General features: G+C 64.1%; 58 protein-coding genes and 1 pseudogene (2 of these 59 running past the window's edge). 7 read left to right on the forward strand and 52 right to left on the reverse strand.

Translation table 11 applies throughout. From position 1 onward, the window contains the following. The 3 genes from DA075_RS33625 to DA075_RS33635 form a co-directional block, all read left to right on the forward strand. A protein-coding gene (locus DA075_RS33625; protein WP_206289432.1) for a nuclear transport factor 2 family protein crosses the window boundary here: on the forward strand, positions 1–242 show its 3' portion. It extends 184 nt beyond the left edge of the window; the window shows 242 of its 426 coding nt (coding positions 185–426); its start codon lies off the left edge, out of view; the stop codon is at positions 240–242. Between the two features lie 45 nt (positions 243–287). After that, the gene (locus tag DA075_RS33630) at positions 288–1,310 is read left to right on the forward strand and encodes an NADP-dependent oxidoreductase (RefSeq protein ID WP_099957406.1); all 1,023 of its coding nucleotides are present in this window, start codon (positions 288–290) and stop codon (positions 1,308–1,310) included. A 69-nt stretch (positions 1,311–1,379) separates the two neighbouring features. Beyond that, positions 1,380–2,120: an SDR family NAD(P)-dependent oxidoreductase gene (locus DA075_RS33635; RefSeq protein ID WP_099957407.1), complete on the forward strand. Its 741-nt coding sequence runs from the start codon at positions 1,380–1,382 to the stop codon at positions 2,118–2,120. Between the two features lie 307 nt (positions 2,121–2,427). Here the strand turns inward: DA075_RS33635 and DA075_RS38720 are convergent, their stop codons facing one another. After that, entirely contained in the window at positions 2,428–3,336 is a 909-nt protein-coding gene (locus tag DA075_RS38720) for a helix-turn-helix domain-containing protein (protein WP_099957408.1), read from the reverse strand. A gap of 241 nt (positions 3,337–3,577) precedes the next feature. Here DA075_RS38720 and DA075_RS33645 point away from each other — a divergent pair, with 241 nt between their 5' ends. Continuing rightward, positions 3,578–4,252, forward strand: coding sequence for a glutathione S-transferase family protein (locus DA075_RS33645; protein WP_164712594.1), 675 nt, complete (start codon positions 3,578–3,580; stop codon positions 4,250–4,252). Positions 4,253–4,330: 78 nt separating this feature from the next. On the opposite strand, the gene rnk is transcribed toward DA075_RS33645, so the two are convergent. The 13 genes from rnk to kdpF form a co-directional block, all read right to left on the reverse strand. Then, the gene (gene rnk / locus DA075_RS33650) at positions 4,331–4,759 is read right to left on the reverse strand and encodes a nucleoside diphosphate kinase regulator (RefSeq protein ID WP_099957410.1); all 429 of its coding nucleotides are present in this window, start codon (positions 4,757–4,759) and stop codon (positions 4,331–4,333) included. Positions 4,760–5,778: 1,019 nt separating this feature from the next. Beyond that, positions 5,779–5,991, reverse strand: a complete 213-nt coding sequence (locus DA075_RS36210) for a hypothetical protein (RefSeq protein ID WP_123834559.1) — start codon at positions 5,989–5,991, stop codon at positions 5,779–5,781. A gap of 90 nt (positions 5,992–6,081) precedes the next feature. Next, the gene (locus DA075_RS38725) at positions 6,082–6,981 is read right to left on the reverse strand and encodes a LysR family substrate-binding domain-containing protein (RefSeq protein ID WP_099957412.1); all 900 of its coding nucleotides are present in this window, start codon (positions 6,979–6,981) and stop codon (positions 6,082–6,084) included. Positions 6,982–7,089: 108 nt separating this feature from the next. Further along, positions 7,090–7,218 (reverse strand): hypothetical protein, encoded by a 129-nt coding sequence (locus tag DA075_RS38320; protein WP_275298328.1) that lies wholly within the window; start codon positions 7,216–7,218, stop codon positions 7,090–7,092. A 30-nt stretch (positions 7,219–7,248) separates the two neighbouring features. Next, positions 7,249–7,578, reverse strand: coding sequence for a hypothetical protein (locus DA075_RS36215; protein ID WP_123834561.1), 330 nt, complete (start codon positions 7,576–7,578; stop codon positions 7,249–7,251). A gap of 209 nt (positions 7,579–7,787) precedes the next feature. Beyond that, entirely contained in the window at positions 7,788–8,756 is a 969-nt protein-coding gene (locus tag DA075_RS33665) for a magnesium and cobalt transport protein CorA (RefSeq protein ID WP_099957413.1), read from the reverse strand. 467 nt (positions 8,757–9,223) lie between these two features. Beyond that, the gene (locus tag DA075_RS33670; RefSeq protein ID WP_099957414.1) at positions 9,224–9,976 is read right to left on the reverse strand and encodes a SpoIIAA family protein; all 753 of its coding nucleotides are present in this window, start codon (positions 9,974–9,976) and stop codon (positions 9,224–9,226) included. A gap of 44 nt (positions 9,977–10,020) precedes the next feature. Beyond that, on the reverse strand, positions 10,021–10,740 hold the full coding sequence (locus DA075_RS33675; protein ID WP_099957415.1) for a response regulator: 720 nt from the start codon (positions 10,738–10,740) through the stop codon (positions 10,021–10,023). Then, a complete protein-coding gene (locus DA075_RS33680; protein ID WP_099957416.1) occupies positions 10,712–13,402 on the reverse strand; it encodes a sensor histidine kinase in 2,691 nt (896 codons plus the stop codon). Before DA075_RS33680 ends, DA075_RS33675 begins: the two co-directional genes overlap by 29 nt. A gap of 37 nt (positions 13,403–13,439) precedes the next feature. Continuing rightward, positions 13,440–15,524: a potassium-transporting ATPase subunit KdpB gene (gene kdpB, locus DA075_RS33685; protein WP_099957417.1), complete on the reverse strand. Its 2,085-nt coding sequence runs from the start codon at positions 15,522–15,524 to the stop codon at positions 13,440–13,442. Between the two features lie 15 nt (positions 15,525–15,539). Next, a complete protein-coding gene (gene kdpC, locus DA075_RS33690; protein WP_099957418.1) occupies positions 15,540–16,220 on the reverse strand; it encodes a potassium-transporting ATPase subunit KdpC in 681 nt (226 codons plus the stop codon). 10 nt (positions 16,221–16,230) lie between these two features. Continuing rightward, positions 16,231–17,934 carry a potassium-transporting ATPase subunit KdpA gene (kdpA, locus tag DA075_RS33695; protein WP_099957419.1) on the reverse strand — a complete coding sequence of 568 codons (1,704 nt, stop codon included), beginning with the start codon at positions 17,932–17,934 and terminating at the stop codon, positions 16,231–16,233. A gap of 130 nt (positions 17,935–18,064) precedes the next feature. Next, the gene (gene kdpF, locus DA075_RS33700) at positions 18,065–18,160 is read right to left on the reverse strand and encodes a K(+)-transporting ATPase subunit F (RefSeq protein WP_206289431.1); all 96 of its coding nucleotides are present in this window, start codon (positions 18,158–18,160) and stop codon (positions 18,065–18,067) included. Positions 18,161–18,662: 502 nt separating this feature from the next. On the opposite strand from kdpF, the gene DA075_RS33705 reads away from it, so the two are divergent. Together DA075_RS33705 and DA075_RS33710 are read left to right on the forward strand one after the other, a co-directional pair. Beyond that, positions 18,663–19,559 (forward strand): LysR family transcriptional regulator, encoded by an 897-nt coding sequence (locus tag DA075_RS33705; protein ID WP_099957420.1) that lies wholly within the window; start codon positions 18,663–18,665, stop codon positions 19,557–19,559. Between the two features lie 179 nt (positions 19,560–19,738). Continuing rightward, positions 19,739–20,977: an outer membrane beta-barrel protein gene (locus DA075_RS33710; protein WP_099957421.1), complete on the forward strand. Its 1,239-nt coding sequence runs from the start codon at positions 19,739–19,741 to the stop codon at positions 20,975–20,977. A 370-nt stretch (positions 20,978–21,347) separates the two neighbouring features. Here the strand turns inward: DA075_RS33710 and DA075_RS33720 are convergent, their stop codons facing one another. The 38 genes and pseudogenes from DA075_RS33720 to DA075_RS33895 form a co-directional block, all read right to left on the reverse strand. Beyond that, a complete protein-coding gene (locus tag DA075_RS33720; RefSeq protein ID WP_099957423.1) occupies positions 21,348–21,572 on the reverse strand; it encodes a DUF2274 domain-containing protein in 225 nt (74 codons plus the stop codon). Positions 21,573–21,574: 2 nt separating this feature from the next. Further along, positions 21,575–22,795, reverse strand: a complete 1,221-nt coding sequence (locus DA075_RS33725) for a TraB/TrbI/VirB10 family type IV secretion system protein (RefSeq protein ID WP_099957424.1) — start codon at positions 22,793–22,795, stop codon at positions 21,575–21,577. Then, entirely contained in the window at positions 22,792–23,841 is a 1,050-nt protein-coding gene (trbG, locus tag DA075_RS33730) for a P-type conjugative transfer protein TrbG (protein ID WP_099957425.1), read from the reverse strand. The genes DA075_RS33725 and trbG overlap by 4 nt, the downstream gene beginning before the upstream one ends. Beyond that, on the reverse strand, positions 23,838–24,521 hold the full coding sequence (gene trbF / locus DA075_RS33735) for a conjugal transfer protein TrbF (RefSeq protein ID WP_099957426.1): 684 nt from the start codon (positions 24,519–24,521) through the stop codon (positions 23,838–23,840). Before trbF ends, trbG begins: the two co-directional genes overlap by 4 nt. Continuing rightward, positions 24,521–25,876 (reverse strand): P-type conjugative transfer protein TrbL, encoded by a 1,356-nt coding sequence (gene trbL, locus DA075_RS33740; protein ID WP_099957427.1) that lies wholly within the window; start codon positions 25,874–25,876, stop codon positions 24,521–24,523. The genes trbF and trbL overlap by 1 nt, the downstream gene beginning before the upstream one ends. Before the next feature lie 4 nt (positions 25,877–25,880). After that, positions 25,881–26,270, reverse strand: a complete 390-nt coding sequence (trbK-alt, locus tag DA075_RS33745; RefSeq protein WP_099957428.1) for a putative entry exclusion protein TrbK-alt — start codon at positions 26,268–26,270, stop codon at positions 25,881–25,883. Between the two features lie 10 nt (positions 26,271–26,280). Further along, positions 26,281–27,057 (reverse strand): P-type conjugative transfer protein TrbJ, encoded by a 777-nt coding sequence (gene trbJ, locus DA075_RS33750; protein WP_099957429.1) that lies wholly within the window; start codon positions 27,055–27,057, stop codon positions 26,281–26,283. Beyond that, on the reverse strand, positions 27,054–29,510 hold the full coding sequence (gene trbE / locus DA075_RS33755) for a conjugal transfer protein TrbE (protein WP_099957430.1): 2,457 nt from the start codon (positions 29,508–29,510) through the stop codon (positions 27,054–27,056). The genes trbJ and trbE overlap by 4 nt, the downstream gene beginning before the upstream one ends. A 12-nt stretch (positions 29,511–29,522) precedes the next feature. Continuing rightward, positions 29,523–29,804: a VirB3 family type IV secretion system protein gene (locus DA075_RS33760; RefSeq protein WP_099957431.1), complete on the reverse strand. Its 282-nt coding sequence runs from the start codon at positions 29,802–29,804 to the stop codon at positions 29,523–29,525. Next, complete coding sequence (locus tag DA075_RS33765; RefSeq protein ID WP_099957432.1) at positions 29,804–30,136, reverse strand: TrbC/VirB2 family type IV secretion system protein; 333 nt, start codon at positions 30,134–30,136, stop codon at positions 29,804–29,806. The genes DA075_RS33760 and DA075_RS33765 overlap by 1 nt, the downstream gene beginning before the upstream one ends. Further along, positions 30,133–31,116 (reverse strand): P-type conjugative transfer ATPase TrbB, encoded by a 984-nt coding sequence (gene trbB / locus DA075_RS33770; protein WP_099957433.1) that lies wholly within the window; start codon positions 31,114–31,116, stop codon positions 30,133–30,135. The genes DA075_RS33765 and trbB overlap by 4 nt, the downstream gene beginning before the upstream one ends. Before the next feature lie 169 nt (positions 31,117–31,285). Continuing rightward, positions 31,286–31,720, reverse strand: a complete 435-nt coding sequence (locus tag DA075_RS33775) for a CopG family transcriptional regulator (protein ID WP_099957434.1) — start codon at positions 31,718–31,720, stop codon at positions 31,286–31,288. Positions 31,721–31,729: 9 nt separating this feature from the next. Beyond that, entirely contained in the window at positions 31,730–33,718 is a 1,989-nt protein-coding gene (locus tag DA075_RS33780; RefSeq protein ID WP_099957435.1) for a conjugal transfer protein TraG, read from the reverse strand. A 26-nt stretch (positions 33,719–33,744) separates the two neighbouring features. After that, positions 33,745–35,484 carry a relaxase/mobilization nuclease domain-containing protein gene (locus DA075_RS33785; protein WP_099957436.1) on the reverse strand — a complete coding sequence of 580 codons (1,740 nt, stop codon included), beginning with the start codon at positions 35,482–35,484 and terminating at the stop codon, positions 33,745–33,747. Positions 35,485–35,728: 244 nt separating this feature from the next. After that, positions 35,729–36,490 carry a lytic transglycosylase domain-containing protein gene (locus DA075_RS33790; RefSeq protein WP_099957437.1) on the reverse strand — a complete coding sequence of 254 codons (762 nt, stop codon included), beginning with the start codon at positions 36,488–36,490 and terminating at the stop codon, positions 35,729–35,731. A gap of 3 nt (positions 36,491–36,493) precedes the next feature. Beyond that, positions 36,494–36,841 (reverse strand): DUF736 domain-containing protein, encoded by a 348-nt coding sequence (locus tag DA075_RS33795; protein WP_099957438.1) that lies wholly within the window; start codon positions 36,839–36,841, stop codon positions 36,494–36,496. A gap of 46 nt (positions 36,842–36,887) precedes the next feature. After that, on the reverse strand, positions 36,888–37,433 hold the full coding sequence (locus DA075_RS33800) for a S26 family signal peptidase (RefSeq protein ID WP_099957439.1): 546 nt from the start codon (positions 37,431–37,433) through the stop codon (positions 36,888–36,890). Then, positions 37,430–37,951, reverse strand: a complete 522-nt coding sequence (locus DA075_RS33805; RefSeq protein WP_099957440.1) for a DUF2840 domain-containing protein — start codon at positions 37,949–37,951, stop codon at positions 37,430–37,432. Before DA075_RS33805 ends, DA075_RS33800 begins: the two co-directional genes overlap by 4 nt. Then, entirely contained in the window at positions 37,948–38,202 is a 255-nt protein-coding gene (locus DA075_RS33810) for a ribbon-helix-helix protein (RefSeq protein WP_099957441.1), read from the reverse strand. The genes DA075_RS33805 and DA075_RS33810 overlap by 4 nt, the downstream gene beginning before the upstream one ends. Further along, on the reverse strand, positions 38,199–38,837 hold the full coding sequence (gene parA, locus DA075_RS33815) for a ParA family partition ATPase (RefSeq protein ID WP_099957442.1): 639 nt from the start codon (positions 38,835–38,837) through the stop codon (positions 38,199–38,201). The genes DA075_RS33810 and parA overlap by 4 nt, the downstream gene beginning before the upstream one ends. Before the next feature lie 208 nt (positions 38,838–39,045). Continuing rightward, positions 39,046–39,936, reverse strand: coding sequence for a replication initiator protein A (locus DA075_RS33820; protein WP_099957443.1), 891 nt, complete (start codon positions 39,934–39,936; stop codon positions 39,046–39,048). Positions 39,937–39,945: 9 nt separating this feature from the next. Continuing rightward, positions 39,946–40,224: a helix-turn-helix transcriptional regulator gene (locus DA075_RS33825; protein WP_099957444.1), complete on the reverse strand. Its 279-nt coding sequence runs from the start codon at positions 40,222–40,224 to the stop codon at positions 39,946–39,948. A gap of 178 nt (positions 40,225–40,402) precedes the next feature. Then, entirely contained in the window at positions 40,403–40,945 is a 543-nt protein-coding gene (locus DA075_RS33830) for a DUF2285 domain-containing protein (protein WP_207802738.1), read from the reverse strand. Then, a complete protein-coding gene (locus DA075_RS37960; protein ID WP_338068027.1) occupies positions 40,833–41,285 on the reverse strand; it encodes a transcriptional regulator domain-containing protein in 453 nt (150 codons plus the stop codon). Before DA075_RS37960 ends, DA075_RS33830 begins: the two co-directional genes overlap by 113 nt. Before the next feature lie 8 nt (positions 41,286–41,293). Beyond that, positions 41,294–41,560, reverse strand: coding sequence for a DNA -binding domain-containing protein (locus tag DA075_RS33840; protein ID WP_099957446.1), 267 nt, complete (start codon positions 41,558–41,560; stop codon positions 41,294–41,296). A gap of 120 nt (positions 41,561–41,680) precedes the next feature. Next, positions 41,681–41,923 (reverse strand): helix-turn-helix domain-containing protein, encoded by a 243-nt coding sequence (locus DA075_RS33845; protein ID WP_099957447.1) that lies wholly within the window; start codon positions 41,921–41,923, stop codon positions 41,681–41,683. A gap of 185 nt (positions 41,924–42,108) precedes the next feature. Next, on the reverse strand, positions 42,109–42,435 hold the full coding sequence (locus tag DA075_RS33850; RefSeq protein WP_099957448.1) for a DUF736 domain-containing protein: 327 nt from the start codon (positions 42,433–42,435) through the stop codon (positions 42,109–42,111). 563 nt (positions 42,436–42,998) lie between these two features. Next, positions 42,999–43,442, reverse strand: coding sequence for a hypothetical protein (locus tag DA075_RS33855; RefSeq protein WP_099957449.1), 444 nt, complete (start codon positions 43,440–43,442; stop codon positions 42,999–43,001). 138 nt (positions 43,443–43,580) lie between these two features. Continuing rightward, positions 43,581–43,745, reverse strand: a complete 165-nt coding sequence (locus DA075_RS36915; RefSeq protein ID WP_164712595.1) for a hypothetical protein — start codon at positions 43,743–43,745, stop codon at positions 43,581–43,583. Positions 43,746–44,028: 283 nt separating this feature from the next. Next, positions 44,029–44,277, reverse strand: coding sequence for a hypothetical protein (locus DA075_RS37265; protein WP_206289428.1), 249 nt, complete (start codon positions 44,275–44,277; stop codon positions 44,029–44,031). Positions 44,278–44,297: 20 nt separating this feature from the next. Then, positions 44,298–44,573, reverse strand: a complete 276-nt coding sequence (locus DA075_RS37270; protein ID WP_206289426.1) for a hypothetical protein — start codon at positions 44,571–44,573, stop codon at positions 44,298–44,300. A gap of 43 nt (positions 44,574–44,616) precedes the next feature. Beyond that, a complete protein-coding gene (locus DA075_RS33865) occupies positions 44,617–45,540 on the reverse strand; it encodes a DUF2493 domain-containing protein (RefSeq protein WP_099957450.1) in 924 nt (307 codons plus the stop codon). 307 nt (positions 45,541–45,847) lie between these two features. Continuing rightward, positions 45,848–46,882, reverse strand: coding sequence for a DUF7146 domain-containing protein (locus DA075_RS33870; protein ID WP_099957451.1), 1,035 nt, complete (start codon positions 46,880–46,882; stop codon positions 45,848–45,850). After that, positions 46,882–48,666, reverse strand: a pseudogene (locus DA075_RS33875) (strawberry notch C-terminal domain-containing protein); the annotation flags it as partial. The gene DA075_RS33870 and the pseudogene DA075_RS33875, both read right to left, overlap by 1 nt. A gap of 108 nt (positions 48,667–48,774) precedes the next feature. Beyond that, a complete protein-coding gene (locus DA075_RS33880) occupies positions 48,775–49,779 on the reverse strand; it encodes a tyrosine-type recombinase/integrase (protein WP_010408890.1) in 1,005 nt (334 codons plus the stop codon). Beyond that, entirely contained in the window at positions 49,776–50,690 is a 915-nt protein-coding gene (locus DA075_RS33885; protein WP_010408889.1) for a tyrosine-type recombinase/integrase, read from the reverse strand. Before DA075_RS33885 ends, DA075_RS33880 begins: the two co-directional genes overlap by 4 nt. Further along, positions 50,684–52,231, reverse strand: a complete 1,548-nt coding sequence (locus DA075_RS33890; RefSeq protein ID WP_010408884.1) for a tyrosine-type recombinase/integrase — start codon at positions 52,229–52,231, stop codon at positions 50,684–50,686. The genes DA075_RS33885 and DA075_RS33890 overlap by 7 nt, the downstream gene beginning before the upstream one ends. 145 nt (positions 52,232–52,376) lie before the next feature. Next, positions 52,377–54,932: a strawberry notch-like NTP hydrolase domain-containing protein gene (locus DA075_RS33895; protein ID WP_420813169.1), complete on the reverse strand. Its 2,556-nt coding sequence runs from the start codon at positions 54,930–54,932 to the stop codon at positions 52,377–52,379. A 231-nt stretch (positions 54,933–55,163) separates the two neighbouring features. Between DA075_RS33895 and DA075_RS33900 the strand changes: the two genes are divergently transcribed. Continuing rightward, on the forward strand, positions 55,164–55,417 hold the 5' portion of the coding sequence (locus DA075_RS33900) for a hypothetical protein (RefSeq protein ID WP_099957453.1). The gene runs 106 nt beyond the window's last position; only the first 254 of its 360 coding nucleotides appear in the window; the start codon lies at positions 55,164–55,166; its stop codon lies off the right edge, out of view.

Consider the following 55,417-nt stretch of genomic DNA (forward strand, 5'->3'; position numbering starts at 1 on the left):
TGCGCAGGCTCGAGCACGACATCGACGGCCTGTCCTTCATCGAAGCCGGCGACACGATCGCGGTCGAGGGGCGCGAGTGGGGCGAGACGTCAGACGGCACGCCGTTCCCGGACGGCGAGATCTCCCAGGGCTTGTTTTGCAACGTCTTCGAGTTCGACGGCGACCTGATCCGTGCCGTGCGCATCTATGTCGACCCGGATTTCACCAACAAAGACACGGCGCTGATCGCCGCGCTGAGCTGAGCGCCGTAACGCCATTCAACGATCAAGCTTCACGAGGAATTTCGCATGACGAGGAAGACCAACCGCCAGTTCACGCTCGCCGCCCGCCCCCAGGGCCAGGCCAGGCTCAGCGACTTCGAGCTCGTGGAAAGCGCGATCCCGTCGCCGAAGGACGGCGAGGTGCTCTTTCGCAACACGCTGTTCTCGATCGATCCCTATCAGCGCAACCTGATGGGCAACGGCTCGTCCGAATGGCCGGTCATCGAGATCGGCGATCCGATGGGCGGGCCGACGGTGGCGGTGGTCGAGGAGAGCCGCAACCCGGACTTCGCGGTGGGCGATCACGTCCAGACCTGGACGGGCTGGCAGGACTATGCGGTGTCGGACGGCTCCGACCTTCGCAAGCTCGATCCGAATATCGCGCCCCTCTCGACCGCGCTCGGGCCTCTCGGCCTTACCGGTTTCACCGCCTGGTACGGCATGACCAAGGTCCACGACTTCAAGCCCGGCGGCACGCTGGTCGTCACCGGTGCGGCGGGATCGGTGGGCTCGACCGCGGCGCAGCTCGGCAAGCTGCGGGGCTTTCGCGTCGTCGGTGTAGCCGGCGGACCGGAGAAGGTGGCTTTCCTCAAGCGCGAGCTCGGCCTGGATGAAGCGATCGACTACAAGGCCGACGACCTTGAGCAGCAGGTTGCCCGCGCACTGCCCAACGGCATCGACGCGTTTTTCGAGAATGTCGGCGGCCCGCTTTTCCCGGTGCTGATGGAGCATTTCAACACTGACGCGAAGATGACGCTCTGCGGGACCATCGCCGATTACAGCGACACCGAGCTGCCTAAGGGCACCAACTATCTGCCTCGGATGATCACGCTGATCCACTACCGCTTCGTCAGCATCAAGGCGTTCGCGACGCCTTACGTGCTGGACACGTTTCCAGAATTCCTCGCGGAAATGACGCCGTTGGTGACGAGCGGCAGGATCATCTACGGCGAGGAATTCATCAAAGGCTTCGAGAGCCTGCCCGAAACCTTCCTGAAGCTTTTCGACGGCAGCCACAGCGGCAAGAAGCTGATTGTCCGGGCCGACTGATCCGCCGTCGAGCGCTTGCTTCATCTAACACACTCGCGGCTCGCACGCCGCCAATACCGGAGATCATCCATGACTGACCTCAACGGCAAGCGCGCCCTGGTGACGGGCGGTTCGCGCGGCATCGGCGCGGCGATCGCGGTCGAGCTGGCTAACCAGGGCGCAGATGTCGCCTTCAGCTATCAGAACGACGCCGACAGCGCGGCGGACATCGTCCGACAGATCGAAGCGAAAAGGCGGCGGGGCTTTGCGGTCCAGGCCGACAATGCTGATCCAGCAGCGGTGAAGCGTCTCGTCGCAGAAGCGGTCGCGAAGCTCGGCGGTCTGGACATCCTGGTGAACAACGCCGGAACCGCGCGTACCGGCACGATTGCCGAGCTAAGCCTCGACGACATCGATACCCTCCTGCATATCAATGTCCGCGGCGCCGTGCTGGTGGCGCAGACCGTGATCCCGCACCTGCCCGAGGGCGGTCGCATCATCTTCATCGGCTCGAACATCGCCGAGCGCGTTCCGTTTCCGCAGCTGACGATGTACGCGGTGACCAAGTCGGCGCAGCTTGCCCTCACGCGCGGGCTCTCCCGCGAGCTTGGGACCCGCAACATCACCGTCAACCTCGTCCAGCCCGGGCCGATCAGGACCGACCTTAACCCCGCCGATGGAGCGCTCAACGACGTCAATATCGACTTCACTGCGCTCAAGCGTGTCGGCCAGCCACATGAGATCGCATCGGTCGTGAGCTTCCTTGCGAGCCCCGCGGCCGGCTTTATGACTGGGTCCGCCATCACGGCGGATGGCGGTTTCAATGCCTGATGCAAGGCGGGCCCTCCGGTTCGTGTCCGTGCGCTGGAGTTGCCGATCGACGGAGTCGACATTGGCTTGGGGAGCCACTCGGCACCGTATGGCCTATAAAGACCGTCGCGAAGGGACTTAGGCCGTGGCAACGACCACTTTTGATGTTTCCCGAACACTCGTCCAATGGTCGGAGAAGGTCGAGGATGTCCTTCGTGCAACCCTGCCGGATGCTAGGCCGCAGGAGCTTAAGCGCGCATGCCGCGTGTTCGAAGCGGAAAGCCGGCGCCTGCAGGCGGAGGGCGCGTTCCGCTCGTTCGTCGCTATTCTAAGTCACGTCTGATTGTAGCGCCTCGACGCGAAAATCAGACGGCGTAGTGCCAACTATGCTTCGGAAGGCAACGCTGAACGCTGAGGCACGCGCGTATCCAACTCTCCGAGCGACCTCGGCTACCTGCAGATCAGTCTCAAGCAGGAGGGCACGAGCGGTCTTCATTCGTTCCTCCATGATAAACGCGTGGGGAGACAGCCCAGTCCGCTTCCTAAACAGTCGAGAAAAGTGGAACTTGCTCACACAAGCTACCGACGCAAGCTCGTCTAGGGTGAGATTCTCGGCATACCGCATTCGAATTAGGTCCACGGCGCGCAATAGGCGCTTGTCGGTGATGCCTTCCTGCCCTGCGAAATGGGTCAGAGGATCAATCCTGCCGTGCATCAACATTAGATGCATCGCTAGCCAGCATACGCACGACTCTGCATAAATTTCCGGAGCACCGCGTCGCATGCCGGAAATTAGGCTGCTTACCACGCCCGTCACCGCCGCATCCGCAAAAATAGGCTTCGCGCTTGCGATGTTCGCGCCATGAGCGCCCGATATTCGCAGCTGGTCAGATGCCGCTGCAAGAATTGCTTGAGATATATAGAGGCTGGTGGCTTCCAGTGCTGTTTGGGCGCTCCACCGGAGCCGATCCGTGTCACCGGGCGCCGTAACGCCGATTGTGCCACGGCGGACTTTTGAACCGCGCCACTTCCCGGCTGAGAACACTTCGGCGTAATGCGTCGGGCCTAACGCTACTGCGAGACGGAGATCTGGCGACGGCGTCCCACTTAGCTCGATCTCACCCGCAGTCCATCGCCGGCGTTCGACCAGCAGAGAGCGCCATCCTACGGCCCGGCTCGTTTCCAAGACGACACCACCGAGTGCATTCTGACACGCCAGGCTAGCTGGATCATACATCTTCGAAGCTTCCAATCGACAACAATGGACTGATCTTCGCAACGCTAGCGAGCATGAGGTCGATATACGACATCTTGCTCAAGTTTTCCGAGGACTTGCCCTTTTTCCCGCGCATCGGGTGATTTTGTCGCTGGCCTGCATTCTAACGGATGTGTCGCCTTCCGGAAAACTGGGGTGCGGGAAGGCAAGGACGAGGGGGTGGAGCATACCGCCGTGTCGCGTCTTGATGAGGAGATGGATCTTGATTTTTTATGACGCCAAGCAACCTGGACCGAACCCGACCACTGTCCGCCTTTTTGTACTTGAGCGTGGAGGGCTTTCTTTCGATGTGGAGACTATTGACCTTGCCGCACTAGAGAACCGCCGTCGTCCGTATCTCGAGAACGTAAACGCTCGCGGAGAATTACCAGCCCTCCGGTTGGATGATGGTCGTGTGATTACCGAGATAACGGCGATCTGCGGCTACTTCGATGAAATCGCTCAAGGTGGCCGGCACCTGTGCGGCAACTCGCCCGTTGAGCGCGCTGAGGTGCACATGTGGACTCGGCGAATGTACTTGGAGATAATTTCCCATTTCGTTGCATGGTTCCGAGGGTCGGACATCGCGGTCGAAGCCTATCGGGGCAACCGAATCCTTCAGCTTGAAGCCATGCACTCAAACCGGCTGATCGCCGAACGCGGGCTCAACATGCTCGACGATGAGATGGCGGAAAAGGCCTTCATTGCGGGCGAGAATTTGAGCATGGCGGATATCATTCTATACGGCTTTATGGCTGCGGCCGGGCCAGAGACGCCATGGCTAAACGTGCCGCAACGGCCCTCGGTGGGCGGTTGGTACGACCGTATGTCTGCGCGGCCTGCCGCCAAACAAATGCTGAAACCCTTTGGATCTCGCGTAGAGCTAGCGGCGCAATAACGCCAATCGCAGCTCTTCGGTCGTCAGCCGGCCTTAGGCTCATCAAGTAGGCGGTCGAATCGGCCGCCGGGGTCGCGATCACCGACCTTTTGCTTTCGCGCCTCGCACCGGTTGTATCACCTTGACCACGCTCAGCGTGCGCTCGTGTCCATCGCGATCTGGCCAGAGTATTGAGTCACCTTCGCGCAAGCCGATGAGCCCGGCGCCGACAGGAGTGAGTACGGAGATCCGGTTCGCAGCAATATCGGCCTCGGCAGGGTAGACAAGTTCGACGGTACGACGGGTGCCGGTTGCCTGATCGACAAACTCGACCGTCGAACGCATGGTAACGACGTCAGGAGGAATGTCCTCGGCGGTGTGAATCCTGGCGCGTTCGATCTCGGCCATCAACAGGCGGCTAACATCTGACTGGCGGGCGTGGGCACGCATTCCGAGATCGGACAGCGCATCGGCTTCGGTGTCGATCATATGAATGGGAGGGCGCGCGGCAGCTTTAACAAGGGTCATGACGAAGGCTCGTAGTGTGAGGGTTGCGAACGCTGGCGAGGCGTGGCGGATCGGGCTATGCCCTTACCCCGAACCCAGCACGCGAACGTCCGGACCCGGGGCTAACAGCCCGACATGAGCTGGCACCCGCGATTGCAGAATCGGACGTGAGCCTTCGACGCTTGCATAACCAAGCGACCATGGGCTGCGGCCCTAGCCCCGTCAATCGCCCCGCGAGCCTCAGAGCGATGTGTTACGTAACCCGGTGAACCCGATTTGGCTGAGAACGGCGAGCGCACGGCCTTAGCTGACCAGCATTCTGAGTCCCGCGGAGCTGATCAGCATCAGGAGCAACATGGCGAAGACGTGATCCCACATGCAGAGGCTCGTACGCGAAACTGGCTGTCGCGTGACCAGCGCCACCCCAACGAGAACGAGCGCGGATGCAGCAAACATTAAATGCACGAAGAACAGGAAAAGAAAGGGCGGCCGATGATCGAGCGCAAAGGTTGGTGCGCAGAGTAGGAGGATCAATCCGACTTGCCCGCAAAACGCGCGGAGGTGTATCCGCGAGCGGCTATCCTGCTCACGCAACAACCTCATCCACCGGAATCGCGTGACCGCTTCCCACATGGTCGGCGAGTGCCCTATCATTGCTCCAAGGCTCGCCGGTCACGGCCGCGCGAGGCCAATGCAACGAACGGTAGCTCGACCGACATCAGGATGGCGTATGATCGGGCCAAACCGCGCAAATATTGCGTTAGGGCAGATTAGCTTCGTCTAAGATCTTCGCTTTCAGTCTTTCTCGTCCTGAGATCCATTAAGCCGACCTCGATCTCCAGCTAGAGGTTCTTGTGGAGCCTCGGTTACAGACCGATCTTTGGCTTTGTTGATGAGCCGAGACTTCGCGAGCGTGTCGAGCTTCGCCATTATGCCTCGTGTGACTTGGCGTCGCCGTACGAACAACGCCACTAGCGACACGAGCAAAGCGAAGCGCGCGAGCATGAGGATCCAGTCGCCGACATCAGCGTGAAAGCTGTTCACCGCCATGGACGGCGACCAAGGAAGGAGCGCCCGCTTCGTTTCCCCGGGATCAGAACGTAGATGATCCCGAGCGCAAGAAACCAAAGCAAGGCGACCGCGCGCAACGGCGTCGCGGCCGCTGGTATATGATGAGCCGCCACGAGCAGGCCGATCAGGCCTGAGACGCCGATGATCTTAACGGCCGCGGAAAGAATGCTGAGGGGCGGCATCCTATAGCACCCTGGGCGAGGTCGGTGCAAAAGCCCTTATGAGCCGAAGGAAGCTCAGGCGGCGGCGCGCAGCATGGGTTGACGGGGCGATCACTCCACCGCTCCTTGACGGCCTTCGGCCTGGGCATAGGCGAGCAGAACTGACGCCTCTGGCGAGAGGGTCTCCGGCCGCCATATTGCGTAGACCGCAGCGTGAGGCTCCGGAGCGCTGATCGGTCGGTAGATGACGCCGGGGTAATAAACGCCTAGTGCGCAAGAGCGTGTCAGCGCGATCCCGAACCCCAATCCTACGAGATGCATGAGAGTGTCGCGATGGACCTGGGTTGGAATGATCAACCGTGGCCGGCCTTCGAGTATTGTCGCTATTTCGTTCGCCGTGCGGATGACGCGCGTTTCATCGATCGCCATCAGAAACGTTTCGCATCTGAGTGCTTCGCGACGAAGGGCGTGGTGACCGGCGAGCCGATGACCCTCCGGCAAGGCTACTACGATCGTCTCGTTCCAGCAGTGCTCGGACACGATGGACGCTTTATCCACCCGCTCTTGTATGAAAGCGACGTCAATTGTTCCGCGCGCAACTTGATCGGCGATATCGTCGCCGTCACCCTCGACAAAACGTACATCTATTGCTGCTTCTGTTTTTTGGAGCCGAGCGAGCACGTTTCGAAGTGGGCCATAGCTCAGGGAGGCGTCCAGTCCGATCCGAAGCGATGCCGATGTGCTGCCGCCGGTGAAATGACTGCAAGCGTCGCGCAGGCTATGTGAGAGCCTCTTTTGAGGCCCACCGGAAGGGGCGGACAACTTGAGAAAGCGGCGATTTTTGCTTGGCTCAAACGTTGTAGGGCGTGTTCCAACTGGTCTATCGCTACGTGGAATGCCTTCGGCTTTTTCGCTCGCGGGGACCGGCGGTCGGCGCTCCGGGCGAAGCAACAGGCGTGCTGCAATCAAGAGCACTGCCAAGAAGATGATGAAGACGGACGCGCCAGACATTGGTCATTCCGTGAAACCGAGCGGACGGTCAATCGAAGCCGCGACGTTGATCGAAGTTCGCTTGCTCTCAGGTTGATCGCGGCTGCTCCAATCATGTTTGCGATTTTTTCAGGCGGAGCGTTCCTCCGATCCGCGGTCTTTTGTTGCTTTGCGCCTGTCCCGGCGGCTCGCCAGAAACAGCTTTACGCGGAGGTAGATGTTCAACCACAGCAACCCGCCGATGATGAGCAGGAGCATCAGGAGGCCTTCTGGATTCATCATTGTGCCTCATCGTGCTCCCCGCAGCAGAACATGGTTGCTGGCGCGCGGCGGGCGCGGAGACACCGATGATGGATTGGCGGGCGCCACGGTCCATCTCATTGCGTGCGAGGCCTTCTCGGAGGGAATGTGGAGAGGGTTCGCCGGAGAGCGCCTCGGTAGCTCGATCTGATCAAAGATGTGGCGACCGAGCACGAGCAAGGCGCTGCCCGCGCTCATGCCGACGAAGCCCAACGCCGCCAGAAGCATCTCAAAGGGCGTGGCTTCATGCAGCGGAAGCACATGGACAAGTGCGTACAGGCGGCTCAACGCAAGTGCGGCAATGATCACGCCCAGCAAGCCCGCTAGTCGTAACCCTGCATTCCTTGCATCAGTTGCTGCGATTGGCATGCCGCCCTCCATGGTGGCGGCAATCCAACTAAAGGCACGATCATAAAGATTCGAGATCAGATTTTCGGGCTAGACGTAAAGATGGTGTATATATGCGCCTTACTTCCTAAGTCGGCAGCCGTGAGGTATGCCGCGTCTTTGGCCTTAAGTAGTGTGGGCTATAGCCATCCAGTTTTTCGGAAGCGCCGGTAGAGTGTAAGGCATATCACGGCGATGATCGACATAACCGCAGGGTAGCCATAGACGGAATGCAACTCGGGCATATGCTCGAAGTTCATCCCGTAAATGCCAGCCAAGGCAGTCGGCACGGCCAGGATCGCCGCCCATGCCGCCAGTTGGCGGGTGATGGCGCCAGTGCGTTGTTGCTCCATCAGATTGCTGAACTCGAAAACGGAAGTCAGCACCTCGCGGAGACCAGTGTTCATCGTCTCCACCCGCCGCACGTGATCCAGCACATCGCCGAAATAGTGGCGAGCCTCGGCATCGATGCAAGGATGGTTGGTCTGAGCTAACTTACGGGCCACCTCCTCCATGGGTATCAGGATGTGTCCAAAGCGAGTGAGCTGACGCCGAAGCGTGAATATTCGGGCGATCTCGGTTCGACCCAAGAAGGCGTCGAGCGTGCGCTGCTCCATAGCCGAGACTTCTTCCTCGAGCGACTCGACCAGTGGAATGTACCCGTCGACGATGAAATCCAGCACTGCGTGCAACACATAGTCCGTGCCTTGGCCGAGGAGATCTGGCGACTCTTCCAGGTGCTTGCGCAGCGGAAGGTGTGATCGGGTTGAGCCTTGCCGCACCGTGATGATGTGACTGTGACCGAGGAACACGGCGGTCTGTCCGTAGGCAATGACGCCGTCGTCCAGTTGCGCGGTGCGCGCGATCAGGAACAACTGATCGCCGTAGATATCGACCTTCGGCAACTGGCCGTCTTTGAGCGAGTCTTCTACCGCGAGTGGGTGAAGATTGTAGAGGGCCTGTAATGCCATGACGTCCTCCGCGCATGGGTCCGACAAGCCTATCCAAACGAACTCGGAGCGATCCGTCGGGCAATCAACCCGTTCGCCGATGTCGACCTCGCGAATCCGACGACCGTCGCGGTAGAGATACGCTGCGATGACTGGCATCAGTCCTCTTTCTGTATGAGGAGGTGCGGCCCGAGCTTAGTCGCCCGACCTGCAGTCGTCATCGCGATGACCGACGATTGTGTGCGGCTACAGCGCTTGTGACGTCGGGCTGATTGGCTCGCCGTGGTTCTAAGCGGCGCGGACATTGCGGTCGATGCCGGCTTGGGGAGCACCTCTGGTCGGGGCTTGACCTCGCTCTCGGCGGCCGGCGGTAAAATCATGTTCGACCGATTGGATGACTCGCCTCGACGTCTCGCGCAGCCAACTCGCGGCGCGTTGCATATCGCGCGGCGAGATCGAGATGAAGTCTCTTGACCGCTACATCTGAAGCGTTGGCCGCTAACTCCAGTTCCTGTGCCGCCCGGCGGGCGAAATATGCTTCGTCCGATACCGGATCGACGCTCTTCGCGTTGGTGCTCCGGACCGAGGAAGCAGTCTCCGATGGGCTGGCGGGGACGGGCTCTTCTTCAGCCGCCATGGCGGCGCAACCAGGCCCGTGCAGCCTCTTCGTCGCCAGCCGCGAAATGACGGGCTTCCATCTTGAGCAGCGGATCGAAGAGGTTGGTGAGGCGACTTATCCAGTCGGGCCCGCCGACGAGCGCATATCGCTCGATATGGCGTAACAGTCCGATCTTCAGTTCGAGCAGCCTCGTATCAACGAGCAGCGACGGCTCGAAGCCGTCGTAGTGACGGACGATGCCGAGGAGACGGCGACCGCCCCCGCCGCTGAACGCGGCCGAAAGCCTCTCGGCGAGATTGCGCGCATCCGCGCTGGTGATGCGCCCGTCGATCTCGAAGGTGAAAATATCGGAATCACCGTTCTCTAAGACCCGCAGGCTTTCAGGATGCGCGCAATCGACGTCACCGCGAACCCAGGCGAGGGCGTGCTCCCGACGATCGGGCGTATAGGACTGATAGCTGACATAGGGCAGCAAGGCGTTTTCGATCCGGGCGGCGTTACGGATCCAAGCCTGGTCGCTGACGATGGCGATCCGTCCGAATTGTCTGAGCCGTGCCAAGTAGCGGAACGCATTGCCAAGATCGCTACGCCACGCCTCCGAGGACATGCCCTTGAAGTTGCGGACTTCCGCGAAGACATGGACGGTGTCGCCGCGCTCAAGCGCCGTATCAAGCTGCCGCATGGCGGTTTCGACGTCAGCTTTCTCGATACGGCCGTCGGTGGCCAATTCGATGACAGTTTCATTCTGATTTTCGGCCATGATCTGGTCCTTGCGGATTGTCGGATTGATCCGGTTGTTCAGCCTCAGCTATGACGTGCCTCGGCGGCCTCCAGGCCGGACAAGCGGTATCCGACCTGCAATTCCGTCAGGAGGTGCTGGGGCTGCGACGGCTCCTCTTCGAGCTTTTGCCTGAGCTGCGCCATGTAGATGCGGAGGTAATGGGCGCGTTCTGAGTATCCGGGACCCCACACCTCCATAAGCAGTTGGCGGTGGGTTAGCACCTTGCCGTGGCCACGGACCAACGCCGTCAGAAGTCGAAACTCGTTGGGCGTGAGATGGACGGGTATGCCCGCGCGCGCAACTTCGTGCGTGGCAAGATTGATGGTGACCGACCCGAACTTGGCTACGGGCGACGCTGCGCCGCCGTTCGATACGGTGCCGGCGCGCCGCAGTTGTGCCCGCACTCGCGCCAGGAGTTCGGGCACGCCAAACGGCTTGACCAGATAGTCGTCGGCGCCGGCGTCAAGCGCCTCCACCTTTTCGGTTTCCTGCTCGCGCGCGGATAGTACGAGAACGGGCGCTGACATCCAGCCGCGCACTTCCCGGATCAGCGTCTTGCCGTCGCCGTCGGGTAGTCCGAGATCGACGATCATCAGGTCGGGCTTGCGACTGCCCGCATTCAGCCGCGCCTCTTCGGCCGTCGCCGTCTCGAAGACATTCATGCCCTCTTTTTCCAGCGCCATGCGGATAAAGCGCCGAATATCGGCTTCGTCTTCAACGATCAGAATGCGCGGCTTGATCATGGATCGGTTCACTTTCGATCGCAGGCGGCGTCCCAAGCGGCAGTCGTATCTCGAACGCAGCTCCGTTTGGTTTGCGCTGTTCGGCTCGGATGCTTCCGCCGTGAGCCGTGATGATACTGCGGCAGAGCGCGAGCCCCAATCCAACGCCGGCGACCGACGACTCCTTCTGCCCGCGCGCGAACGGCTCGAAGAGCATTTCCGGATCCCGCACGGGGAGCCCGGGGCCATTATCTTCAACGATAAGATACATGGTGTCCGCCGTAGCACCGGCCCGAACGTTTATCGTGCTATCGCGCGGCGTATACTTGGCGGCGTTGTCGAACAGATTGATAAGAACGCGCTCGATGAGCGTGGCATCGGCCTCTATGAGCGGAAGATCCGCCGGCAGATTGGTGCGAACCTTGCGAGGTTCGAGGATCGCGCGCGATTGTAACACGGCGCTGCCGACGATCTCGCTCAAGGAATTCCATTCCTTGTTGAGCCGCACGCCTTCGCTTTGCATGCGTGCCAGGTCGAGCAGGTTGGCAACGAGGCGCTTGAGCTCGTCGGCCTGAACCCGGATCGAGCGCGCCAGGTCACTGCGATCTTCGACTGGAAGCTCTTTGCGATGCTCGAGCGTCTCGGCCAGGCCGCGGATCGCGGTCAGCGGCGTCTTGAGGTCGTGCGATACGGCCGACAGCAGCGCGTTGCGGAGCTTCTCACCCTCCATCCGGACCAGGGTTTCCTGTGCGACTTCCATGAAGTGGATGCGCTCGAGCGTGAGGCCAATGGTCGAGCAGCAGGCATCAAGCAGACGGCGATCGTCCGGATCGTCGGGCAGCGGCGCGCCGACCGGCACGACCGCCAGCACTCCGCGCATGGCCATCGACGCTTTCAGGGGAAGGTACAGGGCGTGGGCGGCGCTCAAGGTCTGAGTGCCAAGGCCCGCTTGTTGTCCATGATCGAAAGCCCATTGTGCGGTCGATGTATCGACAAGGCCGGGGTCCTCGGTAGGCATCAAGCGCTCGTTCTTGTCGGGAACCAGGAGGATGATCCGCGCTTCGAACAGTGGTGTCAGCGCTTCCCGGCAAATCGCGACAACTTGGTCAATCTTGATCGCGCTTGAGAGGTCGCGGGCGATCCTGGCCAAGGCCGACGCCCGTCGTTCTCCGGCACGGGCTACACGAGCTTCCGATCGGAGGCGCGCCGCGAGTTGGCTGATCACGACTGCGACTACCATCATAAGCGCGAAAGTGAATATGTATTGCGTGTCGGTGACCGCGAACGAGAGCTTCGGCTCGACGAAGAAGAAGTCAAAGCAGCCTACCGAAAGCAGGGACGCCCACGCCCCGGCGAGGCGGCCGAGTCGCAAGGCGATGAACACGGTCGTCACCAGGAAAAGCATGACGACGTTGGAAAGATCGAAAAAGCCTACGAGCTGGGAGGCGAGGAAGGTCGCCGCGCCGCATGCGAGCGTGGCGATGCCAAGCGCCGCGATCTGCGTCTGCGGCTCCTCCGGTATCCAACGAACTCGGCGGGTCGCCCGGACTTCGTCAACGCTCAGCAGCAGGAGCCCAATTTCCGGATTGGCGCGGGCAAGCCGTTCCTGCAATCGACGTTTGAACGTAAATATGCGTCGGCGAGCTGTGTTTCCGATGATGAGCTTGGTGGCGTTGCGCTTTCGAGCATAGTCGAGGATCGCCTCGGTAATGTCTTGGCCAGGGACATTTGCAAACTCCGCGCCGGCTGATTGGGCCGTCTTCGCGATGACGAGCAGCGCCTCGCGGGATCGCGCGTCATTATTTTGATAGGGCTGATCGACGTGGACGACGATCCATTTGGCCTGAAGCCGCTGGGCGAGGCGCCCGGCTTCACGGACGAGCTTTTCCTGGGACCGATCCGCGCTGACGCAGACCATGAGCAATTCCTGCGTCGGCCAGACCGTCTTGATCGCGTGCGAGACGCGGTAGGTCCGGACATCGGCGTTGACCCGGTCGGCGACGCGGCGGAGCGCAAGCTCGCGTAGCGCGATCAGATTGCCGCGGCGGAAGAAGTTCTGACGCGCGCGCTCGATTGACACGGGCAAGTAGACCTTGCCGGCGTTCATGCGGGCGAGCAGATCGTCCGGCGGCAGATCGACCAGCACGACATCGGTCGCGGAATCGAAAATGCGATCGGGTACGGTTTCACGGACGCGAATGCCGATAATGCCGCCGACGATGTCGTTGAGGCTGTCGAGGTGCTGTACGTTGAGCGCGGTGTAGACATCGACGCCGGCGTCGAGCAGCTCTTCGACATCTTGCCACCGCTTGGCATGGCGGCTGCCGGCGACGTTCGTGTGGGCAAGCTCGTCGACCACCAGCAGCTTGTAGTCGGACGCCAGGGCGCCATCGAGATCGAACTCGGTGACAGGCCTGCCATTACCCGGCAACGTCTTGCGCGGGAGAATGGCAAAGCCGTCGATCAGCGCCTCGGTTTCCTTGCGGCCGTGCGTCTCGACGATGCCGATTCCGACGCGCACGCCCTCAGCCTGAGCCTGCCGCGCCGCTTGAAGCATCGCAAAGGTCTTCCCCACCCCAGCGCAGGCCCCGAAGAAAATCTTGAGCTGTCCGCGTTTGGAGTGCTCTGCGTTACCTCTTACGGCCTCCAGAAGAGCGTCCGGATCAGGTCGCTGATCGTTCATCGTCTACTGCCTCACGCCAGTGCCGCACGCCGTTCGTCTAAAAGAACGGCGTGAGCACGAGGTCGATGAGCTTTATACCTATAAATGGCACGATAATCCCGCCTAATCCGTAGATGAGCAGGTTCCGACCGAGAAGCCGCGCCGCCGGTTCGGCGCGATACTTCACCCCGCGTAGGGCGAGCGGGATTAGCACGACGATGATCAGCGCGTTGAAGATGACCGCAGAGAGAATCGCCGAGGCCGGGCTGTGCAGTCCCATCACGTTGAGCGCGGCGAGCGGCGGATAGGTCGCGACGAAGGCGGCGGGAATGATCGCGAAATACTTGGCCAGGTCGTTTGCGACGCTAAAGGTCGTGAGCGCGCCGCGCGTCATGATCATCTGCTTGCCGACTTCGACGACGCGCAGCAGCTTGGTTGGGTTGCTGTCGAGATCGACCATATTGCCGGCTTCCTTGGCCGCCTGCGTACCGCTGTTCATCGCGACGGCGACATCGGCTTGGGCGAGCGCGGGCGCGTCGTTGGTGCCGTCGCCGGTCATCGCGACGAGCCGTCCCTCAGCCTGGTACTGGCGAATAAGCCGGAGCTTGTCCTCCGGCGTCGCCTCAGCCAAGTAATCGTCGACGCCGGCTTCGGCCGCGATGGTCGCTGCCGTCAACTGGTTGTCGCCGGTGATCATCACGGTCTTGATGCCCATCGCGCGAAGCTCGGCGAAGCGCTCCTTGATCCCGCCTTTGATGATGTCCTTGAGCTCGATCACGCCCAGGACATTGGTTCCGTCGCTAACGACGAGCGGTGTGCTGCCGCGGCGAGAAACTTCTTCGACGGTCGTGGTCACTTCCTTGGGGAAGACACCGCCCATCGCCTCGACATGGGCGCGGATCGCACTGGCCGCACCTTTCCGGATCTGGCGGCCGTCGATGTTGATGCCGCTCATTCGGGTTTGCGCGGTGAAACCGATTGTCTCCGCGCCCTGAAGCTCGCGGCCGCGGATGCCGAAAGCGTTTTTGGCCAGGATCACGATAGAGCGCCCTTCGGGCGTCTCGTCGGCAAGGGATGCGAGCTGCGCCGCGTCGGCCAGCGCGGGCTCTTTGATGCCGGGCGCGGGATGAAACTTCGTCGCCTCGCGATTGCCGAGCGTGATCGTGCCGGTCTTGTCGAGGAGGAGGACGTCGACATCACCCGCCGCCTCGATCGCGCGGCCAGAGGTGGCCAGCACATTGGCCTTCATCATCCGGCTCATACCGGCGATGCCCACGGCTGAGAGCAGTGCTCCGATCGTCGTCGGGATGAGGCAAACGAGAAGCGCAATGAGCACCGTGATCGTCACCACCGTGCCCGAGCCGTTGATGATCGTGCTGAAGCTAGAGAACGGCAGGAGGGTGACGCAGACGAGCAGGAAGATGATCGTGAGTGCGACCAATAGGATCGTGAGTGCGATCTCGTTGGGTGTCTTGCCACGCTTAGCGCCTTCGACCATCGCGATCATGCGATCGAGGAAGGCCTCGCCCGGCTTGGCAGTGACCTCGACAACAATCCAGTCCGAAAGCACGCGTGTGCCGCCCGTCACGGATGCGAAGTCGCCGCCTGCCTCGCGGATGACGGGGGCGGACTCGCCGGTGATTGCGGACTCATCCACCGAAGCTGCGCCTTGCAGCACTTCGCCGTCGGCCGGGATGATCTCGCCAGCCTCGACAAGCACGTATGCTCCCACACCCAGTTCGTCGCTCGCCTGAGGCCAGGATTCGGCGTCACGTCGCGGCTCCTTGAGCATCCGAGCGAGAACGCGCTGGCGGGTGGCGCGCAGCGCATCGGCCTGCGCCTTGCCGCGCCCTTCCGCCATGGCCTCGGCAGCGTTGGCGAAAAGGACCGTGAACCAAAGCCATGCGGCGATCGCGAAGATGAAGGGAGCGGACGCCTCGCCCTTGCCGGTCACGGCCTGAATGAAAAGCAAAGTTGTGACGATGCTGCCGAGAAACACGACGAACATCACCGGGTTCTTGATCTGAACGCGCGGTGACAGCTTCTTGAAGGCTTCCGCGGCCACTGATGCCCACGGCACTTGCTTGACGTTTCCGCCGAGGACGGCGGCGCTCTGCGCCGTAGGAGTCTCTAGATCGGACATGATGCCACCTCGGTTTTATTGGGCAGCCGGACGGGCCGGCGCGGCAGCCGCGTCGAGCGCGAGATTGAGTGCAAGGACATTGACGCGTGGGTCGCCGAACAGACCGAACTGCGGTCGATCGACATTCTCATTGATCAGCGCCAGGACGCGGTCCACCGCCACCCCTCGGGCGCGAGCGACCCGCTGCGCCTGGATGTTGGCGTTGGCGATCGAGATATGCGGGTCGAGACCTGAGCCGGACGCGGTCACCGCGTCGACCGGAACGGCGGCGTTGGCCGCCAGTCCGTTCTCCTGACGGTAGGCGATGGCGCGCTCTTCGACCGCGGTGAGGAGCTTCTTGCTGAGAACACCCTGGTTGCTCGCGGCGCTGGCTCCAGCGTTATACGGCTGGTCGACCGTCTTGGAGGGGTCCTGCGGGTCGGGACCCGACGTGGCGCTTGGCCGACTATGGAAATATTCCGGGCGTGCGAAATATTGTCCGATCTGGCGAGACCCGATGGCCTGCCCGTTTCTCTCGATCAGGCTTCCCTGAGCCTGGCTCGGGAAGAGCAGATTGGCGACGCCGGTTGTCGCCAGCGGATAGGCCAGACCTGTCACCACCATGAATAGCAGGGCTGAAACAAGCACCGGCCGGGCGATGCCCTTGAAGGCGGAGGTGGCAGAGAGGTCGGCGGATGTCGATTGATCGTTGTGCATGGCGATGTCCTCAGAATGTCGTGCCAGACAGCATCAGCAGATGCTCGACGATGGGGCCGAGCGCGAGCGCGGGGAGGAAGGTCAGACCCCCGACCACCAACACCACGAACACGAGAAGCCCTGTGAACAGCGGCGTTGCGGTCGAGAGCGTCCCTGGGCCAGCCGGCACCGTCGTCTTCGCCGCCATCACGCCCGCGACCGCCAGCATCGGCAGCAAGGTCAGATAGCGCCCGACCAGCATCGCGAGCCCAATGGTTGTGTTGAAGAAGGGCGTGTTGGCGTTGAAGCCGGCGAAGGCCGAACCGTTGTTGGCGGTGCCCGAGGTATAGGCGTAGAGCACTTCGCTGAAACCGTGGGGCCCCATGTTGGCCAGACTGTCGACGGTGGAGGGCATGACGCATGCGAGCGCCGTGAAACCGAGGATGCTGAAGGCATGGGCCAGAACAGCCAGCATCACGAACTTCATCTCGCGCGCCTCGACCTTCTTGCCGAGGAATTCGGGCGTTCGCCCGATCATCATGCCGACCAGGAAGACGGTCAGAATTGCATAGGTGACGAGATTGATGAGGCCGACGCCATCGCCGCCGAACACGTTGTTGAGCATCATCTGGGCGATCGGGACGAGGCCGCCAAGCGGCGTCAGCGAGGCGTGCATCGAGTCGACCGATCCCGTCGTCGCCGCCGTCGTGGTGGTCACGAACAGGCTGGTCTGCGCGATGCCGAAGCGAAGTTCCTTACCCTCCATGTTGCCGCCGCCGAGCGTTGCGGTCTGCGCCTGATCAATTCCCAGCGGCGAGAGCATCGGATTGCCCGCATGCTCGGCGCCGTAGACCAGCGCTAGGAAACCGAGGAACATGACGAAGAAGGCGGCGAAGAACGACCAACCCTGCTTGCGGTTGGCGATCATCGATCCGAAGACGTAGGTCAGGGCCGACGGGATCAACAACATGCTCAGGATGTGCAGCGTGTTGGTGAGCGGTGTCGGGTTTTCAAAAGGATGCGCGGCGTTCATGCCGAAGAAGCCACCGCCGTTGGTGCCGATGTGCTTGATGGTCTCGAGACTGGCCACCGGCCCGATGATGAGTTGCTGGCGAGCGCCTTCGAGCGTCGTGACCACCGTGTCGGCCGTCAGCGTCTGCGGCATGCCCTGCCACACATAGATGAGCGCAAGGACGAAGCAGACCGGGAGCAGCAGGCGGTAGGTGACGCGCGTGAAGTCGACCCAATAATTGCCGATGTCGCCGGCGCTCTTGCGGCTAAGGCCCCGGATGAAGCCGCCCGCGGCGGCAACGCCGGTCGCGGCGCTGACGGTCATCAGGAACGTGATGACCGCCATCTGCGACAGGTTCGAGAGGCTCGTTTCGCCAGAATAGGCCTGCCAGTTGGTATTGGTGATGAACGAGGCGACGGTGTTGAACGCGAGGTCGGGTGTCTGCGAAGAGCGACCGAGCGAATCGCCGGGCAGAAGTTGCTGGATGCGCAAAATCAGGTAGCCGAGCAGCATCATGGCGGCGTTGCTGAGGAGCAGCACCGCGCCATAGCGTTTCCAAGACATCGGCTCGGCGGGATCGACGCCCAGCAACCGGTAGGTGCCGCGCTCGATAATATTGTGTCCAGGCGCGGTGAAGATGCGCGTGAGCCACGGGCCAGTCACAAAGACGAGGCCCGTCATGATCGCCAGAACGACGATGAATTGATTCAGATCGTATCCCATCAGAGCCCCCTCAAATTCGATCGAGGGCCACGATGAACCCTGCTGTGATTGCGAAGAATCCGAGCGTTACCGCTACGAAGATGAGGTCGCCCATATTTGCCACCTGCCGGTTAGAATGGATCGTTGATGCTCAGAAGCGCTCAGGCTTCATGAGGGCGTAGAAAAGGTAGATGAAGAGGCCGACCGCGCAGGCGCCGGCCAGACCAATCATGAGGGTTTCGGTCACGAGGATTCTCCAAACAGCGCGACGACGCCGAAAGATCGTCTCTGCGTGCGCGAGCGCGGACGCACGCGGCTCAGTAGACGCGCAGATCTCGGCTTCTCGGCCAGAAAGTTGCTGAGCATTTTGGCTGCAGCTCCAGTTTAGTGTCAGTCTGCGGGACGCCTTTAAGACGTTGCACGTAAAGGCGGCGCTGAGTTTTTACGCCCGTGTATAAGGATGGCGTAAGGGAGCATGTCACAGCTACCGCCTGCGACGTTTCTTGGCCGGTCATGAATAGATGAATGCGAGTGAAGTAGAGTAGGCTTTCGAACTGGCGAATGAGGGCTGCGTCTTACGCGGTCTTTGCGGTCGCCCCCGAAACTCTACGCGATCCTTATGTCACGCGGGGTAAGCAGCTTCCTATAGCATCGCGTTCGACTCGACGCGTTCCAATCACAGGTAACGCCGAGATGCGCTGTAGCTTCCATCGCCGCCGACATCGCTGCACAGCTCGGCCCCTCCGGCGGTGAAGGCATTTGAGCTAGAACTTAGGCACATACGATACGTTGTGACGGCCGCCCGGTTTGGAAGCTTTCGCAAGGCATCCTCACGCCTTGGGGTGCGGGAGTCGACGATCAGTCGACAGGTCAGAAACTTGGAGGACGGGCTGGGCTCCAGCCTATTTCTTCGCAAGAGGTCGGGCGTTTCGCTAACGCAAGCTGGCTCGATTTTTGTCGAGCATGCCCAAGCCGCGCTGAACGAGATTGATCGCGCGGTAGGCGATGTCGGCACGATAGGTCGCGGCCGGTCCGGTACGGTTCGCGTCGGCCTGTCATCTCCGCTCGCAACCGGGTTTCTCGGGGAGCTCCTTATTCGCTTTTGTCGGCAGCATGAAGCGGTGCAGCTTGAGTTTGTGGAAGGCACACATACACAGCTCTTCGAGGACCTGGAGCGCGGCAATCTCGATATCGCGTTCATGGCCGCGCCGCTTGACACTGGAAGCCTTGCCACCAAACGGCTGTGGAGCGAGGATGTGTTCGTCGTCTTGCCGGAGAGTGATGCACTCACGAAGAAGAGCGAAATCGCGTGGAGTGACATCCGGCTGAAGCAGTTTCTGGTGACCGAAGCTACGCCGGGACGCGATATCGAAGCGTTCGTTTTCCGGCACCTCTCCTCTATTGGATATTCGCCACGGATACAGCGTGACCGGGTGTCGTCACAGACCCTGATGCAGTTGGTTGCGATTGGCAGGGGCATCTCGATAGCAAGCCAATCGGTCGCGGAGACGTCGTTCCCCGGCATCACCTATCGGAGGCTCGAAGGGTGTGCGGTGCCCTTCTCGGCGGTTTGGTCGACCGAGAATGACAACCCGCCCTTTCGTCGGCTGCTGAGCTTGACGTCCGGGCAAGCAGCTACTGCATAATGGTCGAAGCCGCCGTTTCTGAGTTCCATTACCGCCAGGCGGTCTAAGCGGCGTCAAACAGTGCCGATCCCTCCCAAATATATATGCGATCCTTACGTCCCAGCGTCAGATAAAGCGCCGACTTTATACGCGTAAAATTAGTGCTTCGCTGCATCTGCCCAATCAAATGGGGATGCAATATGCCCGGACCTGCCGATTTCTCTGCTATTCGCAAGTCGACGCCGCGACACAAACGGTGGTTGACATCGCCCTCGACCCTGGCGCTTGGAGTGGCGTGCGCTACGCTCTTCGGCGCGAGCGCGGCATATGCAGATCCGGTTCCGGCACCCAGTTTTGCTGGCCCCCTCGTCCCTAATCCTGACGCCATCGCGCTTGAGGCAGGACCGTTCGGTCAGGTTCTGGTGTCGGGCCAAGTGACGGGCATTGGCGTCGCGCAGACCAATGCAACGCACGCCGGCGGGATCGGCAACCGCGATGGCTTCGTCGATATCAGCAACGCGCAAGTCCAGTTTCAAACGACCCGGGGCCCGCTACAGTTCTATGTTCAGACGGGCATTTACTCCATCCCTTCGCTGGGTACGTCTTACCTGAAGGCGACCGAAGCGACAGAACAGCTTTTTGGTCCGGTTCCGGTGGCGTACGCGAAAGCGGTGATATCGCCCGAACTATCCGTGTCTGCCGGATTACTGCCGACGATGGTCGGCGCGGAGTCGACGTTCACCTTCCAAAACGTCAATATCGAGCGCGGCTTGCTGTGGAATCAGGAGCCGGCCATCAGCCGCGGCGTTCAAGTGAACTACGCCAAGGGAGCGGTCAGTGCGGCGGTCTCGCTTAACGACGGCTACTTTTCGGGAAAGCTGAACTGGCTCTCGGGCACGCTTTCCTACGCGTTTGATTCCTCGAATTCGCTGAGCTTCGTCGGCGCTGGTGCGCTATCGCGTAATGACAAATCCTCCTTCGCGACGCCTTTGGCGCAGAACAATAGCAGCATTTTCAATCTCATTTACACCCATACGAGCGGTCCGCTCACGCTGACGCCGTATCTCCAATACAGCCACGTTGGCCGCGATGATCAGCTCGGCATCAATCGTTCCGCCGATACCTACGGCGGGGCGCTGCTCGTTAAATACGCGATCGACAAGGAGTGGTCGCTCGGCGCGCGGGCTGAGTATCTGAAGACTAGCGGGGGAAGATGCGGATCGGACGCGTCGTGTGCGCCAACGAACTTGCTTTATGGTCCCGGAAGCAGTGCCTGGTCGCTGACCTTAACGCCGACTTATCAGAAAGGCATATTCTTCGCGCGAGGAGAGGTGTCGTACACCCGGATCGGGAACCTCGAGGCGGGCTTTGGCTTCGGTCGTGACTTCGATCGACGCGATCAGGTGCGCGCGCTGATCGAGACAGGCATACTTTTTTGAAGGCCGCACCGCGCTATCGCGCACGTGCGAGCTGATCGATGGGACCCGCGAACGCATAGTCGGCGCGATGATGGCAGCGAGCATTCATGATGCCGCATCTAGACGCCGAGTCGCGCCTGACGCTTCGACGCTTCGCTACAAAACTCTGCGTCTCCTCTATTATTGGGCTATACGGCCGGGCGCATTATTTCCCAATGGTGTCGTTCGTACTCTCGCTTTACTCGATCTGTAGCGCCGTCTTTGCGATCACGCTCCGTGAGAAATTCCTGAGGCGTGATGGGTTCAACCATTGGGACGAGGCGCTGTGGCTGCTTTTGGTTAGCACCGCTGTTCGCGTCATACACGGAATATACTGATGGGGTCGTCCCCGTCAGTCCGGAGCTGACTTCCTGGCGGCTGTGAACGCGCGATCGGTCGCGATGAAACGCTGCAACATCGGCGCTATGAGCTTGATCGGATCTGAAATGGTTTGCCCCTGTTCGCGCCCCAGGACCTCGGCGTAGAGCACCAAGTCGCGATGCAGCGAGGCCGGCAGTTCGAGCGACACCTTAACAGCCTTGTCTTCCAAGAGCGCGCCAAGCTTGAGCTTCGCCATGATCACCCTCCATATGGTTCTAGTACCAGATCCCGCGTCACGATCACCCTGACCGGGAAGCCCGGCCGGATCGTGAGCGTCGGAGCGACGTTAAGCTGGCGGCGAACGATCTGCTGACCGGCATCGTTGATCGTGTCCTGGCCACCATTGCGGATGGCTCGCAGCAGCCGGTCTTGATCATCGACGGCAAGTTCAGCACCGACGTTGAGGAGTGTGGACAGACCAGCGGCCTTGGCGAGATCCCACCAGTGGTAGTCCACGCCATCTTGAAGGCCGGCAAATCCTTGGGAGTCAGCTCCGGGTTGGCGTTCTAGCACGATCGAACGACCGTTCGGGAAAATCAGCCGGTTCCAGACCAAGAGCACGCGGCTCTGTCCGAATTGCACGCTGTTGTCGTACTGGCCCACGACGCGCGTGCCCTGCGGCACGAGAAGGATTCGCCCGGTCGGGCTGTCGTAGATGTTCTCGGTGACCTGCGCCGTGATCTGTCCAGGTAGATCGGAACGAATTCCGGTGATGAGCGCAGCCGAGATGACGGCGCCGGCTTGCAGAACGTTTGGAGACGGCGGCGCGACGACTCGATCGGGCGCCACCGTCCTGCGATCGGGCGCGGCATTGAGGAAGGCGTTCTGACGATCCTGGGCTGAAGGCGTTGCCGGCGGCGGCGCGAGCCCGAGGCTGGCGAGATTTGGCGTCGGCGGAGGCACGACGGCCGGCGTTGTTGCGGGGGCACCGACGCGGGACTCCGACCCGGAGAACAGCCGGCTGGTCCGGGCGGTTTCGATTTCCTGAAGGCGCCGCTGCTCCTCTTGACTAACCCCGGGATTCGGAGTCGCGATGCCAGGGGCCGGAACAGGCTGTCCGCCGTTCGCCGGGCTGAGCATCGGCCGGCCGAGATCGCCGGGAAGCGGTGGACCGAGCCGAGGAACACCGCTGTAATCGCGCGGCAGGCCCGCGAGCCCGTCAGCCGTCGAGCGATTCTCGGTCGAGTAGAGTTCCTCATTGGGTCGGCCGCTGTCGCGGGTTTGAAGCGCGTAGATCAAGGCGCCACCGAGGCCGAGGCTCGCGACGAGGCCCACGCCAGCCAGGACCTTGCGCGATAGCCGGGTGACGCGGGGTGGATCCGCGCGCAGCCGCATCGGCGCCGCGCTGGCCGGTTCGCCGGTCAACGGCTGCGCGTCGTCGTTGGGCGCATCCTCATTCCGGAGAGGGTTCTCGCTCACGAAGTCGGCCTCCCGTCGGTGCGTGTGATGCGAACGCGCCGCTGCCGATCGCCGGAACCAAACCGCAGTTCAGCGGCGGCGAAGAGGCGGTCGACGATCATGTGGTGCCCGCGCACGCGGTAGTTCACCAACTCTGAGGTGTCGCCTTCCGCGCCAACGACGAAGAGAGGCGGCATTTCGCCCTGACCGATGCCGCGGGGAAACTCGATGAAGACCTGGCGACCATCATCGAAAGCGCGCAAGGGACGCCAGGGTGCCCGATCACCTTCGATCGCATAGCGGAAGTTGACGTTGGCAAGATCGACACCGCTGGCCACAGGCTGCGCCGCCTGGGCCTCGGCGTTCTGCCGGCGCAGCGCAATGAGCTGGTCCTGCGGGTACTGCCAGGAGACCGATGCCATATAGGTGCGCTCGGTCGACCGAAGCTCCATGTGGTACGTGCGCATGTTGGTGTTGATGACGAGGTTGGTCATCAGTTCGGCGCGCGTTGGCTTCACCAGGATATGGATCTGCCGCGTCGCACCCGCGCCGCTCTCGGTGTCGCCGATGATCCAGCGCACGGTGTCGCCGGCGGCGACGGGGCCGGAGCCGACGAGCTGCTCGCCCGGCTGCAACGCGATATCGGTGATCTGACCGACGGCGGTATAGACCTGATAGAGTGCGCCTTGGGTGAAGGGATAGACCTGCATCGAATTGATGAAGCCATCGCGCACCGGCTGAATGCGCGCGGCGGCGTTGGCCTGGTTCACTCGCGCCGTCGGATCAGCGGGCTCGGCCGGACGCCGCGATGGCTCGACGCGCTGCAACTGGCCGGGCAGCGGCAGCGGGCGCGGCAGCTCGACCACGGTGACAGGTGCAGGCGGATCGACAGTCTGCACGGCGGGAGCCGCGTTGTCGTAGGAAATCTCGGGCGGCGGCGTGGTGGTGGCGCAGCCAGCGAGGGCAGTCGTCGCCAGCAGGATCGCCGGGATTGCGGCTCTGCGGAGAGCCGGAAATGCGAGACTGTGTGAAGCCGGGTTTCCGGCTTTACGGAAAGACGGCTTCATTGCCCAAGCTCCCGTGACCAATTTATTGCGTTGACGTAGATGCCGAGCGGGTTCGCCCGGAGGCGATCGGCGTTGCGGGGGATCTGGACCACGATCGTCAGGATCGCGGTCCAGCGCGTGGTCTCGGCGAGTTGGCCGTTTTCGTAGCGGCGCTCGACCCAGGCAACGCGAAAGCTGTCGGGTGACGCGCGAATGACGCTGGAGACATCGACGGCGATCTGCTGACGGCCTACCTTTGCGAACGGGTCGTTCGACCGCGCGTAGTCGTTCAGGGCTGCAGCGCCGCGGTCGGTCGTGAAATCGTAAGCTCGCAGCCAGTTTTGGCGGACGATGATGGCGTCCGCGGGAATCGATCGGACCTGCTCGATGAAGCGCGCGAGGTGAAAGGCGATTTGCGGATCGGTCGGACGATAGTCCGCCTGAGCGGGGGCAACCGCTTGCGCCTGGCCGAGCCGGTCGACTTGGACCACCCAGGGCACGATGGTCCCGCGGGCTGACTGTACGACGAGCGCGGTGGCGAATCCGGCTGACAGGAGCAACGAGCCAAACGCCATCAATCGCCAATTTTTGGCCTGGATGCGTGATGCGCCGATGCGCTCGTCCCAAACTTGGGCGGCGCGCTGATAAGGCGTCTCCGGCTCGGGAGCCTTGCCGTAATGGGTAGAGGGTCGTTTGAACATCAGCGATCGCCTTCGGACAGGTTGACGGACGAGCCAACGCCATGTGCGTCGCCTGAGCGAACGGCATGGGCTGTGGCCTGCGCGGCGTGGGTCATGTGTTGGGAGCGCCGCATGCGTTGCGCCCAGGCCGGAGCGCCGCCAGCGCGCGCGGGCGCTGCTCCGTCGCCGGCGGCATCACCGCCGATCGAGCCCATGGTGGAAGTTCCGCCTGTGGCTTCGAATGCCGCCTTGCCGCCAGCGCTGAAGCTGGAACGCATGCTTTCGGCAGCGCGCGACGCGGCACGGCGCAGCGGCGACACGGCGGCGCTGCCGCCGGCGCGGGCGACCCCGCCGAGCCCGGAAGCGACGCCGGCTGCACCGGACTGTCCGGCTGCGCCAAGGCTGTATGCGGTCGATGCGCCACCCGCGAGCGCGGCGCCGCCCCGAGCGGCGGCGGCGGCGCCACCAGCCAGTGCGGCACCGCCGGATGCGGCCGCGCCGACGGCGCCGGCGCCAAGAGCGACCATGCCACCGGCGGCAAGGCCCGTCCCGACGGCGGCGCCGGCGCTGAGTTGAGGACCGCCTGAGACGATCCCGCTGGCGATGCCGGGACCGAAGATGCCAAGACCGAGTAGCGACAGAGCGGCCAGCACGATCGCCATCGCTTCATCAATCGAGGGGTTCTGGCCGCCGAAACCGGACGTGAATTCGGAGAAGAGCGTCGAGCCGATGCCGATGATGACGGCCAGCACCAAGACCTTGATCCCGGACGAGATCACGTTGCCAAGCACTCGCTCGGCCATGAAGGCCGATTTGCCGAACAGGCCGAACGGGATCAGCACGAAGCCGGCGAGCGTTGTCAGCTTGAACTCGATGAGCGTGACGAAGAGCTGGATGGCGAGGATGAAGAAGGCGAGAAGCACCAGCGCCCAGGCCAGGAACATGCAGGCGATCTGGATGAAGTTCTCGAAGAACGACCAGTAGCCCATCAAGCTGGAAATGGAATCGAGCAGCGGCCGGCCGGCGTCCAGACCCGTCTGTGCGACCTTGCCCGGACGCAAGAGATCGGCCGTGGTGAAGCCTGTTCCACTGGCTTTGAGGCCGAGGCCCGCGAAGCTTTCGAAGATGATGCTGGCGAGGTTGTTCCAGTTGCCGATGATGTAGGCGAAGACACCGACGAACAGCGTCTTTTTGACCAGCCTGGCCAAAATGTCGTCGTCGGCGCCCCAGCTCCAGAACAGCGCGGCCAGCGTCACGTCGATCACGATCAACGTGGTCGCAATGAAAGCGACCTCGCCGCTGAGCAGTCCGAAACCGCTGTCGATGTAGCGGGTGAAGACCTCGAGGAAATGGTCGATAACGCCGGTGTTGCCCATGACGTTACCGAGCCTCGTCGAGCTGTGGGGTGAGGCTTGGCGCGGCGGCCGGCGGCATCGGAGGGTTGCGCTCATCAGGCTGAGGGGTGAGGCTCTCTCGCGGCGCGGACGGCATGTCCGGCAAACGCTCGGCCGGGCGGGCACCGGGCGCGAGGAAGCGGTTTCGGTTCTCGGCCCATGCGCGGCGACACGCCGGATCGCGCGGTCCGTCTTCGCCGAGCGCCTGGCAGCGGATCAGGGCGTCGCGCAGCGGATCGACCCGCGCTTGAACGGCGCGGCCTGACGACCAAGACGCTGGCGCCTCCTCTTTCCGCGTCATCTCGATCGCGGTCGCGGTGATCGCGACGGCGACGAACACCGCCGCGCCGATCCTAGCGAGCATCTTGCCGTCCATGGCCGCGGTCTCAGTTGCCGTTCGGGAACATGCGGGCGTTGCCCGGCTGGTAGCCGTTGCCAGGCGTCAGGAAGCGACGGCGTTGCTCACGACCCTGCTCGGCCGCGGCCGCACGCTCGGCCTCGGACAGACTCTGCGCACGGCCGTTGGCGGCCACGACCGCGGTGAGGTCGGCAAGCTGCTGCGCCTGCAGGGCGAGAAGCTGGTTGCCGGCCTGGGTCGCCTGCAGCGCACCGGTCGCGCCCTGGCTCTGCCCGACAAGCGCGGACATCTCGCTACGGTTGGTGTCGATGTTGCCGACAACGCCGGCCTGGACGCGCATGGCGTCCTGCAACCCGCCGACGGTGTTCTGCCAGCGTTCACGCGCCTGCGCGACAAGCGCTTGATCGGAAGCCGACATCGATGCATTTCCGTAGGTGGTCTGGAACGCGCGATCGATTTGCTGGACGTTGAGGGCGATGCCCTGCGCCTGTTGCAGGAGCTGCTGCGTGCGCTGTACCGATTGCTGAAGCTGCTGAAGCGACGAGTATGGCAGGCTCGCAAGGTTGCGGGCCTGATTGATCAGCATTGTCGCTTCGTTCTGAAGCTGCGTGATCTGCTGGTTGACCTGCTGGAGCGTCCGCGCAGCCGTCAGCACATTCTGCGCGTAGTTCGTCGGATCGTAGACGATGCCGCCGAATTGGGCCGCCGCTGGCGTGCTGATAAAGAGCGAGATAGCGACTGGTGTCGCAGCGATGATCGTGGCGAAACGCAGTGCGCGAGAGCGCGAACGGAATGAGCGTGTCATGAGAATACCTCCTGATGGGCTTGGGGGATGACGTTGGTGAGGTTGGGAATGAGATCGGCAGCCCAGGCGAGCCGGCTCGAGATCAGCCATTCGGAGAGGAAGCCGTCGGTGCCGCTTCGCGCGTGAACCTCGGCGATCAGCGCTTGGTGCTGCTTGGATGAGGCTGCGCACAGCGCCAGCGCGACATCGGATAGTCCGAGCTCGAACAGGCGGTTGCCGCGCCGCGACTGGCAGTAATAGTCGCGCTTTGGCATCGCGCGGGCGAGGATCTCGATCTGCCGGTCATTGAGACCGAAGCGGCGATAGATGGCGGTAATCTGCGGCTCGATCGCGCGCTCGTTAGGCAGAAGGATGCGTGTCTGGCAGCTCTCGATGATCGCCGGTGCAATCGCCGAGCCGTCGATGTCGGAGAGCGACTGGGTGGCGAAGATGACGCTGGCGTTCTTCTTGCGCAGCGTCTTCAGCCATTCGCGGAGCTGGCCGGCGAATCCCTCATCGTCGAGCGCAAGCCAGCCTTCATCGACGATCAGGAGCGTCGGCCGTCCGTCGAGGCGGTCCTCGATGCGGTGAAAGAGATAGGCGAGCACGGCGGCGGCGGCGCCGGTTCCGATCAGTCCTTCAGTCTCGAACGCCTGGACGTTGGCCTCGCCGAGATGCTCGGCCTCTGCGTCGAGGAGGCGGCCATAGGGTCCGCCGACGCAGTAGGGTCGCAACGCCTGCTTCAGGTCGTTGGACTGGAGCAGGACGGACAGGCCGGTCAACGTGCGCTCGGAGACCGGCGCCGACGCCAACGAGGACAGCGCCGACCACAGGTGTTCCTTGACCTCGGGCGTGACGGACACGCTTTCGCGCGCTAGGATTGCGATCAGCCAGTCCGAGGCCCATGCGCGCTCCGCGACGTCGTCGATCCGGGCAAGCGGCTGAAGCGACACGCTGTCTTCGGCGCCTTCGGTGAGGCCGCCGCCGAGATCGTGCCAGTCGCCGCGCATCGCGAGCGCCGCGGCCCGGATCGACCCGCCGAAGTCGAAGGCGAAAACCTGGGACTGCGGATAGCGCCGGAATTGCAGCGCCATGAGCGCGAGCAGTACGGATTTGCCGGCGCCGGTCGGACCGACGATCAGCGTATGGCCGACATCGCCGACATGGATGGAAAGCCGGAACGGGGTCGAGCCTTCGGTTCTGCCGTAAAGCAGCGGGGGTGCATCGAAGTGCTCGTCCCGTTCCGGTCCCGCCCACACCGCTGACAGCGGGATCATGTGGGCGAGATTGAGTGTGCTGATGGGGGGCTGGCGGACATTGGCGTAGACATGGCCGGGCAAGGAGCCGAGCCAGGCGTCTACGGCATTGATGGTCTCCGCCATCGCGGTGAAATCGCGCCCCTGAACGACTTTCTCGACCAGCCGCAGCTTCTCGGCGGCGATGCGCGGATCGTCGTCCCATACGGTGATGGTGGCGGTGACATAGGCTTGGCCGGCATAGTCGGCGCCGAGTTCCTGCAGCGCCATGTCGGCGTCGGCCGCCTTGTTGGCCGCATCTGTGTCGACGAGCGCCGAGGCTTCGTTGGTCATCACCTCCTTGAGAATGGCGGCGATGGACTTGCGCTTGGCGAACCATTGCCGACGGATCTTGGTCAGCAGCTTGGTCGCATCGGTCTTGTCGAGAAGGATGGCCCGCGTCGACCAGCGATAGGGAAAGGCCAACCGGTTCAACTCGTCGAGAATGCCGGGCGTCGTTGCGGTCGGGAAACCGACGATGGTGAGGATGCGCAGGTGCGTTTGCCCGAGGCGGGGTTCGAGTCCGCCGGTCAGCGGTTGATCGGCCAGAAGAGCGTCGAGATACATCGGCGTCTCAGGGACGCGGACACGATGACGCTTCGTCGAGATGGTCGAATGTAGATAGGTGAGTGTTTCGGCGTCATCGAGCCACGCGCATTCCGGCATGAAGGCGTCGATCAGATTCAAGATACGATCGGTACGATCGACGAAACCGCGCAGCACTTCGCGCGCGTTGACGCCGCCGTGGTCGCGACCCTCGTATAGCCATGCTTCGGCACGCGCCGCGTCTTCGGCCGGCGGCAGATAGAGGAAGGTGAGGAAATAGCTGGACTCGAAGTGCGCGCCTGCTTCTTCGAAGTCGGCCTTGCGTTCGGCGTCGACCAGCGCAGAGGCGCTGTCGGCGAACAGGCTGGAGGGATAGGTCGCGGCGTCGTGGCGTTGCGCTTCGACGAAGATGGCCCAGCCGGAGCCGAGACGTCGGAAAGCGTTGTTGAGCCGGCCCGCGACTGCGACCAGCTCGGCCGGCACGGCGCTGTCGAGGTCAGGACCGCGGAAGCGCGCAGTACGCTGCAGGCTACCATCCTTGTTGAGGACGACGCCTTCTCCGACCAGGGCGACCCAAGGCAGGAAATCGGCAAGCCGCGTATTGCGATTGCGATATTCGGCAAGGTTCATCATCGCGTCGTTCCCTCAGACCGACAGGTGACCGGGGACGCGCAGATGCTTGCGCACGACGTCTACGAACTGCGGATCGCGTTTGGCCGCCCAAACCGCCGCGAAATGCCCCACAGCCCAAAGCCCGAGGCCGACTAGCCATAGGCGAAGGCCGAGGCCGAGCGCGGCCGCCAGCGTGCCGTTGAGGATGGCGAGCGAACGCGGCGCGCCGCCGAGCAGGATGTGCTCGGTCAGCGCCCGGTGTACGGGAACGGAGAAGCCCGGCAGCTCGCCGCCATGATCCGCGCCGTCAGCCATCAGACGAGCGCCCCGCCGCCAAACGAGAAGAACGACAGGAAGAAGCTCGACGCCGCGAACGCGATCGACAGGCCGAACACGATCTGGATCAGCTTGCGGGCGCCGCCCGACGTGTCGCCGAACGCGAGCGTCAGACCAGTGATAATGATGATCATAACGGCGATGATTTTCGCGACCGGCCCCTCGATCGATTCGAGGATTTTTTGAAGCGGCGCCTCCCAGGGCATGGACGAGCCCGAAGCGTGGGCGGCGGGTGCCAAAGCGAGCGAAAGAAAAACCATGCACACCGCTGAGGCGATGTGCCGACGGATACGCAAAGCGGGTTTGATCATGACGGGTCTCCTGCGGAGGGCTGGCTTGCGGGGGTGATGCGGTAGTCGCCCTCAGGGCCGAGACCTTCGACGCGGGCGAGTTCGGCCAGGCGACGCGAGGCGCCGCGGCCGGAGAGCACGGCCACCAGATCGATCGTCTCGGCGATCAGCGCGCGCGGGACGGTGACGACTGCTTCCTGGATTAGTTGTTCGAGACGCCGCAGCGCTCCGATCGCGGTGCCGGCATGGATCGTTCCGACGCCGCCTGGGTGCCCGGTGCCCCATGCCTTCAACAGGTCGAGTGCTTCGGCGCCGCGGACCTCGCCGATCGGAATGCGATCCGGCCGCAGGCGGAGCGAAGAGCGGACCAGATCGGAGAGCGAGGCGACGCCGTCCTTCGTCCGCATCGCCACCAGATTGGGCGCAGCGCATTGCAGCTCGCGCGTATCTTCGATCAGGACCACGCGATCCGAGGTCTTCGAGACCTCGGCGAGCAGAGCGTTGGTGAGCGTGGTTTTGCCGGTCGAGGTGCCGCCGGCTACGAGAATGTTGCGCCTGTTGGCCACGGCCTGACGGAGGGTTTCGGCCTGACCAGCCGACATGATCCCGGCCGCCACATAGTCGTCCAGGGTGAACACCGCGACGGCGGGCTTGCGGATCGCGAAGGCCGGCGCGGAAACCACCGGGGGCAACAGCCCTTCGAACCGCTCTCCTGTTTCGGGCAGCTCGGCCGAAACGCGCGGAGCGCCGAGATGCACCTCGGCGCCGACATGATGCGCGACCAGGCGAATGATGCGCTCGCCATCGGCGGGGGACAGTCGTTCACCCGTATCGGAAAGACCTTCCGACAGCCGGTCGACCCAGAGCCGCCCATCGGGGTTGAGCATCACCTCGACGATCGCGGGATCTTCCAGAAACGTGGCGATCGCAGACCCGAGGGCTGTGCGCAGCATTCGCGCACCGCGAAGAATCGCTTCCGATTTCTGGTGAGTTGCCGCCACGTCGTCCCCGTTCTCTTGCGGGTCCGCGATGTGCGGCCCTGGATCGGGGATGAGTAGAAGAGGCAGAAATCATGGCCTGACAACAACCGTCGTATGGCCGTCGTACTGTGGCGTACAAAGACAGGAGAACGGCGGAACGCTCGAATACTTGCGGCGTGCGCGTCGATGATTATTCCGCGTCGCGCGCGGGCGGGATGTCTTCCGAAATCTCCTGTCTGAGCTTCGGTCCTGTTGCGAGTCGACGGCCGAGCGCGGTCACGAAGGCTTCGTAGCGCTCCGCCGCCTTCGCACGCGCCGCAAGCTGGGCCGGCTCGGGCAACGGCGGATTGGACGTCAGCCAGAAACGGATGAACACGGCGAGCGTTTCGACCGATATGCCGAGATCGCGCTCCATGCGCGCCATTCGCCGGTCGAGCTGATCGAGCCGCTTTGTGGTCGCTGCTTCCTGCCGTTCCGCGGCGTCTGGCGAAAGGAAGGATGCGATGCCGGCCTCGGCAACCAGCGACAGCGAGAGATCGCGTCGAGCTGCATGGGCCGCCAGTGCTTTCATCACGTCCGGGTCGAGATAGACGGAAAGGCGCTGCTTCTTCGGCGGTTTGCTCACGGGCGCCTCCTACAATTCGATGCCGTCGTCCGGATCGAGCGAGGCTTGGCGAGCGACCTGGCGCATGGTCTGGGTCATGCGGCTGAGGCGCGCGGCGTCCTCCTCGACTTCATCGCGAGGGTCTATCTCGAACTCGTTCTCGATTACCGGCTTGCGCTCGACCGTCTTGGTGCGGCTCAGCTCAGGCTGGTGCCGACGCTCCGAATCCGTTGGGTCATCATCATCGCCTGCATCCTCCACGGCGACGGCCGTGTTCAACACCGGACGTTCGGGCAAAGCCAGCGTGCTCCAGTCGTCGGCCCTCGCGGTTGTCGGCTTGGTGAGTGCAGGTGGCGTCAGGATGCGTTCCTGAAATCTGCTGTCCTCATAGTAGCGCGCCTTCTTGGCGCGGATCGGTGGAATGCCGGCGATCATGACGATCTCGTCCGACGGCGGTAGCTGCATGATCTCGCCCGGCGTGAGCAGTTGCCGTGCGGTCTCCGAGCGCGACACCATCATATGGCCGAGCCAGGGCGAGAGCCGGTGGCCGGCATAGTTCTTCATCGCCTTCATCTCGGTGGCGGTGCCGAGCGCATCGGAAACGCGTTTGGCGGTGCGCTCGTCATTGGTCGCGAAGCTGACCCGAACATGGCAGTTGTCGAGGATCGAGTTGTTCGGGCCGTAGGCCTTCTCGATCTGGTTCAGCGATTGCGCAATGAGGAACGCCTTCAGGCCATAGCCTGCCATGAAGGCAAGCGCGCTCTCGAAGAAGTCCAAGCGCCCGAGCGCGGGAAACTCGTCGAGCATCAGGAGTAGACGATGGCGCTGGCCCTTGGCGTGCAGGTCCTCGGTCAACCGGCGCCCGACTTGATTCAGGATGAGACGGATGAGCGGCTTGGTCCGGTTGATGTCAGAAGGCGGCACCACGAGGTAGAGCGTGGTCGGATGCTTGCCGCCTACCATGTCGGCGATGCGCCAATCGCAGCGGCGGGTGACCTCGGCGACGACGGGATCGCGATACAGGCCCAAGAAGGACATCGCGGTCGACAGCACGCCGGACCGCTCGTTGTCGGATTTGTTGAGCAGCTCGCGCGCCGCGCTGGCGATGACGGGATGCGGGCCGGCCTCGCCGAGATGGGCGGTCTTCATCATCGCCGCGAGGGTCGACTCGATCGGGCGCTTCGGATCGGACAGGAAGGCGGCGACGCCTGCCAATGTCTTGTCGGCCTCGGCATAGAGGACGTGCAGGATCGCGCCGACCAGCAGCGCGTGCGACGTCTTTTCCCAGTGGTTCCGCTTCTCGAGCGAGCCTTCCGGGTCGACAAGGATGTCGGCGATGTTCTGCACGTCGCGCACTTCCCACTCGCCGCGTCGCACTTCGAGCAACGGATTGTAGGCGGCCGACTTCGCGTTCGTTGGATCGAAGAGCAGCACGCGGCCGTGGCGCGCCCGGTAGCCGGCGGTCAGCGTCCAGTTCTCGCCCTTGATGTCGTGAACGATCGCCGAGCCCGGCCAGGTCAAGAGCGAGGGCACGACCAGGCCCACGCCTTTGCCGGAACGCGTTGGTGCGAAGCACAGAACATGTTCGGGACCGTCATGGCGAAGATAGTCGTGCTCGTGTTTGCCGAGCACGACGCCATCCGGACCGAGGAGGCCCGCGGCCTTCACTTCGTCAGGGCGCGCCCAGCGGGCCGAGCCATAGGTCTCGACGTTCTTCGCTTCGCGTGCCCGCCACACCGACATGCCGATCGCGACCGCGATCGAAATGAAGCCACCCGACGCGGCGATATAGGCGCCCTCGACGAAGATCGGAGGCGCATAGGCGTCGTAGAAATACCACCACCAGAAGAAGGCGGGCGGATAGTAGATCGGCCAGCCCGCCAGTTCGAACCAGGGCAGTCCGAGCTGAGGTTGGAAACCGAGACGATAGGCCGTCCATTGTGTCGCGCCCCAGGTCGTCATCAACACGATCAGGAAGACGGTGAGGATCTGACCCCAGAGGATTTTAGTCGCTGACATGGCGGGGCACTCCTTTCTTAGTTGGGCTACATGCCGAGGCCGCGATTGCGGCCGAAGCTCCAGTCGACGCCGCCGCCGCCGCGCGAGACACCGGAGACGTGCTGACCAAGGCGACGTTCGAGGGAGGGCGACCAGGGCACGAGCTGGAAGCCGAGGCCGTCATCGATCATGGCGAAGCGGCCGGAGGCGAGCGCGAGGCGCTGGCGATAGGTGCCCGCCACATACTCGCCTGTTCCGGCCTTGGTGAATGGCCGGCCGGTCTCGGCCGCGAGCTTCTCCCCGAGCGCTTCGACCTCGCGCTGGCGCAAGGTTTCGATCAGCCCGGGCGAGAAGCTGACGCCGCGCGTCTGCCGCTCGGCGAGCCCCTGGGCGATGAGATGGTCGGCGCGCCTGTCCATCGCCTGGCGCACCTCCGCGCCGAAGCCGCCGCTGCCGAGCGCTACCGGCTCGCGGGCGATGGCCTGCCGGTCGAGCCAGGTGGCGCCGGTTGCGGTGACCTGCCGTTCGATGTCGAGATCGGATCGGACGGCGAGCGCCACACGGCGCCGACCCTGTGCGTCATCGAACTTGCGCAGCTCGACGATCGAGCCCGGGGCGCTGTCGCCAGCGGCGTCGAGGTCGGGCAGTTTGATGTGGTGGGTTCGCCCGTCCGTGCCGTCGACGACGGCGTAGGCCGTGCCCCTCAGCTCATCGTCGAGACCACGATCCACCAGCCGGCCGATGACCGGATCGTCAATGCTCTCGCCGGCGAGCACGTAGCTCGACGCGCCGCGCTCGATGCCCCGTTCGGTCAGGCCCCGGTGGATGCGCTTGATGATGTCGCCGCGCTCGCCCAGTTCGCGCAGTGTCTTCTCGGCATTCTCCGATACAACCCACTGGCCGGGACCGATTTGATCAGCGAGGCCGAGTGTCTCCAGCTTGCGCAGCCGACCGACCTTCAGCGCGTGGAATTCGTCAGGCTGCCGATCGGGATGTGGGGCGAGGTCGGCGACGCCCGTGCGATAGCTGTCGCGGGCGATCTGGCGATCGAGATCGGTCCAGCGTTCCGCCTCGACCTGACGCCCCAGGTTGCGCCGGATCTCCTGCTCGGTGCGCGGGCCCAACTCCTGGGTGACGAGATCCTGCGCGCGGGCACGCATGCCCTCCTTGATGTAGTCGCGGGAGATAACGAGGTCCTGGCCGTCGTCGGTTCGCCCTCGCAGGATGATGTGAACGTGGGGATTGTCTGTGTTCCAGTGGTCGACGCCGACCCAGTCGAGCTTCGTGCCGAGATCCTTTTCCATCTGACCCATCAGATCGCGCGCGAAGGTCTTGAGGTCGCTCATCTCGGTCGCGTCCTCTGGCGAGACGATGAACCGGAAGTGATGCCGATCGTCCTGGGTGCGCTCGGCGAAAGCCTTCGGATCGGCGTCCTCGGTCTCGGGACCGAACAGGTGCGCCTTTTCTCCATCCCGGGTGACGCCCTCGCGGCGGAGATAGCTGAGGTGCGCTGCTAGCGGCGCGGCCCGCGCGCTATGACGGACGACGCGTGTCTTGATGACGGTGTTACGGGACCGGCTGGTCAGAAGCCGGTTGGCCTGCACCGTCGCGCGTTGCCCGCGTCCGAACCGCGAGCGATTGCCCGTGCTGATCTGGCCGGAGCGCGAGACGCGTCCACCGGCCCGCTGTGCGGCGGCGAGCGCCTGGGCAATGAAGGGCCGCGCCTGCTGCGCGCGGGTCGAACGGATGCGGCCAGGTCGGATGCGGAAATCGTCGTCGCCGCTCATGGCCGAGGCCCCGCACATCGCGCAAACGCGCGGAAAGCCTTGGCAAAATGGCGAATGCGCAGGCTGCGCCGATTAGGCGCACCTCGCGCGAATGTGCCATAAGCCTCTGAAAACACACGACCGCACCAAGCCGCACATCGCCGGCTTTTATCTCGCCATCGTGCGGTTGTGCTGACTGCTCCTCCTCTCCAGACCGCCTTTCGCCCGCCAGAGCACGCCACAATGCGAAAGGGTGCGAACGCGGTCATCGCGGGCCACCGGGGACATTGCGCGCGACGAAAAGGCCATCGGTGGGCGCAGCCACCGGGCCTTCATCGCGCTCCGGGGCTGCCGCCGTGGTGGCGTCTGGCTCGCGCTCAGTCTGCAAAGGAACGGCAGACGCCCTGCCGGACGACTGCACGACGAAGAGCGGCGCCCGCGTCCAAGCCAGCGGATCGGCGGCCGCCACAACGACGGGGCCGGTGAGGTCACCGCCGCCGACAACGGGGGCAAGCGCGGCGACATAGGCGCGCGTTTCAGCCGGCAATGGGCGGCCGGCGAGATACTCTTCGTAGCGGCCCGGACCGGCGTTGTAGGCCGCCAGGAAGCCGGGCGAACCGTAGCGGTCGTGCATCTCACGCAGATACGCAGCGCCTGCCAGAATGTTGTCGCGTGGGTCGTAGGGATTGCCGCCGAGCCGATGGCGGACGCGCAGGTCGGCCCATGTGGCAGGCATGATCTGCATCAGGCCCATCGCGCCCGCCGGGGAGATGGCGCGCACATCGCCGGCGCTTTCGGCGCGCATGACGGCGCGTATCCATGCTTCTGGAACGCCGAACCTCTGCGCCGCCTCCGCGATGAAAGCGCCATAGGGATCGCTGCGCGATGGCCGCTCGGCGGGCGCTTGCTGTGCGTAGGCAGTGCTCGCACCCGGCGCGGCGAGGATCAGGCCGGAAAGGAGAAGGAAGGCTGCGCGTCGGAGGATGATCCTCCCTCCGACGGCAGGCTGACGGCGCGCGGCGGGCATCGTTCAGTCCCGCTCGCCGCGCTTCGGCGGGCGATTCCAGTGCAGACCCCAGGCGGATTTATCGTCGGCCGACTGGAACAGATTGGCGCGGATCGGATGTTCGAAGGTCGGATCGTCGAGTTGCAGCGAGACGTATTCGCCGGCCTTCTCGCCGGTGCGCTTCCAGCCGGCGCCGATCTCCGCGCCGGTCTCGTTGCTGTTGGTGTCGAGCACATGGACGCGGAAGTCTGGCGCGTTCTCCGCATCGGACGGTTCGGCCGCGACGATAATGATGTCTTGGTGTAGAGACAGCGTCGTCAGGTGGCCGATGAAGCCGTCATTTTCGCGTATGAATTGACCGATCACGGGCATTGGTCGTCTCCTTCAGATTGCGGTGGACAGGGTCATGGGCGCGCCGTCACCGCGTCGGCGCGCGCCAGACGAAGCGGCCATCGCCGTCCTCGTCGGTGTAGAGAGGGGTGGCCCGGCCGATCACGGCGGAGGCCGGAAGCGGGCCGAAATAGCGACCGTCGAGGCTGTCGCGGACTTGCCAGTTCATCAGGAACAGTTCGCCGGCCGCGACCGAGCGGCAGCCCTGCCACACCGGGAGCGGGCGACCGCGACGATCGCGATCGAGCGCGTCGCCCATCGGCACGCCGTCGACGGTGATGGCGAGCCCGGTCCGGCAAACGCGCTGACCTGGGACCGCGGCGACGCGCTTCAAGAGCGGCACGCCGCGCGGCAGGTAGCCGCCATCGGACAGGAAGGTTGCGAGCGGCTCGGGCGCGTCTACGGCCACCAGATCGGTCACGTCGACCGCGCCCACATCGCCGATCGTGTAGAAGCCGACCGGCGTGCTGGCGGACGCGTTCCAGATCAGGCGCGGCGCGAACGAAGCGATCGAAGCTACGCCGATAAGCGAGACGGCCGCCGTCGTGATGACGGCGTAGGAGAGCCGGGTCATGCGCCGATCCTCCGACGCAGGAGAAAGGCGCGATGCTGGCGCGGACCATAGCCGCGCGGCGTTTCGCCAACGGTCATTCGGTTATGGACGTGGCGCCAATGGTCGGGCGAAACGTCGATCGGATCGATGCCGCGCGCCTCGATGGCGTCGATGAGCTGGAGCATGCGCTCAACCTTCGGCCAGCCATCGACATGCAGCAGGACCTCTGCGCCGGGCGTGACCGTCGGAACGGTCTGGCACGCTGCGCCGCGTTCAACCGTGCGCAGGATGTTGAGCCGCGAGAGAACGGTGCCATGCTCGTTCGCCGCCCAGCGCACGAGCGCGAAGACGCTGCCGGGAGGGAAGAAAAGGATGCGGCGGCGGCGATCGAGGATCTGCTCGCGCCGCTCTCGGCCGAAGCGGACCCAGTGCTCCGTCTGCTTCTCGATCCAGACGAGTTCGACCTCAGTGAACGCTTCGGGCGGCGGCTCGGCGGCAGCACGGCCGACGCGCGCTGGCGCGGCGACAAGGCCGGTCATTGTCCTTCTCCTGACGGGGGTGGGAATTCGCGCTCGAACAGCGCGCGCAGCATGTCGGCGACGGTCTGGCCGCGCTGAAAGGCGGCAATCTTGATGCGGCCGCGCATGTCGGCGGTGACGTCTATCGTCAGCCGGGCCGAGTAGTCCTCGGCGGGCTGACCGCGGGCGGCGTGGCGATCGGGCGCCTTGATCCAGCTTTCGGGATCGGCGGGACGCGCTGCAAAGCTGCGCTTTGGGGACCGTTCGCTCATGCGCCGATCCTCGCGACTTCCGCCGCGAGCGCGGCGATCTCGCGCGCGCCAGGACAATCCTCGTCCTGCTCGGCGGCGAGCCGGCCGGTCTGCACGACGTCGGCGAAGACGATGCGTTGGCCGATCGTGGTCGAGAGTAAGGGCGGGTCGTGTTCCGCGAGAGTCTCGGCGGTCTCACGTGCCAGCACCGTGCGGGCCGCGCAGCGGTTCAGCACGAAGCGGGCGGCGAGCTGCGGCCGATATATGCGCGCCTCGCCGAGCAGCGCGAGCATTTCGGCGGAGGCCCAGCCGTCGAGCGGCGACGGCTGCACCGGGATCAGCACGAGGTCGGCCGCGAGCAGCGCCGAGCGCATCAACCCGGCAACGCGCGGTGGACCGTCGATGACGACGTGGTCGGCGTCGCGGGCCAACTCCGGCGCTTCACGGTGGAGCGTGTCGCGGGCCAGGCCCACGACACCGAACAGCCGCTCCAGCCCCTCCCGGCTGCGCTGCTGCGACCAGTCGAGCGCCGAACCCTGGGGGTCGGCGTCTATCAGCGTGACACGCTGTCCACGGCGAGCCCATTCACCAGCCAGGTGGAGGGCGAGCGTGGTTTTTCCGACCCCGCCTTTCTGGTTGAGCAACGCGACGATCATGACGGTCTCCCGGCGATCGGGGACTCGTCCACAGCGGCCGAAAAGCGCGGTCGCGTTAGAAAGATTCCGTAGGAATCTAGGTTAGATAAGTTACGGGGCTCGCAAGCTGCTGATTCAGCGCGAGGATTCGGCGATTCCGGTCCCCGATAGCACGAGAGTCCGGTCCCCGATGGCACGAGAGTGCCGGTCCCTGATAGCACGAGGCGATTCACAGCTTATCCCCAGGGTGAGGTTTGGTCCGGCGACGACGACGCGGGATGCCGAGGGCATCCGGATCGGTCGGCACGAAGGAGAGGATTTCCGGCCCGCCGAGGCATTGCTCGATGGTCAGGCGGTAGCCTGGCAGCGGTTGGCGGCGGACGATGTCGCGAAGGTCGTAGGCGAAGTGCTTGAGTGGCGAGAGGCTGCCCGACTTGGCGTGGAGATGCGGGAAATCGAAGCTCCAGCCGAACTCCTGCTTGCCGCCGTGCTTGCGCACGAGGCGGTACAGCCAGCGCTCCAGGCCTCCCGTCAGACCGAAATAATTGCGGTCGATCGTCAGCACGAGCGCGTCGTCGAGGACGGCGGCGTAGAACCAATCGGGCACGATCAGCTCGAGGCCGAGCGGCCGGCCGCGATGGTCGGCGCGCTCCTTCCATTCGTTGATCCAGGAGAAGCGGTGCATCCGCCGCTCGGTCGGCTGGCGGATCGAGGTCGCTACCGTCGTCGACTGAAGTCGGTCGAGCGCAGCCTTGAGGCGGTCGTAGTCGCGCAGCGACACGCCGCGGCCGATGAAGTTGAGGATTTCGTAGGGAGTGGTCGCCATGAGGCGTGACGGCTGCAAGCCGACGTCCCGCGCCTCGACGATCTGCGAGGCGGCCCAGATCAGGACGTCGGCATCCCAGATTGTCGCCATGCCGTGCTCGGCGACAGCCTCGACACGAATTTTGACCGATCCCGCCTTGAAGTCGATCGGCGCCAAGCGCTTCGACTTGGCGAGCGAAAAGAACGGATAGGCCATGAGATCCTGCGCGTCGCGGGGCGCGAGATCGCCCGGCAGCGCCCGGAACAGATCGAGTTGCGCGCGCTCGCCGCTGTGATGCTGATGACGGGGCGACATGCGACCGTCTCAGCGCAGTGTGCGGCCTACGGCGAGCGACGCGGCCTTCTGGGGCTTGGCGGGTGGAACGTTTCCGCTCGGATCGGAGGTCGAGGTGACGAGACCGCGATCTGCCCAGGCTTGAAGGTCGTTTATGGAATAAACGACGCGGCCACCCAACTTGCGATAGGTTGGACCAGTGCCATACGTACGGTGCTTTTCAAGGGTGCGCTCCGATAGGCCCAAGAAGCGCGCTGCTTCCTCGGTCCGCAGGTATCGTGGCGGTAGATTGGCGGCTTCCTCGCCCATGATCGAACCTCCGTGCTCTCGCGGCGGCCGCTACGGATGAGCGGCGGCTTGCGGGTACGGTGGCGAAAGAAGGCCGGTCAGTTGTCGTGGAGAGTTGGGGGGAGCCTAATTCCCACACCGTGATCGCATCGTCCGAGGCCGGCGGTCTGCGGCGCGCCGCATAGCGGGCTGACGCCGGTTAGTCGCGGCGGCGGCGATGCCGGAGAAGTTTACGGTAACCACCCTCGATCATGCGTCTAGCTTCGCGTAGCAGAGACATGATTGCATGTCGGCGCGACGAGGCTTGCCATTCGTCGCGGCTGACATCGTCGATATCGAAGATCACCTTCGCGATCGACTGTTGCGTGGCGCCATAGCGGAATCCGTCGAATGCCTGGAGCATTCTGCGAGCTCTCGCACGTTGCTGGGCTGTCAATCGCGTGTCTGGCGGCACGGCGCGATGATGAAGCGTCGCGAGCAGGCGTTCAACCGACTCCAGACGGTCGAAGCCGGTGATGTCGAGCGGGATGACCGCAACCAGCGGTGTGATCGTCGCCGCATCGCCGATCTGGATGAGCTGGAGCGATGGGGCGCCAGCGTCATGTACTCTGAAATCTGCGCCGACTGCATCAGATGCAAGCGGCGGCGGTAATATCGCCGCTGTGCTCGTCGTCGTCGCGAGAAGGTCCGGCGCCGTGTCGAGAATAACAGTGCTGGTATCGTCCGTAGGCGACCAGAGCACGGCAGCGGCCGGCGGCGGATCCAGCGGATCGACGGGGAAATCGCAACCCCCAACGGAGTCGGAAGTCTTCTAGATCTTGTTCGGGAGAGAGGTCTCGATGGAGGAGCGCCGTGAAGTCACGGTCGTAGGCGTCATTGCGCCGAAGCCACTCCCAAGCAAGATCAGAAGCGCTCAGTCTATCGACGTGATCATAATTTGCCGAGGCTCGCCACTGAGAGGGATCCGGCGTCACAGCTTTGCTCCTCATCGTCTTCCGATCGAGTTCGGACTGACAATGATTACCGTGAGTTGCGTTGCGCGGAAGTCCAGGTTGAAGCAACAGGTGTTGCTCCCGAGGCATCGCGGGCGCTAACGGGCAAGGCTCTCTCTCGCGACTTCGCGGTAGCCGTGCTCGGACATCCAGCGCGCCCGTGCGAGGTGTGTCGCATGAACGCGACGGCAACGCTCCGGATCAGCGTCAGGATCGAGGCCGAACAACGTGCGAGTGGCTTCTCTCCAGTCGGCTCCGTCGCGCCATGAATCGATCAGGCGCAGGTACAAGGCCATATGCGCCCGGTCGTACGGCGTGAGAGCCGATCCCGTTGGTGCTTCATCCTTGAAGTCGTGCGTCGTCACCGCATCCCCCTGCTGTCCGAAATATCCACTGTGGAGGGATTTGTTAACGATGATCTGACGCCGTTACGAATGCAAGCCGTGTCGCCGGACAATCGCGTCACGGGGGCGATATGCCAATATTCAGCGTCGAACCTGGTGATCGACAAGCATGACCCCTACGCCTTGGTCGGAGCTCAAGAAGACGATCCCGTCTCGTTCCAAGGCCCGTCTCACCTCGTCGCGCGTGCTTTCGTAGATCCCGAGATTGCTCTCGGATTCCAGTCGCTTGAGTGCGGTGAGGGATACACGGGCCTTGTCCGCGAGCGTCTCCTGTGTCCAACCCAGCAAAGCGCGTGCGGCCCGCGATTGTCGGGCGGTGATCATGCATGATCACCTCCCACTCGGACCTACGCGCACGCCAGAACTACGACTATAATAGTCGCTTCATAGCGATATTTCCACCTGAATCGCGCTCTCGGGCCTGCCAGGGAGGCGCTTTCGCGGTGACTGATTCGGTCGCCCTGGACGCCGAAGGCCCCGGCCTTTCGGCCGGGGCCTTGCGCCGGGCGTCAGTCCCCCCGGCGCCCGTTGGGGCGGGACCAGATCAGCGAGAAGGTGTCGCTGTCCTCGTCGTCGAAAAGGTTGGCGTAGATCGGGGCGTTGAAGCTCGGATCGTCCAGCTTGAGGCCCAGGTAGTCGCGGCCCTCGTTGGAGCGCTTGGACCAGGCGGCGCCGATCTCGGCGCGGCCGACCAGGACCCGGTGGCTGGGGGCGTTCTCGCCGGTGGCGCGCTGGTCCGGGACGATGCGGACGTTCTTGGCCTGGACGCTGAGGGTAACGATTTCGCCGGTGAACTCGTTCGAGCCGGTCTTCTTGAAGGTGCCGATGGTCGCCATTGTAAGTCTCCGTTTTCCGTTCCCGAGCCCGCACCATTGCGGCCTCGATGGCGATCGGTTGGCCGGAGGCGATCGACGGCGCACCCCGAAGGGGCTTGACAGCTAAGGAGGGCTTTCTTGTCTCGCGAGGAATGACGGCGCAGCCGGCAGGGGAAGAAAGTTTGACGCGGCTGTTGCGTCATAGGCGATCGAGGCGAAGCCGGCCTTCGGCCAGATCAGGCCATGAGAGAGGCCGTTTGGAGCGGTCGCGTGACGGGCAGAAAGGGAGAGATGGCGCCCCGCCGCTGCCGCCAAGATGACATCGCCGCGAACCTCACCGGCGAGCTGTCGTCCTCTGTCCGGGCCGATCACGGCATCCTGACCCGGCCTGCCTCCGGCGGAAGTCCCCGCATCAACGAATCTCGGTTTCCGCTACGACGGCTGACGCTTCGCCAGCGCACGCCGTGGGTCGCTCTCAGGGCCGAACGACGATCCGCTTTCCAAGCCCCGCAACCGCCCACTCTCCTGACGGGGACGCCTGCCCCGATCGTCGCCCTGGTCCGCACCATGAGGCATGGGTGACGTCAGGCCCGCGCAAGGTCTCGGCTGGTGGGGCCGCTGGCCTTTGCCATTCCTGCGACCCGGGCAAAGGCCGTGATGCCAACGGCGATGGCCCCGATGACGGAGAAAGTGATCTGCCAAACGTCCGAGGGCATCAGGTGCTTCACGATGCCATGGGTGGCGTGGAAGCCCGCGACGGCGGCGGGTGCGACGAATACGATGGCGACGCCGAGCTTCAGCCACATCGGCCTTGCGAAGGTGATGAGGAGCTGCCCGACCGCGAACGTGACGGCCGCGGCGACCATGCCGACGAGGATCGCGCCGGCAATGCCGGCGCCGGTGCCGTTGGCCCAGGCGCCTGCGGCGAAGCCGACGAAGGCCGGCAGCGCAAAGACGGCCAGCGTGAACAACAGCCAGCAAAGCACGCCTATGGCCGCGACAGATGCGAGTATTGCGAGGATGATCATAGTGGTGGCCTCCGTGCCAAAAGGTCTGACGGCTGCGCCTGCCACCACCACGGCGCGACCGCACTATAGCTTAAGATCGAGTGCGCCGGGAGCGGAAATCCCGGGGGACTTCCGCTTCGGCGGACGGGGTTGCCCCGGTCAGGCAAAAGGATCGATCTCATGGACAATCGCTGCGGCGTCGCCGTCATATTCGCTGGCGAGCGTGACTGAATGGGTGCCGTCGCCGGCCTGGAAGATGACGATAGCGGCCATCAGCGAGGTGGCGAGGCTGAAGGCGAAGGCGTTCGCTTGCTTGAGGGACATCGATCCGGCTCCTGTTTCGAGCGGAGGACCATCCCCCGCTGACAGGCGCCCGAAGTGTCGGACTGGTCGCTGCAATCACCGCGCAGGCGCAGCCGCAGCGGCGGCATGCTCGCATAGCCGACCCTTTACGGGTTGATGGCGCCAAGCGACCAGTCTGACCAAGGATCAGCGCATAAAAGCGGGTGTGGTGCTCGGCGTCGGGAGCCGGTCCTGTCCCGTCAGTCGGGCAGCACTTGCATTCGCCATGCCGGGGCGTCGCCAATATCGCGGTAGGCATAGTTGATCAGGTCGCGCACCAGCTCGAGCAGTCCGCCGACCGGCAGCCGTCGAATTGATCGCCATGGGCCATGCCGTTGCGCCGCTGGCTCAGGCTGGGCTTCGCCTCGCCGGTGACGAACCCGATCGCGGTGCCCCCGGTGCGGACGATCATCGGAATGTGCGTGTCGGTCAGGCCGTCGGAATCCACCACGTGCTTCAGCAGCGTCGCGAAGGTGCGGCCATTCTTCGGGATCTGGCCGCCGTACCGGTCCATCGTGGCGAGTGCGAGGGCGATCAGCGCCGCAAGTTCGCCGGCTTTCGCACGTCGCGGTCGACCCATCCCAGGAGGTAGAGTATCTGCGCGCGCGCGAACTTCGCGCGCACGATGTCCGGAATGCGCTCGTCGATGCTGAGCCCGACGATGAATTTCCGCCATGTCTGCGGATCGTCGAACTGAAGGAACCCGCCGGGCATTCCCGGCGACGGCCAGGGAATGATGAGCGGTTCGGTGCGCGGCGGAAGATCCAGGTCGAGCTTCAGAGGCTTTTCCTTCGTGATATTCGGCCGCATAACAATACTCGTGATCGGCAAGTATTGCGAAGTCTGACGGCGCTCACGCGCCGCCGAACTTCCAGACCGGGATTCCGAGCTTCTTCGCCTTGTCGGCCAGGTTGTCGTTGATGCCCGTGCCCGGGAAGTGCATCACGCCCTTCGGCACGATCTCCAGCATCTCGTCGTTGCGCTTGAATGGCGCTGCGCGGCCGTGCTTCGTCCAGTCGGGCGCGAAGCCGATCTGTGGGACGTTGCGGTTCTTCGCCCAGAGCGAGGCGATCTTCTCAGCGCCCTTTGGCGACTTGCCGTGTACCAGCACCATGTCGGAGTGCTTCTCAAGCACCTGGTCGAGCTTGGCCCAGATGAGCCGGTGATCGTTGAAGTCGAGCCCGCCGGTGAGGACGATCTTCGGGCCGGGAGGAAGAAGGACCTCCTGATCGGCACGCTTTTTCGCCATCAGGAAGTCGCGGCTGTCGATCATCGCCGAGGTGAGATTGCGATGGTTGACCTTCGATCCGCTGCGCGGAAGCCAGGGCTTGCCGACGTGCCGTTCGTAGTGTTCGGCGGCCTGGTCGCGCATCAGCTCGAAGGCGGCCTGGCGCTCGATGAGCGTTTTGCCCTCGGCGATCTGGCGCTCGAGTTCGACCGACTTCACCTCGCTGCCGTCCTGTTCCCGCTGCGAGCGCTTTTGAGCCTGCTCGTTATCGTCGAGCTCGCGTGCGATCCGTTCGGTGGCGCGATGGAAAACGTTGACGGTCGACCAGAGGAGATCGTCGAGATCGGGTTCGAGGCGTGTGTCTTCCAGCGTGACGATCAGCGCGTCGAAGATGTCGGCGACGGCGCCCGCGACCGCGTTGCCGTCCGGAAGAAGCCGCTGGTCCGGTTCATCGGCGAAGGGCCGGTAGCCGTGGAGCTGCAATTCGTTGAGAACATGGTCGGTGGGTGAGGATTCGTGGTGGGGTTCGAAGTCGTCGTGGTCGTCCATGGGATGCTCCGTCGTTAGGACCGCGACCGTCGCGGCCTTCATGGCGACGAAGCCCACCGGCGGGCCGGCCCTGCACCCGGAGCGCAGCGCAGGGCCGGAGCGTCAGCGGAGGATGGCGAAGGCTGGCTATTTTGCCTCGCGATGGAAAGGCGCGGCACGCGCCGCCGGAAAATAGTCGGCCGCCGCCATTGCCGGGCCGGCCCGACTGTGGGCCGATCGCCCTCTCGAAGGCCGAGGCGCGGTCCTCTCAATTGTATGGGGCATCCGGACGGGTATGGCGGCATCGCCGCCACCCTCCTCCTGCCGGCTATGCCGCCAGGCCCATGAAGCGCGCCACGTCCTGCGGCCCGATCTGCATCCGGGTCTGGCTTCTGAGCGCATCGATGCCGAGGGTGCGGAGATCCTCGTTGAAGTCGCCGCGTTGGGGCGAGATCACGATCGCCTCGATCCCGGCCGCGTTCGCCCGTTCGACCAGGCTGTCGCGCGCACCGTCACCGGCTGGATCGTCGTCGCGCAGGATATAGAGCCGCCGCAGCGTGTCCGGGAACAGGATGGCGGCGAGATGGGCTGCGGAGAGCGCCGCCAGCATCGGCATGTCGGGCAAGACTTGCCTGACCGACAGGACGGTCTCGATGCCTTCGCCGGCCGCCATGACTTCGCCGCCCGTGCCAAAGCGAACCGCGTTGCCGAGAAGATCGCCCATCGCACGCCTCGGTGTGTCGAGCGGCGCCTTGTCGCGGCGTCGTGGGTCGAGCCAGGTCCGATGCGCCCCGGTGATCTTGCTGCCAAGGTCTGTGACGGCGGCGATCATCGCCGGCCAGGTCTCGGTCGGAGAATGCTCGTCGGGCCGATAATAGCAGCGCGCGTGGAAGCGCAGATTTCCGGTTCCGCGTAAATCCGTAATGCCGCGTTCGCGTAAGTACGACTGTACGAGCGTGCCCGTGATCGGCTGCGACATGCCGAACAGGCGGCGGGCCGCCTCGGGCGATCCGTGCGGCGCAGGCGCCTGACGCGGGTTTGCCGGCATCGGCTCGGGCGGCGGCGTGCTGAGGAAGGTCCGTGCCTCGTCGGCGACATCCTTGAAGTCGATGAGGCCGCAGCTCTCCCGGATCACGTCGAGAAGATCGCCATGCTCGCCGGTCGCGGCGTCGGTCCATTTGCCGGCCGGACCTTTCGGTGAGTCCTTGAGCCGCACATACATCGAGCGGCCGGGCGTGTTGCGCGCGTCGCCGACCAGCCAGTAGCGCCCCTCGCGCCGCCCGCTGGAGAGGTAATGGCGGCACACCGCCTCAGCCTGCCGGCCGAGACGCTGCGCGAGATCGGAAGCGTCGTGACGCGACATCACGCGGCCTCCCGTTCGGAGATGCGCGCCACCGGATAAGTGTCGAGCAGCTTGGTGAGGATGCTCACGCCGCTGGCGTCGGCCGGCACGAAGAAGCGCAGCTTCCAGGAGATGATCTCGCTGAACAGGCCATAGGCCCGCAGCCGCTCGCGCATCGCCTCGGTGAAGCCGGTCAGCTCCAGGCGATAGGCGCTCATGACGCGGGCGCGGCGAAGCTGGAGGCCCTCGGCCAAGTCGAGGATCGTGCGCCCCTCCATCAGCGCGGCGAAAGCATGTTCCGGGCTCAACGTGCTCGCCCCCTGCGAGGCGGCGTTCGCAGCCCAGGCCGGCGAGACGCGGCGGCCGATAATGCGCTCGCCTGCATCGGTCTGAAGCCGGTAGACCCGGGTCGACTCGTCCGGCAGGCGCTTCCAGATCGGCAGCAGCAGGCCGGCGACGATGTGGATCGTGCTGTCGGAGAAGTCCGGGATGTCGGCAAGCTCGGTCTCCCAAGCCGCTGCGAAGCGATCGGGATCGGCTTCCTCCCAGTGGCTTTCGTCCATCATACGCAGCGGCGCATAATGCTGCTCCATCGGCCGGATCAGGCAGACACGGCGTTCGATCTCGCCATCGTCGAGCATCATCGACGGGGCCGGCATCTGGACCCCGGCCCGGCCGGAGCGACCGTTGACCAAGAGCCGCGCGCGCGGATCGGAGAGATGGTCGAGCGCAGCGGCCAGCGTGACGGGTCGGTTACGCTCCCGGCGCGTGATGGTCAGGAGCCGCGTCTCCGCGCCGGTGCCGGGATGGACGTGGATCACCTGACTGTCGGTGACCACGAAGCTCTCGGCCTGCAGCGTCTCCAGCCCGACGTCATAGTGACCGCTGCGGATCGCGCCCTCGATCTTCGCCGTCAGGAGCTGCTCGAAGGCGGTGAACAGGATGCCCTGCAACTCGATGGTGAGCGCCAGCAGCCGGTTGAGGAAAGTGGTGATCGGCGGCAGCTCGTCCTTGATGCCGTTGTCGTCCATCAGCTTGAGGCCGGTGGCGGTTTCGAAGCGATCGAGCGAGCATCCCTCGACCTTGCCGCGCACGAGCAGCAGGTAGAGCTGGCGTAGCGCATCGCGCGCGTAGTGGGATTCGAGATTGTCCTCGGGCCGGAACAGGCCCTGGCCGCCGGTCTGGCGCTGGCCGCGCGTGATGGCGCCGAGCGTGTCGAGCCGCCGCGCGATGGTCGAGAGGAAGCGCTTCTCGGCTTTCACGTCGGTGGCGATCGGTCGGAACAGTGGTGGCTGGGCCTGATTGGTCCGGTTGGTGCGGCCGAGCCCCTGGATCGCCGCGTCGGCCTTCCAGCCAGGCTCCAGCAGATAGTGGATGCGCAGGCGCTGATTGCGGACAGCGAGGTCCGCGTGATAGCTGCGGCCGGTGCCGCCGGCGTCGCTAAAAACGAGGATACGCTTGTCGTCGTCCATGAACGAGGCCGCCTCGGCGAGATTGGCGGAGGCCGCCCGGTTCTCGACGGCGAGCCGATCGCCCTTGCGCACGACGCGCCGCGAGCGGCCGGTCACCTCGGCGACAACGTCCGTGCCGAAACGCTGGACGATCTGGTCGAGCGCACCAGGAACCGGCGGTAGCGATGCGAGCCGTTCGATCAGTTCGTCACGCCGGGCGACAGCCTCGCGGCTCTCGACGGGTTGACCGTCGCGATAGACCGGCCGCGACGACAGGTTGCCCTCGCTGTCGGAAAACGGCTCGTAGAGCTGTACCGGGAACGAATGGGCGAGATAGTCGAGGACATATTCTTTGCAGTCGCAGTTTATGTCGAGCGTGGCGGCGGGAGGCGCAGGTTTCCTTCGGTTTTCCATGATTTCACTCCAGATAAAGTGAGTGCCAGGGGGGTGTCCGGAGACGGGCTAGGCTCGCCTTCGAACGTCGGTGAGCATGGTGATCAGGGCATCGGATGGCGGCTTGAAGCGCCCGGGCTTGATGGCAGGTGCGCCGTGCGCCGCGAGAATCTGCAGCTTCTCCTCGGGATCGGCGCGCAAATAGGTCTCGGTGCTCTGGATGCTGGCATGCCCGAGCCACAATGCGACTTTGCGAATGTCCCCTGTCGCCGCGAGCGTGTGCATTGCGCAGGAATGGCGCAGCACGTGCGGTGTTACGCGCTTTCCAAGGATTGACGGCTGCTTCGTTGCCGCGGTCTTGACGTGCTCGGCCAAACGAAACGCAAATCCGTCGCGGGTCATGGGCTGCCCGTTGGCATTGAGGAATATCTCGGCAGCTTGCGCTTTGGGCCGTATCGCAAGCCACGCGCGCAATACGAACTGGGTCTCTTTCCAGAGCGGAAGGACCCGTTCACGCCGACCCTTGCCCATGATGTGCACGGTGGACAGGGAGCGGTCCGGGAAATCGCGCAGTTGTAGCGTTACGAGTTCCGACACCCTCAGCCCGCCAGCATAGGCCAGATGCAGCATTGCGCGATCGCGGGTGCCAAGGCGTGTCCGGGGATCCGGGACATCGAGCAAAGCCTTGATCTCTGCCCGGTCGAGGTAGTCGATCAGCGCCTTGTCGGTCTTCTTGGTAGGGATCGATCTGACGCGGAGTGCCTGATCCAGGCAGGCCGGAATACGATACTCGATGTAGCGGAAGAAGGACCGGATCGCGGCGAGCCTGCCATTGCGGGTCCGAACACAGCTGCCGCGACCGTTCTCGACATGGTCAAGGAAGGCCATGATCATGTCGGTGCCGAGATCCTCGATCTCGAGATCGGTCGGCCGACGCTTCAGCCGATCGGCAGCGAACTCGACCAGGAGGACGAAGCAGTTGGCATAGGTCTTCACCGTGTGCGGACTGACAGCACGTTCGCGCGGCAGATGTTCACGCAGGTAGATCGAGAGATGCGGAGCGAGTGCCGTCATGCCGCTTCTCCCCGGTAAAGTTGCTCGCTGGCGGCAGCGATATCGCGCAGCAGCACCGGAGTGGCCTCGAGATACCAATAGGTGTTGGCGACCGACGCATGCCCCAGATATACGCTGAGTCCGGCCATGTGGTGTGCGATGGCTTCCCTGTCGCGCGGACAGGACTCAAGGGAACGCACGGCGAAAGTGTGCCGCAGGTCGTGTAACCGCATCCCGGCTGTTCCGGTCGGTCCGCGGTATCCGAGCTGCCGGGCCAGCCTGACGAACACCACGTGGGCGCGCACCTTGTGTGGTGCTCTGCCCCGAATGGTCACGAACAGGTCATTGCCCGTGGCGCCAAGCCTTGCTCGGGTGGCGAGATATGCTTCGAGCGCCTGACGGGTCGATGGCTGCAGGGTAATCAGCCGCTGCTTGCCGAACTTGCCGTTGCGGACGATCAGGCCATCCTCGACCAGATCGTTGCATTGAAGAGCGAGGGCCTCGGAAATCCGGAGACCTGTCGCCGCCAGCAAGCCGAACAAATAATGGTACGTGTATGGGCTGATCGTGTCTTGGGACGCAACGTCCAGCGCAGCGGTCATGATCGCCCGGACCTGTTCCGGTTCGATGATGGTCGGGGTCGGGCGTGGCCGCTTGCCCCGACCGAAGACACCGGCAGGCGGAACCTCGTAAACTGGATCATCGGCTTGGATAAAGCGGCTGAAGTTGCGAACGGTATCGAACCTCCGGCGGGCCACATTTTGCGAACTCGCCGTGTGGCACCAGTCGTAGATCCGCTGGACTTGGATGTGCCGGTCGCCGAATCCTCCGGCGTAGGCGGCGTACAGGCGCAGCATGCGTTCCTGTTCAGAGAACTTCCGCCCGAGGCTGCGATGCAGCGCCACGTATCTGGAAATGTGGATATTCAGCATGATTGTTCTCCCGGCCAGGGCTGCGCGATCTTCATGAGCATCGGCAGATCGACCTTGGCGTAGATGGCAGTGGTCTCGGGCGAGCTGTGACGCAGGATGGTTCCGACGGACTCCAGGCCTGCGCCCGCTCGCAGCAGGCTGGTGGCAAGCGAATGCCGGAATATGTGCGACCCGGTCGGCACCCCATCGATCCCACCGCGGTCGCGCGTACGGGCGACGATGCCAGCGATCTCGGCGGACGAGCGGAATGGCCGGAACGGCGCTTGTGCGCGCAGGAACAGATGCTCTTCGGCGGCCTTCGGGCGGGCTCCCGCAAGATATGCCAGGATCGCGTCGCCAACATCCTGCGGCAACGGCAGGCGGTCCGGCCGGCGCGTCTTGCCCTTGACCGTCAGGTGACCAGATCGCCAGTCGATATCCTCAAGGCGCATATCCCGAATATCACCGGCGCGCAGCCCAAGTCTGGCGAGCAAGAGTATGATGGCCTTGTCCCGGACCTCCACCGGACGATCTGTTGGACAGGCCGCAATGATCCTCTCGATCGTTGCCGAGTCGACGTGGCGCGGCAGCGTTGAAAGGCGGTAGCGCTGCACAGATGGAACTGCATGCGACAATGCCGGCCGGCACTCGCCACGCACGACCAGAAACCGGATGTAGCTCCTCATTATCGTGACGAGCAGCGATGCCGAGCCCGGCGTCTCCTGGCTTCGTCGTTGGAATGCGCTCCTGAGTCCGGCGGCATCCCATAGCGAAGGCTCGCCCAACATAGGGATGAGCCGTCTGATATCGGTCCGGTAGCGCCGGATCGTCTCGTCCGTGGCGCCGCGGTGTTGCTTGAGCCATGCCAGGTAAGCCGACATGTGCGGGTCATCGTCCGCCACCGGTTCAACCAATGGGATGGCGCCCCGGCCTCGAAGGAACTCGACGAAGTGCCGTGCGCATCGCCGCCGCCGCTTGGTGCCCGTTGCGACCAACTGGCCCCGCTTGCGCCAGACCGGGCATCGGCAATCATGCGCGGCGTACTGGTCGATGATCGTGTCATCGATATCGATCCATTGGCGCCGCGCCATGCGAAGCCAGGCCACGAAATGCTCGGCCTCGGACCGATAGGCCTGTGCCGGTCCCTCGGCGAGTTGCAGGCAAGCGATCGCATCGAAATAGTCAGCGAGGTGCCGTGGCAGATCGTCGATCCCGTCGTCGACTTCGACGTAGCCTTGATCTTCCAGGAACCGGACGAAGCGCCTGACCCTTGCTGCTTGGTCAGCCTTGTAGTGCGCTTGCTGCGCCGAATACCGGTGGCACCGGCACCGATGCTTCTCGAACCGCCGGACAGCCTGATCGTCAATCGTGCGGATCGCGGTCCTATGCCGCTCCAGCCAATGCAGGAAATGGCGGACCGCCGCGCCATACAGAACCGCACAGCCTGACTTCTCGTCGAGGGACAGAGAGGAGAGGAATGCGGTGAGAAGAGCGCCGTGACTGGGCGGGTCTTCGACCCTGAGCGGGGCAGTCCGAAACGGCAGTGATGATCGTGTTCGCATGTTGGCTCCTTCGACTTGCTGAGGTCGACGGAACCGTAGTTATCTGGAGTGAAATCATGGAAAACCGAAGGAAACCTGCGCTTCCCGCCGCCACGCTCGACATAAACTGCGACTGCAAAGAATTTCTGTAATGTTGAGCTCAACATTACACGGCTTCGCGCGGTGTGATGTCGACGCGGACGTCGCCCCATTCCTCGGTCGGGATCTCGGCCAGGCGTCGTTCCATCAGGGCCTCGCCGGTGGAGACGATCTGGATGACGGCGGAATGGCCGGCCGCTAGGTCCTGCTCGATCGAGCGGACCAGCGTCGGCGTCTTCATACTGGTCAGCAGATGGCCGAAGAAGCGCTGCTTGGCGCTCTCGAAGGCCGAGCGCGCGGCCGACTTCGCCTGCCGGTTCAGCGTACCGCTGTCGCCGGTGATGTTGGCGGCCTGCATCGCCGCATCGAGATGATTGTGGATGATGGCGAAGGCGCCGGCATAGGCATCGTAGATGCGCGTCTGCTCGGGGGTGAGCTGGTGTTCGACCAGTTCGTATTCGACGCCGTCATAGGAGAGCGAGCGCGCCGTGTAGAGGCCGAGCGCGCGCAGGTCGCGGGCCAGCACCTCCATCGCCGCAACGCCGCCATTGTCGACGGCCTCGACGAATTCGGCCCGGTTGGCGAAGGGGAAATCCTCACCGCCCCACAGGCCGAGGCGCTGGGCATAGGCGAGATTGTGGACGGTGGTGGCGCCGGTCGCCGAGACGTAGACGACGCGGGCGTTCGGGAGCGCGTGCTGGAGCCGAAGGCCCGCACGGCCTTGCTGCGACGGGGCGACGTCACCCCGTTCTCCTTTGCCGCCACCGGCGTTCTGCATCGCGTGGGACTCGTCGAAAATGACCACTCCATCAAAGTCGGAGCCCAACCATTCGACGATCTGCTTGACCCGCGAAAGCTTCTCGCCGCGGTCGTCGGACCGTAGCGTGGCATAGGTGGTGAATAGGACGCCTTCGGGCAGCCGGATCGACGTACCCTGAGGGAAGCGCGACAGCGGCGTGACCAGCAAGCGTTCCATGCCGAGCGCCGACCAGTCGCGCTGGGCGTCTTCGAGCAGCTTGTCGGACTTGGAGACCCAGACTGCCTTGCGGCGGCCCTGGAGCCAGTTATCGAGGATGATGCCGGCGGACTGGCGGCCTTTGCCGGCGCCGGTGCCGTCGCCGAGCATGAAGCCACGGCGGAAGCGGACGGCGTTCGGGGCATCGTTCGGCGCGGCGGTGACGAGATCGCCAGTCTCGTCCACGGTCCAGCCCCCGGCGAGATATTCGCAATGGGCCTCGCCGGCATAGATCACCGTCTCGAGCTGGGCGTCGGAGAGGATGCCGTCGGCGACGATTGGCGCCGGCAGCATCGGCCGGTAGCTCGGCTGCGGCGGCGCGACCGAGGCCATGGCAGCGGACTGCACGAGCTTGGTCGGGTGCGGCTGTGCGCCGTCGATGCGGATCGACTGGAGCGCATAGGTCTCGTAGATCGAGTCTGACAGGCGGCCGCTCTCCGGCGGCGTCCAGTCAATGGTCTCATAGGCAAGCGGCACGCCTTCGGGCTGGGCGATGAGACGGGCGCGCTGGGCCGTCTCCGCACGCGCGAGATAGCCTCGCACCGTGCGCGGCGTGGTGGCCGGTGTCGCGGCGGAACGCGCGATCGGGACCGGCAGGCGGCCGGGAAGCTGCGCTTCGATCCAGCCGAGCAGCGTCGCGACATCGGGTGCGATGCCGGCGGAATCCGGGAAATGCTCAGGGTCCTCGGCCGGCGCCTTGTCGATGACGGTCAGGCGGGTCTCGATGGTCGTGCCGTGCTTGGCATAGACCGAGCCGGCGATCGCAGCGGTGAACACGACGCGGCCGCGTCCCTGCAGGCGCACGAAGGCGTCCCGCCAGGCTGGAAGCTCCGGCGAGAAGTTGGCGCCGGTGATGGCGACCAGCCGCCCGCCATCGGCGAGACGGGCGAGCGCCGAGGAGATATGCCGATAGGCGGCGTCGGCAACGCGCCCGGAGACGTTCGCCATCACCGAGAATGGCGGGTTCATGATGACGACGCTCGGCACGGCGGCGGGATCGAGATGGTCGTCGATCTGGGCGGCGTCGAAGCGCGTCACGGGCGTGGCCGGAAAAAGAGAGGTGAGAAGATCGGCGCGGGTCTCTGCCAGCTCGTTAAGGATGAGCGATGCGCCCGCGGTCTCGGCGAGGACGCCAAGCAGCCCGGTGCCGGCGGACGGCTCCAGCACGCGGTCGGCCGGGGTCAATATTGCCGCCGTCAGCGCCGCAAGACCGAGCGGGATCGGCGTCGAGAATTGCTGGAGGGCCTGCGCCTCCTCTGAACGGCGCGTGTGCGTCGGCAGCAGTCCGACGATCTTGGTTAGGGCGGAGAGCCGTGAAGCCGGCGGCCCAGCTTTGCGGAAAAGCGTCTTTCCGTATTTGCGTAGGAACAGGACGGTCGCGACCTCGCAGGCGTCATAGGCGGCTTTCCAGTCCCACGCGCCGGCTGTGTCGGACGCGCCGAAGGCGTCGTCCATGGCGCTGCGCAGCATGGCGGCATCGACGGTGCGGCCCTGTTCGAGGTGGGAGAGGATGCGTTCGGCGGCGGCGAGGATGGCGGCGGCCGGCGGCGCGGAGGAGCCAAGCGGAAGCGAAGCCTCCTCGGCGGCGGGGATCGGAGCATGGAGCATCGGGAGAACCTCGGAGAGCGGGACAAGGGCAAGCCGGCCCGGCGCTCTCTCTCGACCGGACGGGCTCAAACCCGTCCCGGCCACCCTCTCACTCTGGCGCGGCCGGAACCCGGCCTGTCGCACCGGCTTCCGGCGGTGCGGATGGGGCGCTAAGCTCTCGTAGGAAAACAAGCCGCGGCGCCTCGCACCATTCGCGCGTGCCGCGCCGGCTGAGTGAGCATCGGAGGCGAGATGAAGGGCAGTGCGATTGGCATCCTCGGCGCGGCCTGTCTGGCTGTCGGCTTCGGTGCGGGCTTCGTGCTCAGGCCGGTGATCTCGCCGGTCACTGCATCTCCGGCCGTCGCCGCCGGCGTCGCACAGCCGAGCGAGGACGAAGCGACCGCGGCCGTGCGGCGCCATCGCCTGTTCACGGGCACGTCGCTGGCGAACGCGACGCTGAAGCTCGGCGATTGCTCGCCGGGTGGGGTCGGTCCGGGCGTGACCTG

This window comes from Methylobacterium currus (assembly GCF_003058325.1).
Classification (GTDB): Bacteria; Pseudomonadota; Alphaproteobacteria; order Rhizobiales; family Beijerinckiaceae; genus Methylobacterium; species Methylobacterium currus.

Bases quoted from the DNA above. Each gene is read 5' to 3' on its own strand.
- DA075_RS33630 (WP_099957406.1), top strand. From the start codon at position 288: ATGACGAGGAAGACCAACCGCCAGTTCACGCTCGCCGCCCGCCCCCAG.
- DA075_RS33635 (WP_099957407.1), top strand. From the start codon at position 1,380: ATGACTGACCTCAACGGCAAGCGCGCCCTGGTGACGGGCGGTTCGCGC.
- DA075_RS38720 (WP_099957408.1), bottom strand. From the start codon at position 3,336: ATGTATGATCCAGCTAGCCTGGCGTGTCAGAATGCACTCGGTGGTGTC.
- rnk (WP_099957410.1), bottom strand. From the start codon at position 4,759: ATGACCCTTGTTAAAGCTGCCGCGCGCCCTCCCATTCATATGATCGAC.
- DA075_RS36210 (WP_123834559.1), bottom strand. From the start codon at position 5,991: ATGCCGCCCCTCAGCATTCTTTCCGCGGCCGTTAAGATCATCGGCGTC.
- DA075_RS38725 (WP_099957412.1), bottom strand. From the start codon at position 6,981: ATGTCTGGCGCGTCCGTCTTCATCATCTTCTTGGCAGTGCTCTTGATT.
- DA075_RS38320 (WP_275298328.1), bottom strand. From the start codon at position 7,218: ATGCTCCTGCTCATCATCGGCGGGTTGCTGTGGTTGAACATCTACCTC.
- DA075_RS33665 (WP_099957413.1), bottom strand. From the start codon at position 8,756: ATGCCAGTCATCGCAGCGTATCTCTACCGCGACGGTCGTCGGATTCGC.
- DA075_RS33670 (WP_099957414.1), bottom strand. From the start codon at position 9,976: ATGGCCGAAAATCAGAATGAAACTGTCATCGAATTGGCCACCGACGGC.
- DA075_RS33675 (WP_099957415.1), bottom strand. From the start codon at position 10,740: ATGATCAAGCCGCGCATTCTGATCGTTGAAGACGAAGCCGATATTCGG.
- DA075_RS33680 (WP_099957416.1), bottom strand. From the start codon at position 13,402: ATGAACGATCAGCGACCTGATCCGGACGCTCTTCTGGAGGCCGTAAGA.
- kdpB (WP_099957417.1), bottom strand. From the start codon at position 15,524: ATGTCCGATCTAGAGACTCCTACGGCGCAGAGCGCCGCCGTCCTCGGC.
- kdpC (WP_099957418.1), bottom strand. From the start codon at position 16,220: ATGCACAACGATCAATCGACATCCGCCGACCTCTCTGCCACCTCCGCC.
- kdpA (WP_099957419.1), bottom strand. From the start codon at position 17,934: ATGGGATACGATCTGAATCAATTCATCGTCGTTCTGGCGATCATGACG.
- DA075_RS33710 (WP_099957421.1), top strand. From the start codon at position 19,739: ATGCCCGGACCTGCCGATTTCTCTGCTATTCGCAAGTCGACGCCGCGA.
- DA075_RS33720 (WP_099957423.1), bottom strand. From the start codon at position 21,572: ATGGCGAAGCTCAAGCTTGGCGCGCTCTTGGAAGACAAGGCTGTTAAG.
- trbG (WP_099957425.1), bottom strand. From the start codon at position 23,841: ATGAAGCCGTCTTTCCGTAAAGCCGGAAACCCGGCTTCACACAGTCTC.
- trbF (WP_099957426.1), bottom strand. From the start codon at position 24,521: ATGTTCAAACGACCCTCTACCCATTACGGCAAGGCTCCCGAGCCGGAG.
- trbL (WP_099957427.1), bottom strand. From the start codon at position 25,876: ATGGGCAACACCGGCGTTATCGACCATTTCCTCGAGGTCTTCACCCGC.
- trbK-alt (WP_099957428.1), bottom strand. From the start codon at position 26,270: ATGGACGGCAAGATGCTCGCTAGGATCGGCGCGGCGGTGTTCGTCGCC.
- trbJ (WP_099957429.1), bottom strand. From the start codon at position 27,057: ATGACACGCTCATTCCGTTCGCGCTCTCGCGCACTGCGTTTCGCCACG.
- trbE (WP_099957430.1), bottom strand. From the start codon at position 29,510: ATGATGAACCTTGCCGAATATCGCAATCGCAATACGCGGCTTGCCGAT.
- DA075_RS33760 (WP_099957431.1), bottom strand. From the start codon at position 29,804: ATGGCTGACGGCGCGGATCATGGCGGCGAGCTGCCGGGCTTCTCCGTT.
- DA075_RS33765 (WP_099957432.1), bottom strand. From the start codon at position 30,136: ATGATCAAACCCGCTTTGCGTATCCGTCGGCACATCGCCTCAGCGGTG.
- DA075_RS33780 (WP_099957435.1), bottom strand. From the start codon at position 33,718: ATGTCAGCGACTAAAATCCTCTGGGGTCAGATCCTCACCGTCTTCCTG.
- DA075_RS33785 (WP_099957436.1), bottom strand. From the start codon at position 35,484: ATGAGCGGCGACGACGATTTCCGCATCCGACCTGGCCGCATCCGTTCG.
- DA075_RS33790 (WP_099957437.1), bottom strand. From the start codon at position 36,490: ATGCCCGCCGCGCGCCGTCAGCCTGCCGTCGGAGGGAGGATCATCCTC.
- DA075_RS33795 (WP_099957438.1), bottom strand. From the start codon at position 36,841: ATGCCCGTGATCGGTCAATTCATACGCGAAAATGACGGCTTCATCGGC.
- DA075_RS33800 (WP_099957439.1), bottom strand. From the start codon at position 37,433: ATGACCCGGCTCTCCTACGCCGTCATCACGACGGCGGCCGTCTCGCTT.
- DA075_RS33805 (WP_099957440.1), bottom strand. From the start codon at position 37,951: ATGACCGGCCTTGTCGCCGCGCCAGCGCGCGTCGGCCGTGCTGCCGCC.
- DA075_RS33810 (WP_099957441.1), bottom strand. From the start codon at position 38,202: ATGAGCGAACGGTCCCCAAAGCGCAGCTTTGCAGCGCGTCCCGCCGAT.
- parA (WP_099957442.1), bottom strand. From the start codon at position 38,837: ATGATCGTCGCGTTGCTCAACCAGAAAGGCGGGGTCGGAAAAACCACG.
- DA075_RS33820 (WP_099957443.1), bottom strand. From the start codon at position 39,936: ATGTCGCCCCGTCATCAGCATCACAGCGGCGAGCGCGCGCAACTCGAT.
- DA075_RS33825 (WP_099957444.1), bottom strand. From the start codon at position 40,224: ATGGGCGAGGAAGCCGCCAATCTACCGCCACGATACCTGCGGACCGAG.
- DA075_RS37960 (WP_338068027.1), bottom strand. From the start codon at position 41,285: ATGCCTCGGGAGCAACACCTGTTGCTTCAACCTGGACTTCCGCGCAAC.
- DA075_RS33845 (WP_099957447.1), bottom strand. From the start codon at position 41,923: ATGATCACCGCCCGACAATCGCGGGCCGCACGCGCTTTGCTGGGTTGG.
- DA075_RS33850 (WP_099957448.1), bottom strand. From the start codon at position 42,435: ATGGCGACCATCGGCACCTTCAAGAAGACCGGCTCGAACGAGTTCACC.
- DA075_RS33855 (WP_099957449.1), bottom strand. From the start codon at position 43,442: ATGATCATCCTCGCAATACTCGCATCTGTCGCGGCCATAGGCGTGCTT.
- DA075_RS36915 (WP_164712595.1), bottom strand. From the start codon at position 43,745: ATGTCCCTCAAGCAAGCGAACGCCTTCGCCTTCAGCCTCGCCACCTCG.
- DA075_RS37265 (WP_206289428.1), bottom strand. From the start codon at position 44,277: ATGGACCGGTACGGCGGCCAGATCCCGAAGAATGGCCGCACCTTCGCG.
- DA075_RS37270 (WP_206289426.1), bottom strand. From the start codon at position 44,573: ATGCGGCCGAATATCACGAAGGAAAAGCCTCTGAAGCTCGACCTGGAT.
- DA075_RS33865 (WP_099957450.1), bottom strand. From the start codon at position 45,540: ATGGACGACCACGACGACTTCGAACCCCACCACGAATCCTCACCCACC.
- DA075_RS33870 (WP_099957451.1), bottom strand. From the start codon at position 46,882: ATGTCGCGTCACGACGCTTCCGATCTCGCGCAGCGTCTCGGCCGGCAG.
- DA075_RS33880 (WP_010408890.1), bottom strand. From the start codon at position 49,779: ATGACGGCACTCGCTCCGCATCTCTCGATCTACCTGCGTGAACATCTG.
- DA075_RS33885 (WP_010408889.1), bottom strand. From the start codon at position 50,690: ATGCTGAATATCCACATTTCCAGATACGTGGCGCTGCATCGCAGCCTC.
- DA075_RS33890 (WP_010408884.1), bottom strand. From the start codon at position 52,231: ATGCGAACACGATCATCACTGCCGTTTCGGACTGCCCCGCTCAGGGTC.
- DA075_RS33895 (WP_420813169.1), bottom strand. From the start codon at position 54,932: ATGCTCCATGCTCCGATCCCCGCCGCCGAGGAGGCTTCGCTTCCGCTT.